The sequence below is a fragment of the Streptomyces sp. NPDC021080 genome (assembly GCF_044333225.1).
GTDB lineage: Bacteria > Actinomycetota > Actinomycetes > Streptomycetales > Streptomycetaceae > Streptomyces.
The window spans coordinates 226,670-281,457 of sequence record NZ_JBIRQM010000014.1; the positions used below are offsets into that span (position 1 = coordinate 226,670).

Annotated in this window: 53 protein-coding genes and 1 pseudogene (1 of these 54 cut by a window edge); 24 read left to right on the forward strand and 30 right to left on the reverse strand. The window is 71.3% G+C overall.

Translation table 11 applies throughout. From position 1 onward, the window contains the following. Nucleotides 1-166: 166 nt before the first annotated feature. Together ACH4S8_RS31735 and ACH4S8_RS31740 are read right to left on the reverse strand one after the other, a co-directional pair. Entirely contained in the window at nucleotides 167-457 is a 291-nt protein-coding gene (locus ACH4S8_RS31735) for a hypothetical protein (protein ID WP_398400136.1), read from the reverse strand. A 15-nt stretch (nucleotides 458-472) separates the two neighbouring features. Then, entirely contained in the window at nucleotides 473-1,090 is a 618-nt protein-coding gene (locus ACH4S8_RS31740) for a hypothetical protein (RefSeq protein WP_398400138.1), read from the reverse strand. 124 nt (nucleotides 1,091-1,214) lie between these two features. On the opposite strand from ACH4S8_RS31740, the gene ACH4S8_RS31745 reads away from it, so the two are divergent. Continuing rightward, nucleotides 1,215-1,796, forward strand: a complete 582-nt coding sequence (locus tag ACH4S8_RS31745; protein WP_398400140.1) for a DUF6817 domain-containing protein — start codon at nucleotides 1,215-1,217, stop codon at nucleotides 1,794-1,796. A 168-nt stretch (nucleotides 1,797-1,964) separates the two neighbouring features. Here the strand turns inward: ACH4S8_RS31745 and ACH4S8_RS31750 are convergent, their stop codons facing one another. Further along, complete coding sequence (locus ACH4S8_RS31750; RefSeq protein WP_398400142.1) at nucleotides 1,965-2,342, reverse strand: DoxX family protein; 378 nt, start codon at nucleotides 2,340-2,342, stop codon at nucleotides 1,965-1,967. Nucleotides 2,343-2,454: 112 nt separating this feature from the next. Between ACH4S8_RS31750 and ACH4S8_RS31755 the strand changes: the two genes are divergently transcribed. Continuing rightward, complete coding sequence (locus ACH4S8_RS31755; protein WP_398400144.1) at nucleotides 2,455-2,967, forward strand: MarR family winged helix-turn-helix transcriptional regulator; 513 nt, start codon at nucleotides 2,455-2,457, stop codon at nucleotides 2,965-2,967. 218 nt (nucleotides 2,968-3,185) lie between these two features. Next, the gene (locus ACH4S8_RS31760; protein ID WP_398400146.1) at nucleotides 3,186-3,908 is read left to right on the forward strand and encodes a VOC family protein; all 723 of its coding nucleotides are present in this window, start codon (nucleotides 3,186-3,188) and stop codon (nucleotides 3,906-3,908) included. Between the two features lie 180 nt (nucleotides 3,909-4,088). Here ACH4S8_RS31760 and ACH4S8_RS31765 read toward each other — a convergent pair whose 3' ends face one another. Continuing rightward, nucleotides 4,089-5,021 carry an EamA family transporter gene (locus tag ACH4S8_RS31765; RefSeq protein WP_398400268.1) on the reverse strand — a complete coding sequence of 311 codons (933 nt, stop codon included), beginning with the start codon at nucleotides 5,019-5,021 and terminating at the stop codon, nucleotides 4,089-4,091. 52 nt (nucleotides 5,022-5,073) lie between these two features. On the opposite strand from ACH4S8_RS31765, the gene ACH4S8_RS31770 reads away from it, so the two are divergent. Continuing rightward, nucleotides 5,074-5,598 carry a MarR family winged helix-turn-helix transcriptional regulator gene (locus ACH4S8_RS31770; protein WP_398400148.1) on the forward strand — a complete coding sequence of 175 codons (525 nt, stop codon included), beginning with the start codon at nucleotides 5,074-5,076 and terminating at the stop codon, nucleotides 5,596-5,598. Between the two features lie 52 nt (nucleotides 5,599-5,650). Next, nucleotides 5,651-6,349: a VOC family protein gene (locus ACH4S8_RS31775; protein ID WP_398400150.1), complete on the forward strand. Its 699-nt coding sequence runs from the start codon at nucleotides 5,651-5,653 to the stop codon at nucleotides 6,347-6,349. A 272-nt stretch (nucleotides 6,350-6,621) separates the two neighbouring features. Here ACH4S8_RS31775 and ACH4S8_RS31780 read toward each other — a convergent pair whose 3' ends face one another. Further along, the gene (locus tag ACH4S8_RS31780) at nucleotides 6,622-7,143 is read right to left on the reverse strand and encodes a hypothetical protein (RefSeq protein ID WP_398400152.1); all 522 of its coding nucleotides are present in this window, start codon (nucleotides 7,141-7,143) and stop codon (nucleotides 6,622-6,624) included. Nucleotides 7,144-7,265: 122 nt separating this feature from the next. Between ACH4S8_RS31780 and ACH4S8_RS31785 the strand changes: the two genes are divergently transcribed. The 3 genes from ACH4S8_RS31785 (at nucleotide 7,266) to ACH4S8_RS31795 (ending at nucleotide 12,275) form a co-directional block, all read left to right on the forward strand. Next, nucleotides 7,266-8,393, forward strand: a complete 1,128-nt coding sequence (locus tag ACH4S8_RS31785; protein WP_398400154.1) for a MerR family transcriptional regulator — start codon at nucleotides 7,266-7,268, stop codon at nucleotides 8,391-8,393. 392 nt (nucleotides 8,394-8,785) lie between these two features. Further along, a complete protein-coding gene (rph, locus tag ACH4S8_RS31790; RefSeq protein WP_398400156.1) occupies nucleotides 8,786-11,422 on the forward strand; it encodes a rifamycin-inactivating phosphotransferase in 2,637 nt (878 codons plus the stop codon). Nucleotides 11,423-11,591: 169 nt separating this feature from the next. Beyond that, nucleotides 11,592-12,275 carry a TetR/AcrR family transcriptional regulator gene (locus ACH4S8_RS31795; protein WP_398400158.1) on the forward strand — a complete coding sequence of 228 codons (684 nt, stop codon included), beginning with the start codon at nucleotides 11,592-11,594 and terminating at the stop codon, nucleotides 12,273-12,275. 126 nt (nucleotides 12,276-12,401) lie between these two features. Here the strand turns inward: ACH4S8_RS31795 and ACH4S8_RS31800 are convergent, their stop codons facing one another. From ACH4S8_RS31800 to ACH4S8_RS31810, 3 genes are all read right to left on the reverse strand, one after another. Next, a complete protein-coding gene (locus ACH4S8_RS31800) occupies nucleotides 12,402-12,923 on the reverse strand; it encodes a hypothetical protein (protein WP_398400160.1) in 522 nt (173 codons plus the stop codon). A 172-nt stretch (nucleotides 12,924-13,095) separates the two neighbouring features. Then, on the reverse strand, nucleotides 13,096-13,884 hold the full coding sequence (locus ACH4S8_RS31805) for an enoyl-CoA hydratase-related protein (protein ID WP_398400162.1): 789 nt from the start codon (nucleotides 13,882-13,884) through the stop codon (nucleotides 13,096-13,098). A gap of 62 nt (nucleotides 13,885-13,946) precedes the next feature. Next, nucleotides 13,947-14,933, reverse strand: a complete 987-nt coding sequence (locus ACH4S8_RS31810; RefSeq protein WP_398400164.1) for an NAD(P)H-dependent flavin oxidoreductase — start codon at nucleotides 14,931-14,933, stop codon at nucleotides 13,947-13,949. Between the two features lie 471 nt (nucleotides 14,934-15,404). Between ACH4S8_RS31810 and ACH4S8_RS31815 the strand changes: the two genes are divergently transcribed. From ACH4S8_RS31815 to ACH4S8_RS31830, 4 genes are all read left to right on the forward strand, one after another. Continuing rightward, nucleotides 15,405-16,217, forward strand: coding sequence for an SDR family oxidoreductase (locus ACH4S8_RS31815; protein WP_398400166.1), 813 nt, complete (start codon nucleotides 15,405-15,407; stop codon nucleotides 16,215-16,217). Between the two features lie 136 nt (nucleotides 16,218-16,353). Then, on the forward strand, nucleotides 16,354-17,496 hold the full coding sequence (locus ACH4S8_RS31820) for an acyl-CoA dehydrogenase family protein (RefSeq protein ID WP_398400168.1): 1,143 nt from the start codon (nucleotides 16,354-16,356) through the stop codon (nucleotides 17,494-17,496). Between the two features lie 21 nt (nucleotides 17,497-17,517). Then, nucleotides 17,518-18,048, forward strand: a complete 531-nt coding sequence (locus ACH4S8_RS31825) for a hypothetical protein (protein WP_398400170.1) — start codon at nucleotides 17,518-17,520, stop codon at nucleotides 18,046-18,048. A 317-nt stretch (nucleotides 18,049-18,365) separates the two neighbouring features. Further along, a complete protein-coding gene (locus ACH4S8_RS31830; RefSeq protein ID WP_398400172.1) occupies nucleotides 18,366-19,244 on the forward strand; it encodes an SDR family oxidoreductase in 879 nt (292 codons plus the stop codon). Between the two features lie 51 nt (nucleotides 19,245-19,295). On the opposite strand, the gene ACH4S8_RS31835 is transcribed toward ACH4S8_RS31830, so the two are convergent. After that, the gene (locus ACH4S8_RS31835; protein WP_398400174.1) at nucleotides 19,296-20,231 is read right to left on the reverse strand and encodes a LysR family transcriptional regulator; all 936 of its coding nucleotides are present in this window, start codon (nucleotides 20,229-20,231) and stop codon (nucleotides 19,296-19,298) included. A gap of 131 nt (nucleotides 20,232-20,362) precedes the next feature. Between ACH4S8_RS31835 and ACH4S8_RS31840 the strand changes: the two genes are divergently transcribed. Further along, nucleotides 20,363-21,616: an MFS transporter gene (locus ACH4S8_RS31840; RefSeq protein WP_398400176.1), complete on the forward strand. Its 1,254-nt coding sequence runs from the start codon at nucleotides 20,363-20,365 to the stop codon at nucleotides 21,614-21,616. A 224-nt stretch (nucleotides 21,617-21,840) separates the two neighbouring features. Here ACH4S8_RS31840 and ACH4S8_RS31845 read toward each other — a convergent pair whose 3' ends face one another. After that, nucleotides 21,841-23,295, reverse strand: coding sequence for a tannase/feruloyl esterase family alpha/beta hydrolase (locus ACH4S8_RS31845; RefSeq protein ID WP_398400178.1), 1,455 nt, complete (start codon nucleotides 23,293-23,295; stop codon nucleotides 21,841-21,843). 395 nt (nucleotides 23,296-23,690) lie between these two features. Here ACH4S8_RS31845 and ACH4S8_RS31850 point away from each other — a divergent pair, with 395 nt between their 5' ends. From ACH4S8_RS31850 to ACH4S8_RS31860, 3 genes are read left to right on the forward strand one after another with little or no spacing between them, the layout of a single operon-like run. Continuing rightward, nucleotides 23,691-24,032: an ArsR/SmtB family transcription factor gene (locus ACH4S8_RS31850; protein WP_398400180.1), complete on the forward strand. Its 342-nt coding sequence runs from the start codon at nucleotides 23,691-23,693 to the stop codon at nucleotides 24,030-24,032. Between the two features lie 3 nt (nucleotides 24,033-24,035). After that, the gene (locus ACH4S8_RS31855; protein WP_398400183.1) at nucleotides 24,036-24,542 is read left to right on the forward strand and encodes an SRPBCC family protein; all 507 of its coding nucleotides are present in this window, start codon (nucleotides 24,036-24,038) and stop codon (nucleotides 24,540-24,542) included. Continuing rightward, on the forward strand, nucleotides 24,542-25,210 hold the full coding sequence (locus ACH4S8_RS31860) for a dihydrofolate reductase family protein (protein ID WP_398400185.1): 669 nt from the start codon (nucleotides 24,542-24,544) through the stop codon (nucleotides 25,208-25,210). The genes ACH4S8_RS31855 and ACH4S8_RS31860 overlap by 1 nt, the downstream gene beginning before the upstream one ends. Nucleotides 25,211-25,281: 71 nt before the next feature. Here the strand turns inward: ACH4S8_RS31860 and ACH4S8_RS31865 are convergent, their stop codons facing one another. Next, nucleotides 25,282-26,106: an ABC transporter permease gene (locus ACH4S8_RS31865; RefSeq protein WP_398400187.1), complete on the reverse strand. Its 825-nt coding sequence runs from the start codon at nucleotides 26,104-26,106 to the stop codon at nucleotides 25,282-25,284. Beyond that, entirely contained in the window at nucleotides 26,103-27,023 is a 921-nt protein-coding gene (locus ACH4S8_RS31870) for an ABC transporter ATP-binding protein (protein WP_398400189.1), read from the reverse strand. Before ACH4S8_RS31870 ends, ACH4S8_RS31865 begins: the two co-directional genes overlap by 4 nt. Before the next feature lie 208 nt (nucleotides 27,024-27,231). Here ACH4S8_RS31870 and ACH4S8_RS31875 point away from each other — a divergent pair, with 208 nt between their 5' ends. Further along, nucleotides 27,232-28,407 carry a sensor histidine kinase gene (locus ACH4S8_RS31875; RefSeq protein WP_398400191.1) on the forward strand — a complete coding sequence of 392 codons (1,176 nt, stop codon included), beginning with the start codon at nucleotides 27,232-27,234 and terminating at the stop codon, nucleotides 28,405-28,407. Next, the gene (locus tag ACH4S8_RS31880) at nucleotides 28,404-29,066 is read left to right on the forward strand and encodes a response regulator (RefSeq protein WP_398400193.1); all 663 of its coding nucleotides are present in this window, start codon (nucleotides 28,404-28,406) and stop codon (nucleotides 29,064-29,066) included. Before ACH4S8_RS31875 ends, ACH4S8_RS31880 begins: the two co-directional genes overlap by 4 nt. Nucleotides 29,067-29,275: 209 nt before the next feature. Here the strand turns inward: ACH4S8_RS31880 and ACH4S8_RS31885 are convergent. Then, a pseudogene (locus ACH4S8_RS31885) lies at nucleotides 29,276-30,159 on the reverse strand (DUF4158 domain-containing protein); the annotation flags it as partial. 339 nt (nucleotides 30,160-30,498) lie between these two features. Here ACH4S8_RS31885 and ACH4S8_RS31890 point away from each other — a divergent pair. Next, a complete protein-coding gene (locus ACH4S8_RS31890) occupies nucleotides 30,499-31,089 on the forward strand; it encodes a hypothetical protein (RefSeq protein ID WP_398400195.1) in 591 nt (196 codons plus the stop codon). An 18-nt stretch (nucleotides 31,090-31,107) separates the two neighbouring features. On the opposite strand, the gene ACH4S8_RS31895 is transcribed toward ACH4S8_RS31890, so the two are convergent. Continuing rightward, nucleotides 31,108-31,614 (reverse strand): suppressor of fused domain protein, encoded by a 507-nt coding sequence (locus tag ACH4S8_RS31895; protein WP_398400197.1) that lies wholly within the window; start codon nucleotides 31,612-31,614, stop codon nucleotides 31,108-31,110. 210 nt (nucleotides 31,615-31,824) lie between these two features. Next, a complete protein-coding gene (locus ACH4S8_RS31900) occupies nucleotides 31,825-32,523 on the reverse strand; it encodes a TetR/AcrR family transcriptional regulator (protein WP_398400199.1) in 699 nt (232 codons plus the stop codon). Between the two features lie 70 nt (nucleotides 32,524-32,593). Between ACH4S8_RS31900 and ACH4S8_RS31905 the strand changes: the two genes are divergently transcribed. Continuing rightward, entirely contained in the window at nucleotides 32,594-34,201 is a 1,608-nt protein-coding gene (locus ACH4S8_RS31905) for an FAD-binding oxidoreductase (RefSeq protein WP_398400201.1), read from the forward strand. Between the two features lie 59 nt (nucleotides 34,202-34,260). Here the strand turns inward: ACH4S8_RS31905 and ACH4S8_RS31910 are convergent, their stop codons facing one another. The 4 genes from ACH4S8_RS31910 to ACH4S8_RS31925 form a co-directional block, all read right to left on the reverse strand. Then, entirely contained in the window at nucleotides 34,261-35,616 is a 1,356-nt protein-coding gene (locus ACH4S8_RS31910) for a beta-1,3-glucanase family protein (protein WP_398400203.1), read from the reverse strand. A gap of 254 nt (nucleotides 35,617-35,870) precedes the next feature. Beyond that, nucleotides 35,871-36,449 carry a DUF4240 domain-containing protein gene (locus ACH4S8_RS31915; protein ID WP_398400205.1) on the reverse strand — a complete coding sequence of 193 codons (579 nt, stop codon included), beginning with the start codon at nucleotides 36,447-36,449 and terminating at the stop codon, nucleotides 35,871-35,873. Nucleotides 36,450-36,562: 113 nt separating this feature from the next. After that, nucleotides 36,563-37,813: an RNA polymerase sigma factor gene (locus ACH4S8_RS31920; RefSeq protein ID WP_398400207.1), complete on the reverse strand. Its 1,251-nt coding sequence runs from the start codon at nucleotides 37,811-37,813 to the stop codon at nucleotides 36,563-36,565. Continuing rightward, nucleotides 37,810-38,211 carry a YciI family protein gene (locus ACH4S8_RS31925; RefSeq protein ID WP_398400209.1) on the reverse strand — a complete coding sequence of 134 codons (402 nt, stop codon included), beginning with the start codon at nucleotides 38,209-38,211 and terminating at the stop codon, nucleotides 37,810-37,812. Before ACH4S8_RS31925 ends, ACH4S8_RS31920 begins: the two co-directional genes overlap by 4 nt. A 712-nt stretch (nucleotides 38,212-38,923) precedes the next feature. Here ACH4S8_RS31925 and ACH4S8_RS31930 point away from each other — a divergent pair. After that, nucleotides 38,924-39,505: a MarR family winged helix-turn-helix transcriptional regulator gene (locus tag ACH4S8_RS31930; RefSeq protein ID WP_398400211.1), complete on the forward strand. Its 582-nt coding sequence runs from the start codon at nucleotides 38,924-38,926 to the stop codon at nucleotides 39,503-39,505. Nucleotides 39,506-39,723: 218 nt separating this feature from the next. On the opposite strand, the gene ACH4S8_RS31935 is transcribed toward ACH4S8_RS31930, so the two are convergent. Both ACH4S8_RS31935 and ACH4S8_RS31940 read right to left on the reverse strand, forming a co-directional pair. Further along, the gene (locus tag ACH4S8_RS31935; protein ID WP_398400213.1) at nucleotides 39,724-40,434 is read right to left on the reverse strand and encodes a gamma-glutamyl-gamma-aminobutyrate hydrolase family protein; all 711 of its coding nucleotides are present in this window, start codon (nucleotides 40,432-40,434) and stop codon (nucleotides 39,724-39,726) included. Beyond that, nucleotides 40,431-41,921, reverse strand: a complete 1,491-nt coding sequence (locus ACH4S8_RS31940; protein ID WP_398400215.1) for an aldehyde dehydrogenase — start codon at nucleotides 41,919-41,921, stop codon at nucleotides 40,431-40,433. The genes ACH4S8_RS31935 and ACH4S8_RS31940 overlap by 4 nt, the downstream gene beginning before the upstream one ends. A gap of 116 nt (nucleotides 41,922-42,037) precedes the next feature. Between ACH4S8_RS31940 and ACH4S8_RS31945 the strand changes: the two genes are divergently transcribed. Beyond that, nucleotides 42,038-42,748 carry a type 1 glutamine amidotransferase gene (locus tag ACH4S8_RS31945; protein WP_398400217.1) on the forward strand — a complete coding sequence of 237 codons (711 nt, stop codon included), beginning with the start codon at nucleotides 42,038-42,040 and terminating at the stop codon, nucleotides 42,746-42,748. Nucleotides 42,749-43,102: 354 nt separating this feature from the next. On the opposite strand, the gene ACH4S8_RS31950 is transcribed toward ACH4S8_RS31945, so the two are convergent. The 8 genes from ACH4S8_RS31950 to ACH4S8_RS31985 form a co-directional block, all read right to left on the reverse strand. Further along, complete coding sequence (locus ACH4S8_RS31950; protein ID WP_398400219.1) at nucleotides 43,103-44,563, reverse strand: APC family permease; 1,461 nt, start codon at nucleotides 44,561-44,563, stop codon at nucleotides 43,103-43,105. Nucleotides 44,564-44,734: 171 nt separating this feature from the next. Next, nucleotides 44,735-45,370 carry a TetR/AcrR family transcriptional regulator gene (locus ACH4S8_RS31955; RefSeq protein ID WP_398400221.1) on the reverse strand — a complete coding sequence of 212 codons (636 nt, stop codon included), beginning with the start codon at nucleotides 45,368-45,370 and terminating at the stop codon, nucleotides 44,735-44,737. 160 nt (nucleotides 45,371-45,530) lie between these two features. Continuing rightward, entirely contained in the window at nucleotides 45,531-46,376 is an 846-nt protein-coding gene (locus ACH4S8_RS31960) for a fumarylacetoacetate hydrolase family protein (protein WP_398400223.1), read from the reverse strand. Nucleotides 46,377-46,386: 10 nt separating this feature from the next. Beyond that, the gene (locus ACH4S8_RS31965; RefSeq protein ID WP_398400225.1) at nucleotides 46,387-47,328 is read right to left on the reverse strand and encodes a 3,4-dihydroxyphenylacetate 2,3-dioxygenase; all 942 of its coding nucleotides are present in this window, start codon (nucleotides 47,326-47,328) and stop codon (nucleotides 46,387-46,389) included. Further along, complete coding sequence (locus ACH4S8_RS31970; protein WP_398400228.1) at nucleotides 47,321-48,784, reverse strand: aldehyde dehydrogenase; 1,464 nt, start codon at nucleotides 48,782-48,784, stop codon at nucleotides 47,321-47,323. Before ACH4S8_RS31970 ends, ACH4S8_RS31965 begins: the two co-directional genes overlap by 8 nt. A 40-nt stretch (nucleotides 48,785-48,824) precedes the next feature. After that, nucleotides 48,825-49,631: an acetoacetate decarboxylase family protein gene (locus ACH4S8_RS31975; protein ID WP_398400230.1), complete on the reverse strand. Its 807-nt coding sequence runs from the start codon at nucleotides 49,629-49,631 to the stop codon at nucleotides 48,825-48,827. A 22-nt stretch (nucleotides 49,632-49,653) separates the two neighbouring features. Beyond that, the gene (locus ACH4S8_RS31980; RefSeq protein ID WP_398400234.1) at nucleotides 49,654-50,862 is read right to left on the reverse strand and encodes an NAD(P)/FAD-dependent oxidoreductase; all 1,209 of its coding nucleotides are present in this window, start codon (nucleotides 50,860-50,862) and stop codon (nucleotides 49,654-49,656) included. A gap of 5 nt (nucleotides 50,863-50,867) precedes the next feature. Then, nucleotides 50,868-51,056, reverse strand: coding sequence for a ferredoxin (locus ACH4S8_RS31985; protein WP_037622194.1), 189 nt, complete (start codon nucleotides 51,054-51,056; stop codon nucleotides 50,868-50,870). Nucleotides 51,057-51,573: 517 nt separating this feature from the next. On the opposite strand from ACH4S8_RS31985, the gene ACH4S8_RS31990 reads away from it, so the two are divergent. After that, entirely contained in the window at nucleotides 51,574-52,929 is a 1,356-nt protein-coding gene (locus ACH4S8_RS31990; RefSeq protein WP_398400236.1) for a glutamine synthetase family protein, read from the forward strand. Nucleotides 52,930-52,959: 30 nt separating this feature from the next. After that, the gene (locus ACH4S8_RS31995) at nucleotides 52,960-54,276 is read left to right on the forward strand and encodes a cytochrome P450 (protein WP_398400238.1); all 1,317 of its coding nucleotides are present in this window, start codon (nucleotides 52,960-52,962) and stop codon (nucleotides 54,274-54,276) included. A 143-nt stretch (nucleotides 54,277-54,419) separates the two neighbouring features. Here the strand turns inward: ACH4S8_RS31995 and ACH4S8_RS32000 are convergent, their stop codons facing one another. Then, nucleotides 54,420-54,788: the end of a DUF3500 domain-containing protein gene (locus ACH4S8_RS32000; protein ID WP_398400241.1), read on the reverse strand. The gene runs 1,005 nt beyond the window's last position; 369 of the gene's 1,374 nt are visible here — the last part of the coding sequence; its start codon lies beyond the right edge, outside the window; the stop codon is at nucleotides 54,420-54,422.

A 54,788-nucleotide genomic window follows, 5' to 3' on the forward strand; every position in this document is an offset into this window, starting at 1 on the left:
CACCGGGCAGGGTCCCGCTCCGCCGGAACGCCACCGCGACGCTCCGCGTCGCCATCACAAGATTCGTTTCACCCCCGGCCTGAAGGCCGGAGCACTGCGAATGAATCCCGGTAGCTCCAGGTAACCCGCTGGACAGCTCCCGACAGTCCGCCCACCCGTCGCGGACTTACCGAAGAGCGTCCGGCGCCGGAGTGAGCAGGTCCTGATACGGCTTGAACTGGAACTGAAGCGGCGGAGCCACGTCCCCGAAGGACTCGGTGAACGCCCGCGGCAAGCGGGCCAGTTCGCGTCGGATCCGGTCCGCCCTTCCGTCGCCGGCGAGGCCGGGCGCGAGTGCGGCGCAGACCCGTACGCCCGGATGCGGGTCGGTCAGCCAAGGGCGCGTGTCCCCGCCGAGGTGACCGATGGCCATCAAGATGGTCGCCACCTCGTACGAGGAGTCGGCCGCTCGGACCATCGACGTCAACTGTGCTCACAACGAGGGAAGTTGGCCCGAGGCTGAGGGATGCCGGGCCAGTGAGCCGACGGCCGCGGTGGCACACGTCCTGCGGCCGGCCCGTTCGGACGCGAGGTAGGGAAGCGCCCGCCGCAGGAGTTCGGGAACCACGTCATAGCAGGCGAGCACCGCCTGATCGAGGACGAGTTCGCCCAGCCCCGTACCGTCCTGCCACATCCCGGCCCGGTCGGCGCGATCGGCATCGGCATCGATCGACAGATAGGCGTCGGTCCACGCTCTCAGCTCAGCTGCGCGGTCCTCGACCCGGGCCCGGGTCTCCGCGGCCCGGTCGCCGAGGTCGGCGGCGACGCCGACCGCATACAGATAGGCGAGCATCGCGTCCCCCAGCGAGGGATCGTCAGGCCCCAACCGCGGGTTGTCCAGCAGTTCGGCGACGAGCAGCGCGGTGGGCGCGGTCGAGGGCCAGGCCTTCCCCTCTTGTCGCAGCGTCGTCGACCACAGGTGCCCGTATCCCTCGACGAAAGCCTTCGCGTCGTCACCGAGGAGCGCAGCCAGATACCGAGGGGTGTCCGTGGCGGGCCCCGCGGCATGGAACAGCCCGCGCCAGTCCACGTCGTCCGTGCGATCAACCATGCAGGTGATGGTGTCACTGTTACGGCAGTGGGCGAGTTGGCCGTCTGGTTCATGCCGGCTCCGCAGTCGGCAGGGCGTCGCGCCGTATTGCGTCCGGCTTCCCGTCACGGCTACAACTCGCGACATGACCGAGCAACCGAACACCTCCACGCGCACCGACTGGTACGGCATCGAGGACTTCTTGCGCTCCAGGAACGCGGCAGCCCTGGCACACCCCGGCGGGACGTTGCTGGAGCATCTGCTCCGGGTCGGACACAGACTCGCCGACTGGGGTGCGCCGCGCGAGGTCCAGGTCGCGGGCCTGTGCCACGCGGCGTACGGGACCGACGGTTTCGCCGCGTCCCTGCTGGAACCGGAAGAACGCCCCCTCCTGGTCGCACACGTCGGAGAGCGGGCCGAGGCTCTGGTGTACCTGTACGGGAGCTGTGACAGGGCGGCCACCTACCCGCGCCTCGGCAAAGACCGGAGGCCGGTCTTCAAGGACCGGTTCACCGGCATCGACCACGATCCCGCCGTCGACGACCTGCGGGCCTTCCTGGAGATCACGGCGGCGAACGAACTCGATGTGTTCGAGCACAACAGGGAACTGGCCCTCCGTCACGCGGCCGGGCTGCGCCTGATGCTGGAACCGGTCCGTCATCTGCTGTCCGCGGGCGCGTGGGAGGCCGTGCGACGAGGACCCGTCACCCACGGCCCGACCGCGTAGGCCGTCCTGCGGACTTCCTGCGGACTTCCTGACATCCGGTACCGCGGGCGACGGCGCTCCTGCCACCCGACGTGTTTCCGCCGGCTTCCGGGCGGGGCCGGCGGAAACGCGTGCCGAGGGGCAGCCGCGTCGTCCGTGCCCGGGAGCCGGGTCACACCCTGACGTGGGTCAGAAGGAGTACGGGCCGAAGCGGCCCCAGGCCACGGCGGCGGCCAGGACCAGCAGGATCAGGTTCATCGCGGCCATCGGTGTCTCCCGACGGCGGGCGTGGACGACCGTGGCTCCGGCCATGACCAGCACCAGACCCAGCGCTGCCGTCGGCGTGAGGACCACCGCGATCCCGAGGGCCGCGGGCACCACGAGCCCGATCGCGCCGAGAACCTCCACCGCCCCGATCAGCTTCACCGAGCCCTCGCTCATGTCCTCCGCCCAGCCCAGGCCGGCCTCGGCCAGCTTCGCTTTCGGCTGCGCCAGCTTCATCAGCCCGGCGGCGAGGAAGGTGGCCGCCAGCACCCCGGCGAGTATCCACATCAGGACGTTCATCATGCTCCAGGTTCGCGTTTGACTTAAATCGTTAACTTGAGATTACGGCTCATGACTTAACGATGCAAGTCATGAGGGAGGGTGATCACTTCATACGTGAAGCTAGAATGGGGAGATGGAGACGCCACAGGAGCCGAACTGGCTGGACGACGAGGAAGACCGGGCGTGGATCGCCCTGGGCAGCGTGCTGATGCGGCTCCCCGCGGCGCTGGACGCGCAGTTGCAGCGCGACGCCGGGATCAGCCACTTCGAGTACCAGGTCATGGCCGGACTGTCGATGGTCCCGGAGCGCACCCTGCGCATGAGCGAGCTGGCGGCGTTCGCCGAAGGCTCGCTGCCCCGCCTGTCCCAGGTGGTCGGCCGCCTGGAGAAGCGTGACTGGGTGACTCGAAGCCCCGACCCCTCCGACGGCCGCTACACCGTCGCCACCCTCACCGACGACGGCTTCGAGAAGGTGGCCGCCACCGCCCCCGGACACGTCGCGGCCGTCCGCGCTTACGTCTTCGACGCCCTCACCCGTTCCCAGGTACGCCAGCTCACCGCCATCGGAACGCGCATCGTCGGCGCCGTCGACCCCACACACCCCCTGGTCAACGGCCAGGTCGACCGGCTTCGCCCGCAGAAATAGAGAGCGGCAGGGGCGGACGGGCACGAGCGGCGGCCCGTCCGCTCACCGGCCGGGGACGGGCCGCGACCGGGCACACCGGACAGAGCCGTGCCGGGCCCGCGCCCCGGCTCCAGCGCGGCAAAACCGGATGCGGACACCGCACGGCCGCCCCTAGGCTGCACGCGCGCGGAGAGACGAGACGCCGAATCGGCGGTCAGCGGATCGGAGATGCCCGGGGTATGAGCGTGCGACTGTTCGCCATCTGCTTCAACGCGACCCGGCCTTCGGACCTGGCCCGGTTCTGGTCCGGGGTCCTGGGCTGGGAGTCGACCGGTGCTCCGGACGGCGACGTCACGATCCTGCCGCCCGACGCCACCGGGTTCCGCGTCCGGTTCCTGCCGGGCCGGGAACCGAGGACCGGCCGGAACCGGGCACACTTCGATCTCACGAGCGCGTCCCCGGAGGATCAGCGGCAGACGGTGGCCCGGGTCCTGGAACTCGGCGGCACGCACCTCGACGTGGGCCAGCTGCCCGAAGAGGAACACGTGGTGCTCGCCGATCCCGACGGCAACGAGTTCTGCGTCATCGAGGCGGGCAACAAGTTCCTGGCCGACACCGGAGTCGTCGGAGCGCTGGCCTGCGACGGCACGCGAGAGGTCGGCCTTTTCTGGAGCGAGGCGCTGGGGTGGCCGCTGGTCTGGGACCAGGACCAGGAGACCGCGATCCAGTCGCCGGGCGGCGGTACGAAGATCACCTGGGGCGGCCCCCCGGTGGCACCGAAGACGGGCCCGAACAGGCTGTTCCTCGAGCTGGCGCTCACCGCCGACGCCGACGGGGACGCGGAGGTCGACCGCCTGGTCTCGCTCGGCGCGAAGCGTACGGCCACCGGCGAGGGCCACGGCGACCGGACCCTGCTGCTCGACCCCGACGGCAACGAATTCACCGTACGGCGGCGCGGATAGCACCGGCGACACGGGAGCATCGGAGGCACGGGGAGCATCGGCGGTACGAGGAGCACCCCTGCCCCGAGCGTTCGCCCCGCGCCCGTGGTGGCGCGTCGCCGCCGGGCCGCCCACCGGCGGGCCGCACGCGCCGTCCGGTCCGAGGACCGCTCGTCGCGAGTGCTCCCGCCGGTCCGAAAATCACTCGCCGCGGACACTCCGGCCGGTTCGAGGACCACTCGCCGCGGACGCCGGTGGGACAGGCGCGGCAGGGTGCCCGACCCGCGTCGCGCCGGAGCGCGCCCGCCCGGGCCGGCCCAGGACGACTCCGGCCAGGACCAGGGCCAGTCCGCCCAGCTGCTGCACGGTCAGCGCCTCTTCGGCGACCACGGTGCCGAGCAGGACGCCGGTGACGGGATTGAGCAGTCCGATCAGTCCGACGGTCCCCGTGGGCAGGTGCCGCAGCCCGGTGAACCAGGCGACGAAGGCCAGCGCGGTGGCGATCAGGGTGACGTAGGCGAACGCGAGGAGTGTCTGTCCGGAGAGCGCGGGCGGGCGGCCTTCCACCGCCGCGGCGACCGGAAGCAGGAACAGGCCCCCGGCGGTGAGCTGCCAGGCGGTCGAGGCGAGCACGTCGACACCGGTGTTCCACCGTTTGGCCAGGATGTATCCGAGGGACGACACCAGCATGGCGGCGGCCGAGGCCAGGACTCCCGGGACGCTCACCGCCTCCGCCCCCGAGAGCAGCATGAGGCAGACCCCTCCGAGTCCGGTCGCGGCGCCGGCCAGGTGGGCCGTCCGGGGGCGCTCGGACACCAGGGGCCAGGCGATGAGCATCATCGTCAGCGGGGCGACCGCCATGACGGTCGAGGCCACGCTCGTCGGAAGCAGCTGGGAAGCGGCGTAGACGAGGACGAAGAACACGCTCATGTTGAGCAGCCCGAGCACCGCGGACCGCCACCACCACGCGCCGCGCGGCAGCTGTCTGCGCACGGCGAGCAGCACGAGGCCGGCCGGCAGCGCCCGCAGGGCGGCTCCGTAGAGAGGCCGGTCGGCCGGCAGGAACTCGTGCGTCACGAAGTAGTTGGCCCCCCAGGCCACCGGCGCGACCGCGGTCAGTGCCACCCACCGCATATTAGCTTCCATGGAAGCCAATATAACTTCCCGGGAAGCTACAATGCGAGGCATGGAACACGGAGAACCTCTCGACCGCGTGGCCCGCATCCAGGCGGAGTGGCGTCGCGAGCGGCCCGACATCGACACCACCCCGCAGGGAGTGATCGGCCGACTGCACCGCCTCGCCGACCGGCTCGGCGAGGAACTCCGTCTCGTCTACGACCGCCACGGCCTGGGCGAGGGCGAGTTCGACGTCCTGTGCGCCCTGCGCCGCGCCGGTGAACCCTACGAGCGGGCACCCGGTGAACTCGCCGAGCACACCATGGTCACCACCGGCGCGATGACGAAGCGGATCGACCGCCTGGAGCGGGCCGGACTCGTCACCCGCCGCCGTTCCGCCGACGACCAGCGCGGCCGGATCGTCGCCCTCACCCGGCCCGGACGCGAACTCGTCGACCGGGCGTTCACCGACCACATGCGCAACGAACGCCGACTGCTGGACCTGCTGACACCGGCCGAGGCCGAGTCACTGGAAGCCCTGCTCACCGCTTGGCTCTCCCGCATGGACGGACCGCGTACGCCCGGCGACGCGTGACCGGTCCCGGGAGGTCGGGAGAATTGTCCGAAACACCCGATACGTTGGCAGCATGATCAAGGCAGAGAACAGGCACGAACGCATCCGTCCACTGCGTTTCCACGAGACCGCCGGTCTGGAGGACTGGCGCGTGGTCGGCGAGGGTGCGTGCGCCTACTTCCGTACCGGGTCGTTCGCACTCGGCGCCCAACTCGTGCGGGTCATCAGCGAGTTGCCGAGTATGGGGAACGACCACCCGGATGTCGACCTGCGCCGGGAGGGTGTGACCGTACGGCTGATCACGCTCACCGACGACTACTACGGACTGTCCGAGCGGCACATCGATCTCGCCGGGCAGATCTCGGCGATCGCGCGCTCGCTGGACATCACGGCCGACCCGTCCGCCGTCCAGACGGTCCAGGTCACCGTGGACGCGCTCTCCGGTGCCGACGTGATGCCGTTCTGGCGTGCCCTGCTCGGTTACCGGGACCGCGCGCGGAGCGACGAGGATCTGGTCGACCCGGGCGGCCGCGGGGCACCGTTCTCCTTCCAGCGGATGGACGCCCCACGGCCTCGGCGCAACCGCGTGCACATCGACGTGTGGGTGCCCTACGACCGGGCCGGGGCGCGGATCGCCGCGGCCCTGGCGGCGGGCGGCCGTCTGGTGAGCGACGCCGACGCCCCGTCGAACTGGGTACTGGCCGACCCCGAGGGCAACGAGGCGTGCGTCGGCGTGGCCGGTCCCCCCGAGCCGCGCGCCGAGCGTCCGTAGCCCCGTGCGGGCGGACGGGCCGAACCGGCGACGAGACGCTCGATGCCTCGCCGCCGGGGGACTCGCCAAGCTGCGCAAGGACCTCGTCGCGGGCGTGGAGAAGGGCCTCGTCGCGGGCGAGAAGGACGTGTTCGGCGCCGTCGACGTGATCCGGTCCAGGCGCGTCCGACGGCCCGGGCGACGGGCACGCGCGGCGCCTGGACCGACACCGTCGGGCCGGGCGCTGCCGACAGCGCGCGGCCGGTCTTCGCCGACAGCGCGGGAGCCGGGCTCTACGGGCGCGCGCCGGGGCAGTGGGCATCCTCCCGGGACCGCCACGAGAGCGGCGGTGCCGTGGTGCCGCGTTCGAGCAGCCAGGCCGTCGCCTCCACCAGTCCTCTCGCGGCGTCGAGGGGCGTCGTGAAGATCCGTGCCCGCTCGGCGAGCGTATGGCCCCCGCAGTCGGGTACCCGATCGCACAGGACCACGACCTCCGCCTCGACCTCCCAGGGAGGGCCCCAGCGAAGGTCCCAGGGGCATCGGCGGGGAAAGTACAGCTCGGCGCTGAAGCCGATCCCCTCCGACTCGGCGACACCGAAAAGGCCGGCCAGCACGACCCCCTCCACCCGGTGGAACGCGAGGCCACCGCCCGCCCGGCCCGCACCCGCACCCGCACCCGCACCCGCACCGAGGTACCGGGCCAGCGCCCGAACCTGCGCGTCCGCCTCGGACAGCGCATCACGGACCGTGCCGGGGTCCCGCACCTCCGGAAAGACCCAGCGCAGGTCGCCCTGGCCCAACGGGATCGCGTCCATGCGCCCGAGTCTGGCCCACCGGCCCGCAGGACCGGAAGGTGAGCGGCCTCACCGGCGCCACGCCGCACGGATCCGTCCCCTCGAGGCACCGAGCCCTTGACCCTCACGTGGCGTCATGCCGCATGGTCGGTGGCGTGGAGAAACACCTGACCGTGGGACGCGTGGCGGAGCTGGCCGGCGTGAGCGTCCGCACGCTGCACCACTACGACGGGATCGGCCTCGTACGGCCGTCCGCGCGGACCGCGGCCGGATACCGGGCCTACTCGGCGGGCGACGTGGAGCGGCTGCGGGAGGTGCTCGCCTACCGGCGGCTGGGCTTCGGATTACGGGAGATCGCGCATCTGGTCGACGACCCGGCCACCGACGCGGTCGCGCATCTGCACCGGTTGCGCGGCCTGCTGCTGGAACAGCGCGACCGCGCGGCGGCGACGGTATCGGCGATCGACAGGGAACTGGAGGCCGGGGCGATGGGGATCAGGACGACACCGGAGGAACAACTGACCATGTTCGGGGCGCAGTTGTACGACGTCATCGGGTCCGCCTATCCGGCGACGCGGCGGACCGAACCACGGATCGCCGCGCGGGTCTGGGATGCTCTCGGGGACGCGCGAACGGTACTGAACGTCGGTGCCGGCACGGGCTCCTACGAGCCCCCGGACCACGAGGTGACCGCGGTCGAGCCGTCGGCGGTCATGCGGGCCCAGCGTCCCGCGGGCGCGGCACCGTGCGTGGCCGCCGAGGCGGAGAGCCTGCCCTTCGAGGACCGGTCCTTCGACGCGGCGATGGCCTTCAGCACCGTGCACCACTGGCAGGACCCGATCGCGGGGCTGCGCGAGATGCGGCGTGTGGCCCGGCGCGTGGTGGTGTTCACGCACGACGGCAGCGACGCCGCATGGCGTGATCGGTTCTGGCTCACCCGCGACTACCTGCCCGAGGCCGCGGGCCTCGTCGCAAACTGGCCTTCGCTGGCCGAGCTGACCCGTGCGATCGGGGGGCGGGCGGAGCCGGTGCTCATTCCGTGGGACTGCGCCGACGGGTTCTTCGAGGCCCACTGGCGCCGGCCCGAGGCGTACCTGGACGAATCCGTGCGCCGCGCGGTGTCCGTATGGACCAGGGTCGGGCCCGAAGCCGAGCAGCGGGCGGTGACCAGGCTCCGCGAGGATCTGGCCTCGGGCCGGTGGGCCGAGCGCAACCGCGACCTCGTCGCCCTCGACACGGCAGAACTCGGGCTCCGCCTGCTCGTGGCCTGAGTCCGACGACGCGTACCCGCTCGCCGTGCACGGCTCGCTCCGTGCGAGACCTGCGAGAGATCGCGGGAGAAACCCGCGAGAGACCTGCCCGTCCGTTCGGACCGGACATGGCGAAGGCAAGGAGAGCCGTCTCCTTGCCTCTCTCAACGTATAGCGCACCGGGGGGCTTGCCGCAAGACCCCGGTCACGGCGCAGAATCGTCGGCCTGTGCCGCGACCCGCACGGGTCGGGCGTGCGCGCCGCCCGACTGGCGGAGCGGCCGGACGACTCGTCAGCGGGAAGGCAATCAGGGTGAGAACGTGCTCGACAAGAGCTTCGGCAAGGTGGGAGGAGCCGGTGATGCGATCGGCCGTCGCAGTGCGGCGCATGACCGCGGCCCCGGAGGTGGCACGGTGACCGAGCAGTACGGGCAGTACGGGCAGTACGTGTCGGACATTCACGAGGCCGACGAGACGCAGGTGGCGGTCGTCGGCGGCAAGGGCGCGCAGCTGGGCGGGCTGTCGCGGATCGAAGGCGTCGGCGTGCCGGACGGTTTCTGCGTGACGACGGACGCCTTTCGGCGGATCGTGGCGCAGGCGCCGTCGATCGACGACCGGCTCGATGAACTGTCCCGCGTGGACCCGGACGACCGGGAGGCGATCCGCACGCTCAGCGCGCAGGTGCGCCGAGCCATCGAGGAGATCGCCGTCCCCGGTGAAATCGCGGCGGCGATCACCGGCGCGCTCGCCCGGCTCGGTGAACGGTCCGCGTACGCCGTCCGGTCCAGCGCGACGGCGGAGGACCTGCCGACGGCCTCGTTCGCCGGCCAGCAGGACACGTACCTGAACGTCGTCGGGCCGGCGGAGGTTCTCCGGCACGTCAGCCGGTGCTGGGCCTCGCTGTTCACGGAGCGGGCCGTGACCTACCGCCGGCGGAACGGCATCGACGACCGCACGGTCCACATGGCCGTGGTCGTGCAGCGGATGGTCTTCCCGGACGCGTCCGGCATCCTGTTCACGGCCGACCCCGTCACGGGCAACCGGAAGGTCGCCACCGTGGACGCCGGCTTCGGTCTCGGCGAGGCCCTCGTCTCGGGCCTGGTCAACCCGGACGTCTTCAAGGTGCGCGACGGTGAAGTCGTCGCCAGGACGATCGCGGCCAAGCAGCGTGCCGTGCACGCCCTGCCGGCCGGCGGAACGCGAGAGGTGGCGGTCGAGGCGCAGATGCAGCGGCGACCTGCGCTGACGGATGCGCAGGTCGTACGGCTCGTACGGCTCGGGCGTCGGATCGAAGCGCACTTCGGGCGCCCGCAGGACATCGAGTGGTGCCTGGTCGACGACGGTTTCCGGATCGTGCAGAGCCGGCCGATCACGACGCTGTTCCCCGTCCCCGAGAGCACCGACCAGGAGAATCACGTCTACGTCTCCGTCGGCCATCAGCAGATGATGACCGACCCCATGAAGCCGCTGGGCCTGTCCATGTGGCGGCTGACGGCCATGGTGGCGATGCACGAGGCCGGCGGGCGGCTGTTCGTCGACGTCGCCCCGCGCCTGGCCTCGCCCGCGACCCGTGCCGCCCTCCTGGACGTCATGGGGAGAGGCGATCCGCTGGTGCGGGATGCGCTGGAGACCGTCCTCGGCCGCGACGACGTCGTCCCCTCTCCCCCGGACGCGGGCCCCGGGGCTCCTCCCACCGGCGGTGCGTCCGCCCCGGCCGAGGCCGATCCGACCGAGGCCGATCCGGCCATCGTCTCCGAACTGATCGAGCGCAGCCGGGCGTCCGTCGCCGCCCTGGAACGCGACATCCGGACGAAGTCCGGACCGGCCCTGTTCGACTTCCTGCTGGAGGCCTTCGAAGAGCACAAGCGGGTCCTCGGCGATCCGCTGAACATACGGGCGATCATGGCGGGGATGGAGGCCACCTGGTGGCTCAACGACAAGCTGTGGGAGTGGCTGGGCGAGAAGAACGCGGCCGACACGCTGACGCTGTCCGCCCCGGACAACATCACGTCGGAGATGGGACTGGAGCTGCTCGACGTCGCGGACGTGATCCGCCCGCACGCGGAAGTGGTGGCGTTCCTGCGGGGTGTTCGCGTCGAGGACGAGAACTTTCTGGACGAGCTGGTGAAGCTCGCGGGCGGGGCGGAGGCGCGCGACGCCATCGAGGGCTACCTCGACCGGTACGGCGTGCGCTGCGTCGGCGAGATCGACATCACGAGGCCACGGTGGAGCGAGTGCCCCGCCACGCTCGTGCCCGTGATCCTCGACAACGTCAGGAACTTCGAGCCGGGCGCCGCCCGGCGGCGCTTCGAGCAGGGACGGCAAAAGGCCGCGCAGAAGGAACAGGAGGTGCTGGAGCGCCTGCGGACCCTGCCGGACGGGGACCGGAGGGCCGACACGACCAAGCGGATGATCGACCAGGTCAGGGCGTTCGCCGGGTACCGGGAGTACCCGAAGTACGGCATCGTCCGCCGCACCTTCGTCTACAAGCGGGCCCTCCTGGCAGAGGCCGGGCGGCTCGTCCGGGCCGGCGTGCTCGCCGAGGCGGAGGACGTCTTCTACCTCACGTTCCAGGAGTTCCACGACGTCGTACGCACGAACCGGGTGGACGACCGGCTCGTGCGGCGGCGCAAGGAGGAGTTCCGGTCGTACCACGCGCTCACACCGCCCCGGGTGCTCACCTCGGACGGTGAGGCCGTCACCGGGGCGTACCGGCGCGACGACGTGCCGGCCGGCGCCCTCATCGGTCTGCCGGTGTCCGCCGGGACCGTCGAAGGAAGGGCACGCGTCGTCCTCGACATGGCGGAGGCCGATCTCGAAGCGGGCGACATCCTGGTCACGCCCTTCACCGACCCCAGCTGGTCGCCGCTGTTCGTCGCGGTCGCGGGTCTGGTGACGGAGGTGGGCGGCCTGATGACCCATGGCGCGGTCATCGCCCGTGAGTACGGCCTGCCGGCCGTCGTGGGCGTGGAGCGGGCCACCCGGTTGATCCGTGACGGCCAGCGCATCCGCGTGCACGGCACCGACGGGTACATCGAGATCCTGTCCTGAACCCAGCTCTGGGCGAGCCCTGCCAACTGGGCCGGAAAGTAAGCGGGTTGGTCGACCGGAATCGGTTGGCGGCCGGGTGTCCGGGGGCAGCGGTCCGCCGTCGGACACCCGGGCCCGGGAACAGCGGCTTCGCCCTGGTCGGGCCCGGGCGGGGTGCGATGATGGGGGCATGGGACGACAGAGGACCAAGCCGGCTCCGACGCCGCCGACCACCACGCGTGGCCGGCGTACTCGTGACGGCCTGATCCTCGCCGGCCGGGAGGTCCTCGAACAGCAGGGGTGGCCGGCGTTCAGCCCCGAAGCGGTGGCGCAGGCGGCAGGCGTCTCGTACGGGACGTTCTATACGTACTTCGAGTCCAGGGAAGACCTCCTGCGCCATGTGGTCCGGTCGGTCGCGGGCGAGATGTTCGCGTCCAGCCTGGTACCGCCGGACACCGCGGACGACCCCTACACGAAGCTGGTGGAGGCGAACCGTCTGTACCTGCGCGCCTGGGACAGGGCGTCGAAGGTGCTGCGGCTCGTGGACCAGGGGGCGGCCGCGGACGAGACCTTGCGGCAGATGGTCCTCGAGATCCGGGAGTTCTACGTCAGCCGTGCCACCAGGGGCATCCGGCGCCTGCAGGAAGCGGGGCTGGCGAATCCGAACCTGGACACCCGGCTGACGGCCCTGGCGCTGGGGTCGATGGTCGAGCAGGTCGCCCACGCGAGATCGTCCATGGACGAGCCGTACGACGAGGACACGGTGGTCGACCACCTCTCGCGTCTGTGGGCGGCGGCCATCGGGCTGCGCGGCGCGCCGGACGAGGGCTGGGCCGACCGTGTCGACGGCTCCGCGGGGACGGCCTCCGGCTGACGTACGCGGGCCGCCGCGTCCGGCTGACGGGGACTCGCCGGCACCGCCGCCCCTGATGCCGTCCGGTCGCGGACCACGAGAACGTTCCAGGCGTGCCGTCTCATGGCGCCGGTGCCATGAACACCGTCACTGCGCGGTGGGGTTGGTGTAGTCGTCGAGCAGAGGACTGTGGCGTTCGGTGAGGGGGCCGACGCCGAGGTCTTCCCGCATGAGCTTGCGCATCCTGGCGGCCGCCTTGCCTCGTTCCTCCCAGCGGGCGCGATCCTCCGGACTGCTGACAGCGGTGCCGTCGATGTAGCCGTCGCAGATGCCTCGCAGACAGTGGAACACCCCGTTGGAGGCCTTGACGACGGGTTCGGGCGCGGTGAGCCACATCCGTTCCGACGCGATCCCCATGCCCGAATCCCGAAAGGCCTCGCGCAACACGAGCGCCCGCTCGTCGTCGGAAGCGTGTTCTCGCTGGGCCAGGGCCCGCAGGGTCTCACCGAGGACCTTCACGGTGGTGGTGTACTGCGTGTAGACGTCGAGCCGGAGCCTGAGACCTTCCTTGGCATCCTCGCGCTTCCACCGGTTCCGGTCGGCGATGAGGGTGGAGCCGATGCCGATCACGGCCCCGGCCAGGGTGGAGAGCAGTGGCAACCAGTCCATGCGGGCCAGCTTGGGCCATCCGGCACCGGCGGCACCAGATGGGCCGAGGGAACGAACCCGTACCGACGGCTTCTCGGCCTGACACCGCCCGCGACGGGCCGCCGGACGCGCCGAACGTGCAGGGCGTTCCGAGGGCGACGGGCGTTTCGGAGGCGACGGGCGCGCGGACGGCTCAGCGCCCCGTGAACACGGGCTTCCGCTTGGTCAGGAAGGCGTTCAGACCGGTCCGGTAGTCGTCCGAGGCACCGGTGAGGGCGATCTGTTCCGCCTCGCGTTCCAGCGCGGCGTCGAGCGCCGGTCCAAAGGAGAGGGTCACGGCGGTCTTCATGGCGGCGAACGCCCGCGTGGGTCCGGCGGCGAGTTCGGCCGCGCTCCGCCGGACCGTGCCCTCGAAGTCCTCGTCGGCGACGACCTGATGCAGCAGTCCCAGGTCGCGTGCTTCCGCCGCGTCGAGCAGTCGGGGGCGCAGCAGCAGATCGAGCGCCACGGCGCGTCCGGCGATGCGGGGCAGGGTCCAGGAGATCCCGGTGTCGCAGGACAGGCCGATGCCGGCGAAGGCGGTGGTGAACGTCGCGGACGAGGCGGCGATCCGGACGTCGCACGCCAGCGCCAGCGCCATACCGGCACCCGCGGCCACCCCGTTGACCGCGGCGACCACGGGCTTGGGCATCGTCAGGAGCGTCCGTACGAGGGGGTTGTACTGCTCGCGTACGGCGTCGGCCATGGCCTGTCCGCCGCCCGCGGACCGTGCTTCCTCCAGGTCCTGGCCGACGCAGAACGCCCGGCCGCTTCCGGTGAGCACCACGGCGCGGACGTCCGGGTCGTCGGCCACGGTCCGCAACGCGTCCAGCAGTTGGGCCTTGGCGTTCAGGTCGAGGCTGTTCATCCGGGCCGGCCGGGCGAGCCGGATCGTCCGGACGTCTCCTTGCGTGGACGTGGTGACGGCAGGGGTGTGCGGCATGGTGGTTCCGTTCCTGGCTCGGTGGCGGATCGTCCGACGGGACTCGGTGTTCAGGTGGTCGTCTACAAGGCCCTGTGGACCGCGGTCCTGGTGGCGAGCCCGGTCAGCGCCTCGTCGTACTGCTCCTTCAGCGCCGAGACGAGTTCGGCGACGTTGAGACTCCGCTTGACGGCGCCGATGCCCTGGCCGGATCCCCATATGTCCTTCCACGCGCGGGCGTTCGTGTTGCCGCCGGAGCCGAAGTTCATCGCGGAGGGGTCGGACTCGGGCAGGTCGTCGGGGTCGAGTCCGGCCGCGGTGATGCTGCCGCGCAGGTAGTTGCCGTGGACTCCGGTGAACAGGTTGCTGTAGACGATGTCCTTGGCGGTGCCGTCCACGATCATCCGCTTGTAGGCGGGTGAGTTGTCGGCCTCGATGGTGGAGAGGAACGCCGATCCGATGTAGGCGAGGTCGGCGCCCGCGGCCAGGGCGGCCAGGATCGACCGGCCGTGGGCGATGGCGCCGGACATCAGCAGCGGGCCGTCGAACCAGTCACGGATCTCCTGGACGAGCGCGAAGGGCGACTGCGTGCCCGCGTGGCCGCCGGCTCCGGCGGCCACGGCGATGACGCCGTCGGCACCCTTCTCGATGGCCTTGCAGGCGAATTCGTTGCTGGTCACGTCGTGCAGCACGATCCCGCCGTACGCGTGCACGGCGTCGTTGATCTCGGGACGCGCCCCGAGTGAGGTGATCACGATCGGCACCCGGTGCTTCACGATCACGTCCATGTCGAGCTCGAGGCGGTCGTTCGAGCGGTGCACGATCTGGTTGACCGCGAACGGGGCGACGACCGCGTCCGGGTGCGCGTCCGCGTACGCGGCGTTCTCCTCCGTGATGCGGTCCAGCCAGTCGGACAGCAGGGACGCGGGCCGGGCGTTGAGCGCCGGGAAGGAGCCGATCACACCGGCCTGGCACTGGGCGATGACCAGTTCGGGTCCGGAGGCGATGAACAGGGGCGAGCCCACGACGGGCAGCGTGAGGGGCCGCGACAGGGCGGGTGGCAGCGACATGGCGGGTCCTTTGACGGCTTGGACGGCTGAGGCGGCTGAAACGACTGAGACGGCTTGGATGCTTCAGACGGCTTTCGGCGGGCTCCTCGGCGGTATGACGACCGGCGGAGGGGACCTCGGCGAGGGGCAGCGCAGCGATTGTGCAACTCGTTGCACAATCGGGCAAGGGCATCCGTCCGCCGGCCGCGCGCCGCCGGTGACGTCGACACTCGCACTCCCGGCTCCCCGCGAGCGGCCCGACCAGCGGCTTTCCCGGGGAGCGCCAAGGCGATCCAGCAACCTGACTTTTTTGTCAGAGAGATGCGCGTCACAATCAGCAACCCAATTGGTGATCTCGACACAGGCTCAACAGATCCCGCCATCAGACTTGACTATTTTGTCAGCTTCATTGACGCTGCCGTCATCACGACTCCAGCCCACCGTGAGCGGTGCGGCTGTCGACATCCGTCAAAGGCCCAGGGAGAGACGCGCATGGACGTCCAGTTCGATTTCGACGGCAAGCGGGTGGTGGTGTTCGGCGGCACGTCCGGCATCAATCTCGCCATCGCCGAGGCTTTCGCCGCGAGGGGCGCCGCGGTGGCGGTGGCCAGCCGGAAGCGGTCCAACGTCGACGCGGCCGTGAGACGGCTCGGCGCCCACGAGAACCCCGTGCGCGGCTTCGTGGCCGACGTGCGGGACATGGGGTCGGTCACGGAGGTCTTCGAGGCGGTGCGCTCGGAGTGGGGGCCGGTCGACGTCCTGGTCTCCGGGGCGGCCGGCAACTTCCTGGCGGAGGCGGGCGAGTTGTCGTCGAACGGCTTCAAGGTGGTCGTGGACATCGACCTGAACGGCACCTTCCACGTGCTGCGCGCAGGGTTCGAGCACCTGGCTCCCGGTGCCTCGGTCATCAACATCACTGCGCCGCAGGCGGCGATTCCCGTGCGCTATCAGGCGCATGTGTGCGCGGCGAAGGCCGGCGTGGACCAGCTGACCCGGGTGCTCGCCCTGGAGTGGGGCGTCAAGGGCATCCGCGTGAACGCCATCGCGCCGGGCCCGATCGCCGGCACGGAGGGGCTGGCCCGGCTCTCGCCGGGAGACGACCCGGACGGCGACAGGTCGGTGAAGAGTGTTCCGCTGGGCCGGTTCGGCACCACTCAGGAGATCGCCGACCTGGCGATGTTCCTGTCGTCCTCCGCCGCCGCCTACATCTCCGGCGCCGTGATCCCCTGCGACGGCGGAGGCTCGTTCGAAAGCGTCCGCGCGATCGAGGAAGCCGGCCGCTTCCTCGCCTCGGCCTCGCGGTGACGGCACCGCGTCCGTCCGCTCTCGGAGCCGCGAAAAAGGCCGGCGGAATGTCCGTCCGGCCCGGCGGCGCCACCGCGGAGCTCGCCCACGCCCCGGCCGTACCCGATGCGTCCCCCAAGTCTCAGGAGCCGTCCGCATGAAGCGTCAGATCTGCACCGAGGACCACGAGGCCTTCCGGGCCGTCGTGCGGACGTTCCTGGACAAGGAGGTGCTGCCGCATTACGAGCAGTGGGAGAGGGACGGCATCGTCTCCCGCGAGGTCTGGCGGGCCGCCGGGCGGCAGGGCCTGCTCGGTCTCGCCGTGCCCGAGGAGTACGGAGGCGGCGGGAACACCGACTACCGCTACAGCGCCGTGCTCGCCGAGGAGTTCGGCCGCGCGTACGCCGCCGGCTTCGCCCTCGGCCTGCACAACGACATGATCGGCCCCTACCTGACCTCGCTGGCGACCGAGGAGCAGAAGCGGCGCTGGCTCCCGGGCTTCTGCAGCGGCGAGATCGTCACCGCGATCGCGATGACCGAGCCCGGCGCGGGCTCCGACCTCCAGGGCATCCGCACCACCGCCGCGGACCACGGCGACCACTGGGTCCTGAACGGATCCAAGACCTTCATCTCCAACGGCATCAACGCCGACCTGGTGATCGTGGTCGCCAGGACCACCCCCGAGGGCGGGGCGCACGGACTGTCGCTGCTCGTCGTCGAACGGGGCACGGAAGGCTTCGAGCGCGGCCGCAACCTCGACAAGATCGGCCAGAAGTCGCAGGACACCGCCGAGTTGTTCTTCAACGACGTCCGCGTGCCCAAGGAGAACCTGCTCGGCGAGCCGAACGGCGCCTTCCTGCACCTGATGACCAATCTCGCGCAGGAGCGCATCACGATCGCGGTCGCCGCCGTCGCCGGGGCGGAACGCCTGCTGGAGATCACCACGCGGTACGTGAAGGGGCGCGAGGCGTTCGGCCGGCCGCTCGCGAAACTCCAGCACATCCGGTTCGAGATGGCCGAGATGGCCACCGAGTGCGCCGTCACCCGCACCTTCCTCGACCGCTGCGTCGAGGAACACACGAACGGCACCCTGGACACCGTCCACGCCTCGATGGCGAAGTGGTGGGCGACCGAGCTGCAGAAGCGGGTCGCGGACCGGTGTCTGCAACTCCACGGCGGCTACGGCTACATGACGGAGTATCCGATCGCCAGGGCGTTCACCGACGGCCGGGTCCAGACCATCTACGGCGGAACGACCGAGATCATGAAGGAGATCATCGGACGCTCCCTGCTCGCCTGATGTGCTGTGTACGGTGCGCACATGTCCGCCTTTCTTCAGCAACTCCCCGCGCTCGTGGGCGTCGTGATCGGCGCCCTGGGTTCGTATCTGGCCCTCGTCCGCAGCGACCGTGAACGCTTCGAACGGGACCGGGCGGTCCGCTGGGAAGAACGGCGTCTGGCCGTGTACTCCGAGTACGCGCGGTCGCTGAAGAAGTCGGTGACCGTCACCTACCGTGTCGCCGCCCACATGGGCAACGACCCGCACCCGCACCCCTTGTCCCTGGCCGAGGCGGAACCGCTCCTGGCCCGGGCCACCGACGACCGCGATCCTGCCGGCGAGGCCCTGATCATGCTGGGCAGCCGCGAAGTGGTGGACCGGGCCCGGGAATGGGTGACCGTGGTGATGGAGATGGAACGCTTCCAGCGTGTGGGCACCCGCGATCCACAGGCATGGCAGGCACTCCTGGAACGCCAGCGCAGGGGCCGGGAGGGCTACTACGCGGCCGTACGCGAGGACCTCCAGCTGCCCCCCGGCCACCCGGGCCGATGGCTGACGACACCGGAGACGTGACACCGGAACACAGCCGTCGGCCGGCCGGTCCATCCTGTCGACGAGGTCGGCGGCGATGCGCCGGCCCCCTGGCGAGTGATGCCCGGGCGGCGGGCGGCCCGGGCCACCGGCAGGGGCTCGTCGCACGGCGGCACGCACCTTCACGTACTACGGCGCCGACGGCGACTCCTCCGTAGAGTCGTACGCGGCGGTCCGGCTGTGACGTCTCGCAGGCTTCGCCCGGCCCGCACCCGCCACCGGGCGGACCGGCCGCCCGCCTGCCCGCCACGGCCGCCGAGGCGGAATCGGCGCCCGCTGCCCGCTCGAGGAGGAGAACGTTGGCTTCCACCGGTGCCACGTACGCGATCACCGGGGCCTCCGGCCGTCTGGGCGGGCGTGTCGCCCGCAGGCTGGCCGCCTCCGGTATCGCGCAGACCCTCCTGGCCCGCACCCCCTCCCGCGCTCCGCGGCTGCCCGGCGCGATCGCGGTACCCGGCGCCTACGACGACCACGAAGCCCTCGTACGCGCCCTGCGGGCCACCGACCGCGTCCTGATGGTCTCGGCCGCGGAGTCCCCCGACCGGCTCCGGGACCACCGCACCTTCGTCGACGCCGCCGCTCGGGCCGGTGTCGCGCATCTGGTCTACATCTCCTTCTACGGGGCCGCGCCCGACGCGACCTTCACCCTGGCCCGGGACCACTGGCACACCGAACAGCACATCCGCGCCGCCGGAATCCCCTTCACCTTCCTGCGCGACAACCTCTATGCCGACTTCATGCCCGCCCTCGTCGGCGCCGACGGCGCCATCCGCGGCCCGGCCGGCGACGGCAGGGCGGCCCTGGTCGCCCAGGACGACATCGCCGACGCCGCGGTGGCGGTGCTGCGTGATCCGCGTCCGCACGCCGGCCACGCCTACGAGCTGACGGGACCGGAGGCACTCACCCTCACCGACGTGGCCCGGATCCTCACCGAGGTCGGTGGCCGACCGGTCTCCTACGTCCCGGAGACGACCGAGGAGGCGTACGCCTCCCGCGCGGCCTACGGGGCGCCCGGCTGGCAGCTCGACGCATGGGTGTCCACCTACACGGCGATCGGCGACGGATCCCTGGCCACCGTCACCACCGCCATCGAGGACCTCACCGGGCGTCGGGCGGCATCGCTGGATCAGGTCCTGCGTGCCGCGGCCGACGGACCCGCTTCGCCCGGACGGCCGTAGAGCTCGCCCGAACGACCGTGGAACTCGGCCGGACGAGCGCAGAAGCCGGATTCAGCGCGGGATCACCCAGTCCGGGGTCCAGGTCCCGGCGGCGTCATGGCCCGCCGTCGTGGCGGCGAGGTGGGTGCGGAGCGTGGCCAGCGCCGGGTGGGGATTGTCGCGGTGCCACAGGAGCGAGTGCGGGTAGACGGGTGTCGGGCCGGTCACCGGGATCAGGCGCAGACCGTGGCCGGCGGGCCAGACGAGCCGGGTCTGCTCACCCATGAACGTGGCGAGCGCCGGCGTGTCGGCGACGGTGTCGAGGAGCGCGTCGGAGCCGAAGTTGGGGCCGGTCGCCTCGATGGTGAGCCCGAACTCGGCGACGAGGTCGTCGTAGTAGGCGGCCCACTCGGTCCCGGGGACGATGCCCGGCATCCAGATGCGGTGACCGGCGAGCTCGGCGACCGTCACCGACTTCGCGCCCGCCAGCGCGTGGGCGGGGCCGGTGAGCAGCTGGAGCGGCTCGTCGAGCACCCGTACGCACTCGATGTCCTCGGGAAGGGGCCGGCCCGGCACGGCGACCGCGCGGAAGGACGCGTCGATCGCGCCGGACCGGATGGCGGCGACGGCCGTATCGATGTCGAACAGCATCACCACGTCGAGGTCGACCTCGGGGTACGTGCGGTGGAAGCCGCGCATCAGGCCCGAGGCCGCGCCGCGCGAGGCGATGATGTCGACGCGCAGCGGACGGCGGCCGGTGCGCACGGACGCGACCGCGCGTTCGGACACGCGCAGCAGCTCGCGCGCGTGGGGCAGGAACGCCTGGCCGTCGATGGTGAGCTCGGCGCCTCGCGGGGTGCGGGTGAACAGCCGCACCCCGAGGGCGCGCTCCAGGGCGGCGACGCGTTTGGAGACGGCCTGCTGGGTGACCGCGAGTTCCGTGGCGGCCTGCTGGAACTGCCCCGCGTCGGCGACGGCGACGAAGGTCCGTACGGTGTCGAGGTCCATGCCACCACCCTAGGTACACAACCGATGGTTGTGGGGTGTGCTCCGCCGGTTGTTTGATCCCCGGTCGCGGTGCTCGCTTTGATGTCTCGGGACGCGGATCGGTTGTACGGGTGAGGGGCGAGGGTTCGGGCATGGGGAGCGGGCAACGGCTGGGGCGGCGGTTCGGGTGGCTCTGGGGCGCCTACGGGGCCAGCGCGCTCGGCACGTGGCTCGCCTTCGGCTCGTTCGAGCTGATCGCCATCCGGGTACTGCACGCGGGGCCGGCCGAGGTCGCCGTGCTCGCCTCGGTGGGGGCCGCGGTGGGCGCGGCCGTGGCGGTGCCGCTGGGCCCGTGGGTGGAGTTCCGCCGCAAGCGCCCGGTGCTGATCGCGATGGACCTGGTGCGGTTCGCGGCGCTGCTGACGGTCCCCGCCGCGTTCGCGCTCGGCGTGCTCACCTTCTTTCAGCTGCTGCTCGTCTCGGTCGTCGTCGCGGCGGCCGACATCACCTTCCGCGCCGCCTCCGGCGCGTACCTGAAGACGCTGGTGGCGGCCGAGGACCTGCTCGTCGCGGGCGCCCGGTTCGAGTCGACGGCCTGGACGACCACGATCATCGGGCCGCCGCTGGGCGGCGCGGCGATCGGGCTTCTGGGCCCGGTGGCGACGGTGGTGGCCGACGGGGTCAGCTATCTGCTCTCCGCGCTGGGCATCCGTGCGACGGGCGGGCACGAGCCGCGGCCCGAACGCCGGGAGGCCGCGCGCATGCGGGCCTCGGACCTGCTCGACGGCTGGCGCTACATCCTCGCCGACCCCACGCTGCGTCCGCTGTTCTTCAACACCGCCCTGTTCAACGGCCTGGTGATGGCCGCCCAGCCGCTGCTGGCCGTCCTGATGCTGGGCAGGCTCGGGTTCACCCCGTGGCAGTACGGCCTCGCCTTCGCCGTGCCCTCGATCGGCGGGCTGCTCGGTTCACGGCTGGCCCGGCCGCTGGTCGCCCGGTTCGGGCAGCATCGGGTCCTGGCCGCGTCCGGGGCGCTGCGCGCGATCTGGCCGCTCGGCCTGGCCTTCCTGGGGCCGGGCGCGGGCGGGCTGCTGCTGGTGATGGGCGTCGAGCTCGGGCTCATCTTCTGCTGCGGGGTCTTCAACCCCGTCTGCTCCACCTCCCGCCTCGAACGCACCGCGAACGACCGGGTCGCCCGCACGCTGACCGCCTGGGCGGTGACGACCAAGGCCTCGACCGCGCTCCTGACGGCGCTCTGGGGTGTACTGGGCACCCTGCTCGGCCCGCGCACGGCCATCGCCCTGGCCGGCGTCCTCCTGCTGGCGACCCCGCTGCTCCTCCCCCGGCGAGCGGCGGCGCCCGTCACCGCCGAGGCGGAGGCGGCAGCGGCGCCGGGGCGCGTCTGAGGAGAGGCGGCGCGGCCCGAGGTGCTGGTGCCGAGGCACGCCACGGTGCGGCACGACACCAGCACGCGCGCCGCACCGGGTGCCACGCCCCGGGCACCACGCGCGCGGCGCACTGCCCACTACGCGTGACGCCCCGGTCGCCGCGCGGCCTGCGCACCGTCCCAGGGCGCGCCACGCCGGGTCGCCGAGGAGGCGGCAAGGAGGACGGCCGAGTGCCTCGGCGGCTACCCCAGAGGGCACTCGGTCAGCGGTGACGTACGGTCCGCGTCCGCCGGGCGCGGCACGGTGTGGCCGGCCGGCGGGCGTCCTTCGCCGGCCAGCCAGCGTTCCAGCGCGGTGAAGGCCGCGTGATGGCAGGGGGTCATCGGACGGAGCCGGTCCGGGAACGCGTCGACGAGGGAGTCGGTGTGGGTCCCGCCCTCGATGCGGTAGTACCGCAGCAGCGGACCTCGCCCGGCCTCGCGCACCATCCGGGCGTAGACGTCGCCGTCGCGGCCGATCGGCAGCAGCACGTCGAGCGTTCCCTGGAGGGTGATGAGCGGTTTGCCGATGCGCCCGGTCAGCGCGATGCGGTCGACGGCGCGGTGCACGGCCCGCGGTCTCGCGCCGTAGTCGTAGTCGGCGTCGCAGCCGGGGGTGCCGGAGGCGCAGAACGGGGTTCCCGCCTCGGTCGCCCCGTCGTAGCCGGGGTCCAGTTCCTCACGGTAGAGGCGCTGGGTCAGATCCCAGTAGGTCGTGTAGTGGTACGGCCACAGGAACTCCGATCCGGCCGGATAGCCGGCCGCGTGCATCGCCTCCTGTGCCTCCTCGGCGCCGGGTCCGCCCGCCGCGTAGAGCGGGTACGCGCGCAGCGCGGGCGGCAGGAAGGTGAGCAGGCCCGGTCCCTTCGAGGTCCAGAGCGTGCCCTCCCAGTCGACTCCCCCGTCGTAGAGCTCGGGGTGGTTCTCCAGCTGCCAGCGGACCAGGTAGCCGCCGTTGGAGATGCCGGTGGCGATGGTGCGGGAGGGGGGCTTCCCGTAGCGCTCCTCGACGACGGTGCGGGCTGCCCGGGTGAGCTGGGTGAGCCGTGTGTTCCACTCGGCGATGGCGTCGCCGGGCCGGGCGCCGTCCCGGTAGAAGGCGAGGCCGGTGTTGCCCTTGTCGGTGGCGGCGTAGGCGTAACCGCGCGCGAGGACCCAGTCGGAGATGGCGCGGTCGTTGGCGTACTGCTCGCGGTTGCCCGGTGTTCCGGCGACGACGAGTCCGCCGTTCCAGTGGTCGGGCAGCCGGATGACGAACTGCGCGTCGTGGTTCCAGCCGTGGTTCGTGTTGGTGGTGGAGGTGTCGGGGAAGTAGCCGTCGATCTGGGTCCCGGGCACTCCGCTGGGCGTCGGCAGGTCCTTGGGCGTCAGGCCCGCGTAGTCGGCGGGGTCGGTGTGGCCCGAGGCGACGGTTCCGGCGGTGGTCAACTCGTCCAGGCAGGCCGCCTGTTGGCGGGCGGCGCCGGGTACCCGGGGCCGATCGCCCGCGGAGCAGGCCCTGTTGTGCGGGCCGTGGCCGCCGACGGCGACGGCGGGTGACGGTGCGGCCGCCGCGAGGGCGCCCGAACCGGCGGTCGTGAGCACCAGCGCGCAGAGCGCGGCGCGCCATGCGGGCCGCCGGCCGCCGGGTGGAGTGAGGTGCGTACTGGAGTGGAGCATCCGGGACCTCGGATCCGCGTGGGGATGGGGTGGACGCGCCGGAGGCTAGTGACACGGGGGCCGGTGGGGACATGTGCCGGACCGCCATGATGGCGGTGGCGGGAGCGGCGTCGCCACCATGGCGGTCCGTGTCCTCGTGTGCGGGCGGAACCTGAGGCCCGGTCAGGGACGGCCGCCGTCGGCGAGCCGCTGCCGGCCTCGTGTCCGAGCGCACCTCCGACCACCAGGACGTCCCGGCCCCGGAACTGCCGACCGTCCTCGGCATGCCGCGAGGTCGCCGGCTTCCTGCGTGCGGCCGGACCGGAACCCGCCGAGCGGACCGCGCTCGACCAGGGCGTGAGCGTCCGGTTCCCGGCCGGCTTGACGTATTCCGATATGGGAATACGATGGCTGTCATGGCACGAGCAGCGACGACGTCGGACGCGTTCAACGCGATAGCCGAGCCGCAGCGCCGGGACATCCTGATGCTGCTGCGGGCGGGTGAGCGGCCGGTGACCGACGTGGCCCAGGAGTTGGGGATGAGCCAGCCCGGGGCGTCCAAGCACCTGCGGGTGCTCCGGGAAGTAGGGCTGGTGCAGGTCCGCGAGGCCGGCAAGCAGCGCCTCTACGGCCTCGACGCCCGCGGGCTGCGGCCGATCCACGAGTGGGTCGGCGGATTCGAGCGGTTCTGGAACGAGAGTTTCGACCGGCTGGACTCCTACGTGCAGGACCTCAAGCAGACACGGCAGGAGGACTGACCGATGGCAGGGGCAAGGCAACAGACGCAGGCGGAGCCGGCGACGGCCGACCGGGAGATCGTGCTCTCCCGGGTCATCGACGCCCCACGGGAGCTGGTGTTCGAGGCGTTCACCGAGGTCCGGCACCTGTCACGGTGGTGGGGTCCGGAGGGGTTCACCACCACCACGCGGTCCTTCGAGTTCCGCGAGGGCGGGGAGTGGGTCTTCGTGCTCCACGGGCCGGACGGGACCGACTACTCCGAGTGGATCCGCTGGGTGCGGATCGCCCCGCCGGAGCGGATCGCGCTGCTGCACGGTGAGTTCCGCGACGACCCGAACGCCTTCGAGTCGGCCGTGACCTTCACGCCGGACGGTGCGGCGACCCGGATCGAGATGCGCACGCTGTTCCCCACGAAGGAACTGCGCGACGAGGCGGTCGAGAAGTACCGCGCGGTCGAGGGCGGCCGGCAGACCCTGGACAGCCTGGCGGCCTACGTCGCCGACCTCGCGCGGAAGGAGGTGGAGGGCTGATGGCCGGGAAGGTGTTCTTCAGCGTGTCGATGTCGCTGGACGGCTTCATCGCACCCGAGCCCGTCCCCGTCGAGAAAGAACTCTTCTCGCCGGACAGGCAGGACGACCCCGACGTTCGGCGCTGGATGGCGCAGTGGATGGAGCTCCAGCAGTGGATCTTCCCGCAGCGGTTCTTCCGGGAGAACCTCAAGCTGGGCGAGGGCGGCGAGGAGGGCGTCGACAACGACATCGCGCGGGAGACGTTCGAGCGCACCGGCGCGAGCGTCATGGGCAAGCGCATGTTCGACCTCGGCGAGCAGTCCTGGCCCGAGGAGGCGCCCTTCCACACCCCGGTCTTCGTCGTGACCCACACCAGGCGCGACCCGTGGGAGCGGCCCGGCGGCACCACGTTCCACTTCGTCGACGACAGCATCGAGCACGCCCTCGACCGGGCCCGCGAGGCCGCCGGTGACCGTGACGTCCGCATCGCCGGCGGCGGCGCGACGATCCTGGAGCACCTGAACGCCGGTCTGGTCGACGAGTTCTCGATCACACTGTCACCCGTGCTCTTCGGCGCCGGCACCCGCCTGTTCGACGGCGTGGACACGTCCAGGGTCGCGCTGGAGCAGATCCGTTCGCAGGCGTCGTCGCGGGTGACCCACCTGACCTACGCCGTACACCCACGCTAGCCGGACCGGCCCAGCGTCAAGGCAAGTCCCGGCGGCGGCGCGAAGTCCCGGCGGCGGCACCCTGAAAGAGCTCACACATCGCGGCGCCCGACGACGAGCACGGCGACTGCGATCGTGATCAGCGGCCACAGCGTGTACACGATCCAGGAGCCGGGGACCGTGGCGCTGTAGCCCAGGGATCCAGGATCGGGCTCCCAGTTCTGGACCAGGCGCTTCCAGGCTTCCGACACCAGCGCGTGTTTGACGTCCGCCGACCAGCGGGCGCTCTCCGAGAACATGGTCGGCAGCATCAGCAGGGTGAAGACGCTGGTGACCATGGTCCCGGCGGCATGCCGGAGCAGAACGCCGAGGCCCAGACCGACCAGGGCACAGACGGGAGCCAGCAACGCGGACGCCACCAGCGCACGGAACACCCCGGGATGGGTGATCGGAACACCGGCATGGCGCCCGTACAGGATGGCCTGGGAGACCAGGAAGGAACCGGTGGAGGCAGCCGTGCCGACCGCGGTCCACAGCGCGGCGGTGACGGCCGCCTTGGCCAGCACGATCGAGCCGCGGGCCGGGACGGCCACGGTGGTGGTGCGGATCAGCCCGCTGCTGTATTCGCTCACGACGGCGAGGGCGCCCATGCTGCAGGCGACGAGGATCAGTGTCCAGTAGCCGGCCGCCGGGTAGGCGTCGTAGGGCCGGAAGTCAGCGGGGCCGGAGCCCGCGGCCTTGTCCGCCTGCGTGGCCACGGCGGCGGACCCGACGACGAACAGGACGGTGAGTCCGATCGTCCACGGGGTGGAGCGCAGGGACCGCGTCTTGATCCACTCGGAGGCGAGCAGGTCGCTGAAGCGGGCGGGCGGCCCGGCGACGGGGGCGGTCCGGGGGGCGGAGGCGAGTGTGGTCATCGGGGCCGTCCTGCCAGGTATTCGACGCTGTCGGCGGTCAGTTCCATGAAGGCCGCCTCCAGCGAGGCGGTACGGGTGGTCAACTCGTCCAGCCGGATACCGTTCTCGAAGGCGAGCGCTCCGATCCGATCCGCCGGGAGCCCGGTCACGGCGAGCTTCTCGGCACCCGCCGAGCCCTCCGGCTCGACCGAGGCGCCCGCCGCCGTCAGCACCCCTGCCAGCTCGGCGGCCTGCGGTGTCCCCACTACGACACTGCTACGGGTGCTACGGGCCGCGAAGTCCCGTAGCGGCTCGGCGGCGATGAGGTGGCCCCGGCCGATGACGACCAGTTGGTCGGCGGTGTTCTCCATCTCCGACATCAGGTGGCTGGAGAGGAAGACCGTGCGCCCCTCGGCGGCCAGGCGCCGGAAGAGCACGCGTACCCAGAGCACGCCCTCCGGGTCCATGCCGTTGATCGGCTCGTCGAACATGAGCACGGGAGGGTCGCCGAGCAGGGCGGTGGCGATGCCGAGGCGCTGCTTCATGCCGAGGGAGAATCCTCCGATGCGGCGGTTCGCCACCTCGGCCAGCCCCACTTCCTGAAGCACCTCGTCCACCCGGCGCCGCGGGATGCCGTTGCTGCGGGCCAGAGCGGACAGGTGGGCCTCGGCGCTGCGTCCGCCGTGGATCTGTCCGGCGTCGAGGAGAGCGCCTACGTGCCGCAGTCCGCGCGGGTGACGGTGGAAGGGGACGCCGCTGACGGTGGCGGCGCCGGTGGTGGGCGCGTCCAAGCCGAGGATCATCCGCAGGGTGGTGGTCTTGCCGGCTCCGTTGGGGCCCAGGAATCCGGTGACCTGGCCCGGCCGGACGGTGAAGGACAGATGGTCGACGGCCGTCTTGCTGCCGTAGCGCTTGGTGAGTTCGCTGACTTCGATCACGGCACCCACACTGCCGAGAGGACCCCCGCCCGGACATGGGGCCGTGGGCTGCAATCGTGCGGCCGCATCGACCCGTGGGCGTACGTCCCCGGACTGATGCCGCACCGGCGGTGGCCGGTTAGTCTCGCGACGTGAACCCCATGACGACCACTTCGTTGCCTGCGCGCGTCGCGCATCACGGTGTTGTTCCCGGGAGGGAATGCCGCCGATGACCAGAACCAAGGCCGTGGCCTGGGCGGGGGGTGCCTCTTACCTCCTCGTGGTGGGTCTGCTGGTGGGGGGCGCACCGCGGGCGTCGGGCACGGTCCACGGTGTCGGGGCACTGCTGGCGGTGAGCCTGCTCGCCGGCGTGGTGCGACAGATGCCGCTGCTGACTCTGGCCATGGCACTCTTCGGATCCACTGCTGTGGTGGTGGGCCCTCCGAGTTCCGGCCATGAGAGCCTGGCGGCGTCGTACCAGGGCCAGTTCCTGTCGTATCTGGCGGTGGACCTCGTGCTGGGTTTCATCGTCGCCACCTGCGTAAAGCGCGCTTCGATCGTCGCCGTGGCCGTGTCTGTCACCGTGCAGTTCCTGGTGATCGGCGTCTTCGCACACGGGGACGGCCTGGCCGTCAACGAGGTGATCGCCCTCCTGGCGTCGGCCGCATCCTGCATGGCCGGTCTGCTGAGCCGCGAGCGCCGCGAGCACGCGGTGGCGCTGCGTGCGCAGGAGGTGGCCGAGGCCGTGACCGCCGAACGGCTGCGGATCGCGCGGGAGTTGCACGACATGGTCGCGCACAGCATCGGCATCATCGCCATTCAGGCCGGTGTGGGCAGCCGGGTCATCCAGACCCAGCCGGCGGAGGCGCGCGAGGCCCTTCGCGCCATCGAGGCCACCAGCAGAGACACCCTGTCGGGCCTTCGGCGCACGCTGGTGTCACTCCGTCAGGCCGACCGGGGCGCGACCACCCCGGAGCAGTCACCGCTCGCACCCTCGCCGGGACTGGCGGACGTCGAACGGCTGGCGGCAGCGACCGCGGGCGCGGGAGTACGCGTCGACCTGCGCCGCAGCGAGGAACAGCGTCCTGTGCCGGCCGACATCGACCTGTCCGCCTACCGGATCGTGCAGGAGGCGCTGACCAACGTGGTCCGGCACGCAGGCACCGGGCATTGCCGGGTGGCCATCGACTACGGGGACGAGGAACTGTCCGTGGAGGTCGTCGACGACGGGCGCGGCGCCACCGGGAACGGCCCGGCCCACGGCTTCGGCATCATCGGGATGCGGGAGCGGGTCGGCCTGCTGGGCGGCCGGCTCAGCGCCGGGCCGCGTCCCGGGGGCGGCTTCCGGGTGGCGGCCAGGCTGCCGCTGCCCGCACCCATCGGAGTTCCGGTGGAGGCCCGATGACCGTCCGGGTGGTGCTCGTCGACGACCAGCCGTTGGTCCGGTCCGGCCTGCGCGTACTCATGGCCGATCACAGCGACCTGGAGGTCGTCGGTGAAGCCGCCACCGGCGCCGAGGCCGTCCAACTGGTCAGGGACACCGGCCCCGACGTCGTGGTCATGGACATCCGGATGCCCGGCATGGACGGGATCGAGGCCACCCGCCTGATCACGGCCGGTCCGGCAACCACACGCGTTCTCGTCCTGACCACCTTCGACGAGGACGACCACGTCTACGGCGCGCTCCGGGCCGGCGCCAGCGGTTTCGTGGTCAAGGACATGGCGCTGGACGACATCCTCGCGGCGATCCGTGTGGTCGCCGCCGGCGACGCACTGATCGCGCCGGGTGTGACGCGCCGTCTGATCGCGGACTTCATCGGGCGCCCTGCGGCTGCCCCGGAGCGCTCCCCACGGCCGGTCGAGGGCATCACCGAGCGGGAACGGGAAGTGCTGACCCTGATCGGACGCGGCCGGTCGAACACCGAGATCGCCGAGGACCTCTTCATCACGGTCGCCACCGCCAAGTCGCACGTGTCACGGCTGCTCACCAAACTGGGCGCCCGGGACCGGGTCCAGCTCGTCATCACCGCCTATGAGATGGGGCTCGTCACCCTGCCTCGCTGACGGCGTCCCCGGCCCCATGGTGAAGCCGGAAATACCCTGTCGCTCACGTCTCGTACGAGCCGCCGAAGGAGCAGCCGTTACCACGCCACCCACTGCGGCTGTAAACAGGACTGGCCGGTCCCGGGCCGGCTCAGCCCTCTCCGTCGTCATCATCGAGGTTGACGGCGTCCGGGTCGCGCAGGGGCTGCAGCCCGTCAACGGGCTGGGAGGCGGTGAAGTGCCTCATGTGCGGGGTTGACGACCGGGGTCATGCCGATGTTGCACGCCTCCGAGACCAGGAGGGCCACCAGGGAGGTGGTCAGGTCCTTCATACGGGTCGTCGTACCGTCGGCCAGGTGCACGAAGGCGTCCAGGAACCCGGTCCAGCCGTGCACCTCGAACAGCGGCTCCGGCAGGTCGATCTTCGGGAGCATCTTCTCCACCCGCAGCCGGGCCAGGGACTTCGGCTCTCCCAGCGCGCCGAGCGTGGACACGTTCAGCTTCGCCCTCCCGCCCGGCGGGACCTCGATGGTGACCTTCGTGTCCGGCCCGGCGCTCTCCAGCGACCACGCGAACGCCGTGCCCGTCGTCCGCGTCGGCGGCCGGCACAGCCGCTCCAGCTCCGAGTACCGGCCGCCCTCCGGCACCGCCAACGTGGCCACCAGGTCCGCCGGCAGCGCCGGGTCCGCCCGGCGAGCCGCCCTGGCCACGGTGGCATGCAGGCGCTTCTCCGCGACCGCGCGGACCTCGGACACCTGCCGGGCCAGCACGCTCACTCCCGGCAGCAGCACCCGGTTCCGTCGAGCCGGCCCACCGCCTGGTTGAACAGAGCGACCGGCCCCTCCGCGTGCGTCCACGCCCGACCGTGCAGGAACGCGCGGGACTTCCGCCCCCACTCCGCATCGTCGTACGGGTGGTAGCCATAGTCGTCCTGGATCTCCCACCCGTGCTCGTACGGCGTCTTCGGCCGCTCGGGGTACCGCTTCACGCACGACGGGTCCTCGATGCCGAGCTGCGCGGCGGGATGCTCGACCACCGACCAAGGCACCGCGAGGGGATCCTCCTGGAACAGCCCCACGTGGCGGACCGTGCACATCTGGAGGGCGAAGCCCAGCTACAGCAGTGTCCTCCCACGCGTCGACCGTCAGCTCCTGCTCTACCAGCGCTGGCTGACCGAACGGCTCGCCACCGTCGAGGACCCCGAACACCACCGGCTTCTCCGGCACTTCGCTACCTGGCACCAGATTCGCCGACTACGGGCCACGGCGAAGAAGGGGCCGCTGGGACGCTCTCAGACGCACCAGGCCAAGCAGGAGACCACCCAGGCTGGCGCCTTCCTTACCTGGCTCGCCGGCCGAGGCCGCACCATCGAGCACTGTCGGCAGGCCGACCTCGACGCCTGGCACACCGAGAAGCTCGCCACCCGGCGCCCAGCCCAGACCTTCCTCCGCTGGTGCATGAAGACGGGCCGCATGCCCCGCCTCACCCTTCCGCCCAGGTCATCACCCAGGACCAGGCGCCACTGCACCAGCACCGCCGACTCGCCATGCTCCGACGGGTCCTCAACAACGACTCCCTACCTCTGCGGAGCCGCATCGTTGCCGCACTCGTTCTCGTCTATGCCCAGCCCGTCAGCCGCATCGTTCGCCTCACCATCGACGACATCACCGACGACGGAGTCACTGTCACTGTCCGGCTGGGTGATCCGCCCTCCCCTCTCCCCGAGCCCGTTGCGGACCTGATGCGGGCATACATCCTGTCCCGCCGGCATCTGCCCTACGCCAGCAGCAGAAGCTCCCCCTGGCTCTTCCCCGGCCGCCAGCCCGGACAGCCGATGAACCCGGTCAGCCTCCAAGTCCATCTGCGTGAGATCGGCGTCCCGCCGCAGCGTGGCAGGGCCTCCGCGATCCGCCAGCTCGTCCTGCAGGCCCCGGCCCCCGTCATCGCGAAGGCACTCGGCTATCACGACAAGACCGCCACCCGGCTGGTCACCGAGGCTGGCGGAACCTGGAGCCGATACGCCCCTGGCGACCACAATCGGTGACCGTTGGAGGACGGAAACTCAGGCAACCGACGCCCTGAAAGGATCGGTGGGGATGATCTCTGCCTGGTCGAAGAGCTGCTCCAACGCCTCGTGCCCGTGACGCCTGCGGAACTCGATCTCGGCTGTCGTTACGGGCAGGGTACACAGGATGCGGGCGTGGCCCCCGGGAACGGGACAGTGTTCAAGGTCTGGTCCGTGGAGATAGGGCAGGCTGATCAGCAGGTGATCGCAGGTTGACCCCGGCACCCACGGTTCACCGATCGGCATGCTGTGCTCCAGGTCGAGCTGATGTCCTCCGCAGTGGTAGCAGGCGATCATCGCCATGAGCTCGATGAACCGCTGGTCGCGGACGTGGGCGGTCATGACGAACTCAAGGCCGTGACCGTCCTTCTCCATCGCGGCCCAGCACCCGGCGGTCACATAGGCCCAGCTGTCGCTGCGGGGACCGGGCCCTACAACGAGAACTCGCAGATCGGGCGCCGCCTCTCGCCGTTCCGGCCCGAGGCCGTAGTCGACGACCTCCACGAAGTGCCCTTCGAAGAACGCCCGGACGTGTGACTCAACGGCCTCCGCGGCCAACACCCTCGCATCACTCACCGCGCGATCATCCCACCGCGATCGACCGCCCCTGACGGCTCACTCAGCGTCGTGGGACTGCCGACGTCAGCTACGAATACGCGACACCTCAACATGCGAGCCCACCAGTCCCGAGGCCGGTATCGGACGGCCCTCCCGTCACGTCGGACGGCCTCCGGTCGTGTCGGGCTCCTCCCCCGTCACGTCGGACGGCCCTCGGGTCGCGTCGGATGCCGCCCACAGATCCGGGCAGAGCACCGCGACGATGCGTTCGAAGCGCGCGGCCATCTCGTCGGCGGTCTGCTCGGGGTGATGCCGCCACCAGGCGACGGCGGCGCTCACGGTCCCGTACCAAAGATGGGTGACGAGGTCGGCGTCGAGGGGTTGCACGGCCGGGGAGGTGTGCAGGAACTCGGAGACGCCCTCCGCTCCCATCCGGTTGAGCGCCCTCCGGTACACCGCCGCGGCGTCGTGCAGCGGACCCTCCGCCGGAAGCGTCCCGTCGTAGACGAGTTCCCAGTCGTGCAGGCGCGATTCGAGCGCGCGGAAGACAGCCTCCAGGGTGCGTACGGCGCGCGAGAGGTCGGACGGTCCCTGCTGGGCGGACGCGACGGCTTCGACGAGGCGGCTGCCGGCCCGGTCGAGGCAGGTCAGATAGAGGCTGTCCTTGGAGCCGAAGTACTCGTAGATCATCGGTTTGGTGATGCCGGCCCGCGCCGCCACGTGCGCGGTCGACCCGCGCGCGTAGCCCTTCTCGCCGAACTCCTCGGCGGCCGCAGCCAGGATCAGCCGCTCCCGGTCCTTGCGGGGCATCCCTTTGGTGCCCACGCCCTGCGTCGCCCTCGGCTGCTTGCTCATGTGTCCACCCTATGCCAAAGTGACCGCTCGGTAAGTTACCCGACGTTCAATTCGAGCATCTGGGAGAACGATGAGCGGCAAGACACGTTCATGGTGGGGCTGGGGAAACGTCGAGGACGCGGTGACCGGTCCTGAGCGGACCGAACTCACCCGGCGCACCGCCGAGTTGCTTCCGGACGCGGACCTGACCGTGCACCCGGCGCCTCCGGTGGAGTCGTTCGAGGTGGCCCCGAGCCGGGTCACGGCTCCGCCCGCGCTGGCCCCGTTGGCGTCGTACGACATCCGCGACCGGCTGGCGCACAGTCACGGACAGGCGTTCCGCGACGTCGTCCGGGCGCTGCTCGGAAAGCTGCCCCATGTGCCGGACCTCGTCGTGCGGCCCGTCTCGGAGGACGAGGTGGTACGGACGCTGGAGTGGTGCGACGGCGCCGGGATAGCGGTCGTCCCGTTCGGCGGCGGCACCTCGGTGGTGGGAGGCGTCGAAGCCCGTACGGGTGCGGAGTACGCCGGAGTGGTCAGCCTCGATCTCGGCTCCATGGACCGGGTCCTGGAGGTCGACGGGACCAGTCGGGCCGCGCTCGTCCAGGCCGGCGTCCTCGGCCCGCACCTGGAGAAGCAGCTCAGGCCCCATGGCCACACCCTCCGGTTCTTCCCCCAGTCCTTCGAGTTCTCCACACTCGGCGGCTGGCTGGCGACCCGGGCCGGCGGTCACTTCGCGACCCGCCTCACCCACATCGACGATCTCACCGAGTCCCTGCGGGTGGTCACCCCCGCCGGTGTCGTGGAGAGCCGCCGTCTCCCGGGTTCCGGCGCCGGCCCCTCGCCCGACCGGATGTTCCTCGGTTCCGAGGGAGCGCTCGGTGTCATCACCCAGGCCTGGGTACGGCTTCAGGACCGGCCACGCTGGCGGGCCGGGGCGTCGGTCGCCTTCGAGGACTACGAGGCGGGGGTCCGGGCCGTACGAGCCCTGGCGCAGTCCGGACTCGACCCGGCCAACTGCCGTCTGCTGGACCCGATGGAGGCGTTCATCAACGCGGGCAGTGCGACCGCGGTCCTCGTGCTCGGCTTCGAGTCCGCCGACCACCCCGTCACCGCCCGGATGGAACGCGCCCTGGAGCTGTGCCTCGATCACGGGGGCACACTGCCGGAGCCACCGCGCCACACCGACACCGCGGACACGGCCGCACGGACCTCGGCCGCCGACACCTGGCGCTCCTCCTTCCTGCGGATGCCCTATCAGCGGGACGCCCTCGCGGCCCAGGGCATGATCGTGGAGACGTTCGAGACGGCCTGCACCTGGGACCGGTTCGCCGGGCTCCGCGCCGCCGTCGACGCGGCGGCCCGGGACGCCATGCGCCAGGTCGGCGCCACGGGTGTCGTGACCTGCCGGTTCACCCACGTCTACCCCGACGGCCCCGCCCCGTACTTCGGGGTCTACGCCGCGGGCACGTGGGGCAGGACCGTCGAGCAGTGGGACGAGATCAAACAGGCGGTCTCCGAGGCCCTGATCGCGCACGGCGCGACCATCACGCACCATCACGCGGTGGGCCGGGACCACCGGCCGTGGTACGACCGGCAGCGCCCGGACCTGTTCGCGGCGGCCCTGCGCGCGGGCAAGGCCGTGCTGGACCCGTCCGGGATCCTCAATCCCGGAGCCGTGATCGACCCCCTTCGCTGAATCGACCCCTTGTCCGTGGCCGCGGGCCGAGTCGGCTCGGCCCGCGGCCACGGACACGGCTACCAGCCGACCGCGACCAGCAGCCACTGCGGGCTGCCGTGGGAGATGAAGGAGGACTGGCCCGCCACGTCGTCGTAGGGGAAGCCGTAGGCGAGGTTGTTGATGGCGTTGTCGTGCCAGAACTTGGCGTAGTAGTTGGCGGGCGCCGCCTTGTAGTACTGGGCGGGATCGCCCTGTTGGGAGGCCGGAAGGGTCGCCACATGGCGGTTGAGGGCGGCGCACATGTTCGGGTTGCTCGCGAGCGCCGCCGCGCAGCCGAAGATGTCGGAGGTGGCCGCGCTCACGCCCACCGACTGGGCGTAGGAGGTGAAGTAGTTGGCGTTGGCGCCGCCGGCCCGGAAGCTCGGGTCGCTGCCGGGCGCGATGATCCGGTACGGGGACTGGGTCTGGGCCAGCACCTTGAACTGGTCGGGAACGGCGGCCGTGAACCGCTGGAAGGTCGTCGCGCGGTCCTCGGCGAAGGTCTGCCGGTTCTCACCGACCTCGACGTCGTAACCGTCCTTGGAGTGCAGGCGCATGGCCAGCTTGAGGCCGAAGGCGTCGACCCTGGTGGTGTTGCCGTTGAAGACGTTGTTGCCGACGGTGAACTCGATGAAGTCGTAGTAGGAGCCGGCCGGCGAGCCGAGGTAGAAGTACATGCGGCCCGCGGAGTTGGCCGGCATGTCGAGGTAGGGCTGCTCGGCGATGGAGTGGACCTGGCCGTTGAAGCTCCAGTACACCTGGCTGTCGGGGTACTTGCCGTTGGTGCGGTTGAGGACCTTCACCTCGACGGCGTTGTTCGCGGCGGGTATGTCGCTGGTGGAGCCCCAGAAGGTGTCCGGCGGGGTCGTGCTTCCGGGCCCGTACACCTGGAACTCCCACAGGGAGTAGCCGTACGGGGTGGCTCGCGTCGTGCCGAGGACGCGCACGTATCTGCCGCTGCCGGTGACGTTGATGTTCTGGGTGCCGCCGGTGCCGCTCGTCGTGGAGTACACGGTGGCCCAGGTGTTGGCGTCCGTGGAGGTCTGGATCTGGAAGGCGGTGGCGTAGGCGGCCTCCCAGTTCAGGGTGACGCGGGTGAGCTGCTGGACCGACCCGAGGTCGACGCGCAGCCACTGCGGGTCGGAGAAGGCCGAGGACCACCGGGTACCGGTGTTGCCGTCGACGGCGGCCCCCGCGGGGAAGGAGCCGTTCTCGACCGACGAGGCCGCGGCGGGCCGTCCCTGGGACAGCAGTTGGTCGGCGGCGTGCGCGGGTGACGGGCTCAGGAAGGCGACACAGGCGGCGAGCAGGACGACGACGAGACCGAGAGCCGTACGGGCCCGTGCGGTTCTGCGCGAAGGCCGGTGGGGAAGGGCGCTGGCTAAGGACTGCATGCGGGATCTCCTCATGCCGGGTCGGCGTGTGTGGGGGCGGAGCAACAGCAGACGGAGAGCGCTCTCTCCGGGTTGTATCCCCGCACCATCCAGACGTCAACAACTGAAGCCGAAATCAATACAGTTCGACTACAGAGCCCAACAGAGCCTCGTCTCAAGCCACTTGACCCACGCCCGGCGGCGGAAAGCGTTCGGACCCCGACGACGCGACCGGCCCACTCCGGGTCACGCATTCAAGAGTTGGTGAGGAACACTCACCCCGGGCGCGCGATCTCGCCGAGACACAGGGCGGCGAGCCGTGGGAGTCGGCTGTGCATCTCGGCGGGGTCGTCGAAGTCGAAGTCCTCGCCCATGTCGTCGCTGTCGCGTGCGGAGTGGCCGTGCGAGGCCTCGTACTCGGTCCACGCCTCGTAGAAGTCCTCCTCGTCGCCGGTGATACGCCCGAACGCACAGCCGGCCGCGTAGTTGGCCTCCTCGTCGAAGAGCGCTTCGTCGCGGTCCGCCCCGGCGGCGGCGATCACCGCCGGGTGCTCGGCGAGTCCGTCCGGATCGGCTGCCACCTTTTCGTACCAGTCGCGGCCCAGTGCGATGAGGCCGGCCCGGAAGTCCATGAAGCTGTCGTCCGAGCAGCCTCCCCCGATGAGGTAGGCGGCCGCCCACACGTCCCAGCGGTACACGGCGCCGCTCACTTCGTCGAAGCGCTCCTGGTAGCGGAGGATGTGTTCCTTGGTGCGGGTGGCCAGCTCATCGGCCAGCGCTTCCGCGAACGGCTTGTCCGCCGTGGTGGCGGACCGAGCGGTTTCGACGATGGTCCAGAACTCCGTGGTGTCCATGGCCGGGCACTTTGCCACCCCGGTCTGACAACGGCGCCGGAACCGGCCCCGCGACCTGGATCGGGCGTACGGCTCGCCGGGCGGCTGGGCGAAGGACGCGAGGCGCCCGTCGCTCAGCCGGTCGGCGGCCGCGAACTCTCGTACAACCGGGCCGCCTTGGTCGTGAGGTAGCGCTGCTCGGGGGTACTGGTGGTGAGGGCCGCCGCCAGGCGGTAGTGACGCAGGGCCGACGCCGCCTCCCCCGCCATCTCCAGCAGGTGGGCCCGTACCGCGTGCATCCGGTGATGGCCGGCGAGCGGCCCGCGGTCCTCCGCGGCGAGTTCATCGAGCAGCGCCAGCGCGGCGGCCGGACCGTCGGCCATCGCGAGGGCGACCGCGCGGTTGAGCGTGACCAACGGGTTGTCCGTCACGTGTTCGAGCAACTCGTAGAGGCCGTGGATCTGCGGCCAGTCGGTGTCCTCGGCGCGGGCGGCGGCGTCGTGGACGGCCGCGACGGCGGCCTGCAAGCGGTAGGTGCCGGGCCCTCCTCCCTTCGCGAACGTGCCGATGAGCAGCGTGGAGCCCTCCTGGATCAGGCGGCGGTCCCAGAGTGTGCGGTCCTGCTCCGCCAGGGGGATCAGCTCGCCGTGCGGGCCGGTGCGCGCCGGGCGGCGGGCCTCCGTCAGCAGCATCAGAGCCAGCAGCCCGGCCACCTCGCCCTCGTCCGGCAGGAGCCGGTGCACCTGCCGGGCCAACCGGACGGCCTCGGCGGACAGGTCGGCACGGTGCAGGACCGAGCCCCCGGACGCGGTGTAGCCCTCGTTGAACAGCAGGTACAGCACGTGCAGTACGGAGCCGAGCCGCGCGGACCGGTCCGGCGCACCCGGTACGGGCACCTCGAACACCACCGATCGCGCCTTCAAGCGTTGCTTGGCCCTGCTGATGCGCTGCGCCATCGTCGCCTCGGGCACCAGGTAGGCGGCGGCGATCTCGGCGGTCGTCAGGCCACCGACCGCCCGCAGGGTCAGGGCGATCGCCGAGGCGGGTGTGAGCGTGGGATGGCAGCACATGAACAGCAGCGCCAGAGTGTCGTCGCCGGCCGGGCCGGCAGCCGGGGCCGGCTCCCTCGCCACGCGTTCCTCGCGGCGCCGTCGGGCCGCCTCGCTGCGCACCTGATCGGTGTGGCGGCGCGTGGCGGTCAGCAGCAGCCAGCCGCGCGGATTCTCCGGTATCCCGTGTACGGGCCAGTGCCGGGCGGCGGTGATCAGGGCTTCCTGGACGGCGTCCTCGCACGCGTCGAAGTCCTCCCGCCGTCGCGCGAGCAGGCCGAGGACCTGCGGCGCCAGGGAGCGCAGCAGGTCCTCGACACCCGGGCCGTCGGTCACAGGTCGAACGCGACGGTGTCCATCACCCGGCGCACCTCGACCGGTTGCCGCGTCGGCACCCCGCCGGGGCCGGGCACCGCCGAGATCCTGGCGGCGATCTCGAGGGCGCGGGCCTCGGACTCCACGTCGACGACGTTGAACCCGGCCAGCACCTCCTTGGACTCCGGGAACGGCCCGTCGGTGACCACCGGCGCCGAAGCTCCGTCCGAGCGCACGATCCTGGCGAGACGCGGGTCGGCCAGCCCGGTGAACTGCACCATCTCACCGCTCGCGACCAACTCCTTGGTCAGCGCCTCGTAGTAGTCGAAGTGCGCCGCGATGTCGTCCGGAGCCCACTCGTCCATGGGCTGCTCGAACTCGCCACCGTCATGGTTGACCATCAACAGGAACTTGGGCACATGAACTCCTTGATCGTCGGCGCGCCCAGTGTGGCGCACTCCCCCTGTGAACGGAGCCGCCGAGGCGTTCTCGACATCGCTCGGAAGAAAATGTGCGGCAGTTGTTCCCCCGACCATGCGTCGCGCCGAGGAAACTGCCTCGCCGGTCGTCGTGACGCCGGATACGGTCACCGCGTGTGCCACTACGCCGAGAGGCCCTACAAGCTGCACTACGTGTGCGCGCCCTGCCGTGTCGCGTTCAAGCAGCACCCTGGGCCCGGCAAGCATTCATGTCCCCGCTGCTCCGAGCCGATGGCCTGCGCCGGGCACGACTTCGCGGCACCACGGCGTCGAGACACCAAGGCGTGGACCGTCGTGGCGGCGGTGCTCGATGCCGGGCTGAGGTACGAGGGACGCGGCCTCTGCGGCTGCGGCAAGGACCCCAGGTATCGCCCCCGTACACGAGCCGAGCTGCGGGCACGCCGCATCGTGGCGGCTCGAACCGGGGCTCCCCTTGCCGGGGTACTGGAACGGGTGGATCCACAGACACCCGCATGATCCGAGCGGGCGCCGCACGCACGACGCGGGACCGGCCGCCGGCCGCGCGGACTCCCGGGCACTCTCCGCTGGTACCGGCACTTGCATGGGTGTTCGGAGGAATGCACGATCTGTCGGCCCGGGGCCGGGACCTGTCCCGTACAATTTGGGTCCGAACGATCAAGGGAGCGTGCCTGTGCCCGGTCATCGGTCCATCACCGAGGCGGAGAAGCTGGCGGCTGCGAAGCTGGGCGGCATTCCGGTACACCACGAGCAGATGGCGGTGGTCGCGAACATCTACCGTGCCGCTTCCGCGGTCCGGCAGCACCTGGAGAACTCGGTGCTGCGCGACGCGGATCTGACCTGGACGTCCTTCGTCGTGCTCTGGGTGGTCTGGGTCTGGGGCGAGACGGAGACCCGGCACGTCGCGGAGGAGGCCGGGATCTCCAAGGGCACGCTCACCGGCGTCTCGCGGACCCTGGAGGGACGCGGACTGATGACACGGGCCGGTCACCCCTCCGACGGCCGGCTGAAGCTGCTCAGTCTCACCGACGAGGGCGAGACACTGATGCAGCGCCTTTTCCCGCGCTTCAACCAGGAGGAGGCCTTCGTCGCCTCACGGCTGAGCGACGAGGAGTGCCGCACCGTCGCGGAAGGGCTGCGACAGGTCGTACGCCAGGTCGAGGAGGAGGGCGAGGAACGCCGCCTCACCCTCCTCGACGGCGCCGAACCGGCCCGCCGCCGCAGCGGCCGACGGGCGAAGGACGCGACGGACTGACGGACTGACGGCGAAGGGCTGAAGCCGAGACCGGGGCCTGAAGCACGGGCCGAGACTGAGGGCTAAAGCTGAGGCTGAGGCTGAGGGCCGAAGACCCAAGGCCTCGGCCGCGATCCCGGCCGGTGGGGCCGTGGACCGCAACCCCGCAACCCCGCAGCCCCGCAACCCCGCAACCCCGCAACCCCGCAACCCCGCAACCCCGCAACCCCGCAACAGGATCAGTGTCGGCCGCGAGCTGCGTCGACCAGTGCGTCGAACAGCGCCTGCTGCACCGGATCCTCGTGCGCGGTGTCCTCCGGGTGCCACTGCACCGCGGTGAACCACCCTCCCGCGGAAGGGAGTTCGAGGCCCTCGACGGTTCCGTCCGCAGCACGTGCGGTGACCGTCAGGCCCGAACCGAGGCGCTCGACCCGCTGGTGGTGGTAGCAGGACGCCTCCACCTTCTGTGCGCCGGTGGCCTGTTCCAGCAGGGTTCCGCGCTCGACGGCCACCGGGTGCACGACGTGCCGGTGTTCGCGCTCGGGACCGCCCATGTCCTGTTCCAACGTGCCGCCGAGAGCGACGTTGACGGCCTGGAGGCCGCGGCAGACGGCCAGCAGGGGAATGCCCAAGTCCAGGGTCCGGCGGGCTACTTCGAGGTCGAAGGCGTCCTGGAGGTCGTCGACGTCGTAGACGCTGTCGTGGGTGTCGGCGGCTCCGTAGCGGTGGGGAGCGAGGTCGCCGCCGCCGGGGAGCAGGACGCCGTCGAAGCGGGCGAGGCGTTCGGTGACGTCCGTGACGGCGGGATCGGCCGGGTGGATGGTCGCCGGTTCACCACCGGCCCGCCACACCGCCTCGATCAGGGCGCGGGCGTTGACCTCGGCGGCGTACCGCAGCGCGGAGGTCGTCGCAGAGAAACGGGCGGGGACGGCGATCAGCGGGCGCGTCACAGTTGGATCCAAGTCGTCTTGAGTTCGGTGTACTTCTCCATGGCGTGGGCGGACTTGTCGCGGCCGTTGCCCGACTGCTTCATGCCTCCGAAGGGGACGGTCAGGTCGCCCTCCTCGTAGCAGTTGACCCAGACCGTGCCGGCCTTCAGGGCGCGGGAGACCCGGTGCGCGGTGGAGAGGTCGGAGGTCCACAGGCCCGCGGCGAGCCCGTACTCGGTGTCGTTGGCCAGTCGCACGGCCTCGTCCAGGTCGTCGAACGTGAGGACCGACAGGACCGGGCCGAAGATCTCCTCCCGGGCGAGCCGCATGCCGGGGTCGACCTGGTCGAAGACGGTCGGTTCCAGGTAGCTGCCGCCGGTGTCGGTACGGGTGCGGGAGCCGCCGGTACGCAGCCGGGCGCCTTCGGCGAGCCCGTCGGCGATGTGCCCCTGTACGCGGCCGAGGTGCGCCTCGCCGACCAGGGCGCCCATCTCGGTGGACGGGTCGAGGGGGTCACCGATGCGCAGGTCCCGTGCGCGCCGTACGACGGACTCGGTGACCTGTTCCGCGATGGAGGTGTGCACGAGCAGCCGGGAGGGGGCGGTGCACATCTCGCCCTGGTTGAAGAAGATGCCCCAGGCCGCGGTGGCGGCGGCCTTCTCCAGGTCGGGGGCGTCGGGAAGGATGATGTTCGGCGACTTGCCGCCCAGTTCGAGCCAGACGCGCTTGAGATTGGAGTCGGCGGCGTAGCGCAGGAAGTGGCGGCCGACGGCGGTGGAGCCGGTGAAGGCGAGGACGTCGACGTCCGGGTGGAGACCGATCGCCCGGCCCGCCACGGGGCCGGTGCCGCCCACGACGTTGAGGACGCCCGGCGGCAGTCCGGCCTCGGTGGCGATCCGGCCCAGGAGGAGCGCGGACAGGGGCGAGTTCTCGGAGGGCTTCAGGACGACCGTGCAGCCGGCGGCCAGGGCCGGGGCGACCTTCCAGCCGGCGAGGGTGAGGGGGAAGTTCCACGGGACGACGGCGCCGACGACTCCGGCGGGTTCGCGGGTGACCAGGGCGAGCGCGTCCGCGGCGGTGTGCGGGGACTCGTCGGTGAGCTTGTCGGCCAGCTGCCCGTACCAGCGGAAGGTGTTGACGAGGGCGCGCAGCTCGATCTCGTAGGCCTCGGTGATGGGCTTTCCCATCTCCAGGCTGACGGTGAGCGCGAGGTCGGCCCGGCGCTCCTGGAGCAGGTCGGCGATGCGCAGCAGCATCGTGCCGCGTTCGGCGGGGGCGAGGCGGGGCCACGGGCCGGTGTCGAAGGCACGGCGGGCGGCGGCGACGGCCGCGTCCACCTCGGCGGTGCCCGCGTCGGCGATCCGGGTGAGCACCCGGCCGTCACGGGGCGAGACGGCGTCGAAGGCCGCTCCCGAGCCGTCCTCGTCGGTGCCGTCGATGTGATGGGCACCGGAAAGGTCCAGGGACTTGGCTCGGAGCAGCCACTCCTCGTGAGTGATGTCCATCATGCGGGGACCTCCAGAAACTTATTTGAACCCAAACGATAGAGTGGGCGCGCGGCCGGAGCAAGGGCTCCCGGCATCGATTCGGCAGGTCCGCGGACCTCGCGGGAAGGGAGCGCCACGTGCGCGCACCCGTCGTCCAGCACGACCATGTGACGGAGCCGGGGCTGGTCGGAGCCCGGCTGGAGGAGCGGGGATACGACCTCACCGTCATGACGGTCGTGCCCGAGCACCGCCATCACGCGCCGGACGTCGAGTTCGAGTTCCCGGGCGCCTCCGGCTGGGACCTGATCGTCTCGCTGGGTGCCCCGTGGTCGGTGTACGACCGGACGGCCGTCGGTTCCTGGATCGACGGCGAGCTGGCCCTCCTGCGCGAGGCGGACCGCCTCGGCGTCCCGGTGCTCGGGGTCTGTTTCGGCGCCCAGGCGCTGACCACCGCGCTCGGCGGCCGGGTGGAGGCGTCGCCGCGCCCGGAGATCGGCTGGGTGGAGGTGGCCACGGACGAACCGGCCCTGGTGGGTCCGGGCCCCTGGTTCCAGTGGCACTACGACCGCTGTGTCCTGCCGCCGGGCGCCAAGGAGGTGGCCCGCAACGAGGTGTGTGTCCAGGCCTTCGAGACCGCGCACGGCCTGGGCGTGCAGTTCCACCCGGAGATCACCACCGCGATGGTGAGCGGCTGGATCGAGACCGGCGGAGCGGAGCAGTGCGTACGCCACGGTGTGGACCCCGGCGAGCTGCTGGAGCGGAGCCGGGCCATGGAACCCATGGCCCGGACGAACGCCCGCCGGCTCGTCGACGGCTTCCTCGACCGGACGGCGAACCGGGCCGGCTGACCGGACCGACGGCGGGCCGGGTCGGCGGACCGGTCGGACAGCGGGCCGGTCCGCTGTCCGACCGGACGGCGGACCGGCCCCGACGACCGGAGAGCGAATCGGGCCGGCCGACCGGCCGGATGACTGGACTACGGACCGGCCCGACCGGAGAGCGACCGGCCCGACTGGCCGTCGGAACAACGGACCGAAACGGCCGACCGCCCGGACGGCGAACCGGACCGACGAGACGGTGGACCGGCCCGGCCGACCGCCAGAACGACGGACCTGGACGGCCGACCGCCCGGACGGCGAACCGGACCGGCGGGACGGCCGACCGGGCCGACGGACCTGGGCGGTCGACCGGCCCGGTATGCGTCAGCCGCCCGCGGCACCCGCCTTGTCGCGGGTGAGCCGTGCCGCCACGACACCCAGGGCGAGGACGGCCGGGACGATCAGCTCGAGCACGAGGGCGGTGCTGCTCTCCCCGCCGATGAGCGTGGTGAAGTTCTGGACGATCAGCCAGATCGCCCCGGCCACACCGAGGGCGCCCAGGGACGGGGCGATCAGGGTGTTCCACGGCCGGGTGTCCAGGCGCTCACGGCGGAAGAAGGCCACCACGGAGACGGAGGTCAGCAGGTACAGCGCCATGATGCCGAGGACGGCCACGCCGCTGCCCCACGAGAACAGGGTGAGCACCGGGTCCTTGCCGGCCAGCGCGAACGGGACGACCAGCAGGACCGCGACGGCCGTCTGGACGCGGCCGGCCACGCTGGGCGAGTGACGGCTGTTGATCGACGACAGCGCCTTGGGCAGCAGTCCGTCGCGGCTGAGCGAGAACAGGTAGCGGTTGGCGGAGTTGTGGAAGGCGAGGATGCCGGCGAAGAGGGAGGTGGCGAGCAGGACGGGCAGGACATCGTTGACCCAGGCGCCGAAGAGGTCGGCGATGGGCGCGAAGACGAAGCTCGTCGAATCGCCGCTCTCCAGGGCCTTGCCCGCCGCCCCGGACACCTTCGAGGGTCCGTAGGAGGAGACCAGCATCCAGGACGCGAAGCCGAAGAAGCCGGTGACGAAGGCGACGGCCGTGTAGGTGGCCCGCGGGACGGTCTTGCGGGGTTCACGCGCCTCCTCGCCGTAGATCGCGGTGGCCTCGAAGCCGATCATCGACGCCACGGCGAACATGAGGGCCACGCCCGGTGCGCCGTCGAACGCCGCGCTCGGCGAGAAGGACTGCGTGAAGGCCAGCCCCTCGGGCCCGCCGCCCTTGAAGAAGGTGACCAGCGCGAAGACGGTCAGGATGCTGAACTCCGCCAGGACGAAGACCGCCAGCACCTTCGCGCCCATCTCGATGCCCGCGCTTCCGAGCACCTGGACGATCACCATCGTGACCAGGGCGCAGGCCCACCAGGGCACGTCCAGCCCGGTGTAGTGCGCGAGCAGGGCGTTGACGGTCGCCCCGTACAGGCCGTACATGGCGGCCTGTATCGCGCAGTAGGCGAAGAGCGCGACCCCGGCGCTGCCGGTGCCGACCGTCCGGCCGAGGCCCTTGCCGATGTACGTGTAGAACGCGCCGGCGTCCACGACATGGCGGCCCATCGCCACGAAGCCGACGGAGAAGAGCAGCGTGATCAGGCCCGCCACCACATAAGCGGCGGGCGCCCCCGCACCGTTGCCGACGCCAACGGCGATCGGAACGGCGCCCGCGATGCCGGTCAGCGGGGCCTGGGCGGAGAGGACGAAGAAGAGGATGCCCAGAACGCCGAGGGAATTGGGCTTGAGCCTGCCTGCTGTGGGGGCGTCGGGCGCGGTCTGGTTCACGACCGCTGTCTGACTGTCCACTCGGATCACCTGCCAGTGAGGAAAGAGGGATTCGTTTCAGGCCAAACGAGTTGCCTCATACTGGGCTGGAACTATCCGTTTGACAAGGGGCTGGGCCCGGTTTCCCCACACCGAATGCGCAAAGCCCCGGACGACAGCCGTCCGGGGCCCTGAAACGCGCGGGTCAGAGGGTCAATCACGGCTCTCGGCGCCGGAGTCCCGCTGGTCCTGCTGGTCCCGCAGCAGCCGGAGCAGTGAGCGCAGCTCCTCGACGGCACTGTCGGTGATCTCCGGGCCGCCGAAGACGAGCTGGTGGAGCACCAGACCGTCGAGGGCGGCGAAGACGAGCCGGGTGAGCGGCTGCCCGGCGCCGTCGGGCAGCATGCGCGACAGCTCCCGTCCGGTCGCGTCGAAGTACTCGTCGTACAACGCGCGCAGATGCGGCAGCAGTTCGGGGCGGCGCCTGGCCTCCAGCAGCAGCTCGTACTGGAACGACTGTATGTCCGGATCCGCCGTGACCATCTCGGAGACGCCCACCGAGAAGTCCTCGACCTTGCCGGTGCCGGGCTCGAGCGCGCTGGTGTTCAGGGAGGTGCGGATCGCGTGCGCGACCGCCTCCTCGATGAGTGCGTCCCGCGAACCGAAGTGGTGCACGACCAGCCCGTGCGTGGTGCCCGCCTCCTCCGCCACGGCCCGGTAGGTGAGCTTGCGCAGCCCGCCCCGGGCCACGACGCGCACGGCCGCGTTGAGCAGGGCTTCGCGGCCCTCCCCGTAGTTCATGCGCCGACGCGGTTTGCGGCCCTCGGGCGTCTCGGCGGATTCGGTCATGGACCCGACCCTACCCGCCTGCTTCCGGGCCCCGGCACGAAGCCGACGCGGGTCGCGGAGGTGCGCGTGTCCGTGGTGGCGTCCACGCGCCACCGGCTGGAACACCGTACCGGGCGTCCTTCTCCGTGACGCCCGGTACGGCGCGCTGGTGCGGCCCGCATCAGCGCCGGGGCGGGCGGACGCCGCGGAACTCCCAGTCCCCGCCGAGCGCGGTGGACAGGACCTCTTCGGACTCGGTGGGCTGGGCGCCGACGTCGGTGCGGATCGCGGTCGGGCCGGTCACGATGTGGTTGGTGAGCCGCCCGAGGCCCTCGACCTCGACCTCGACGACGTCGCCGGGCTGTACCGGGCGGGAGTTGGCCGGGGTGCCGGACAGCAGGACGTCGCCGGGGTAGAGGGTGATGGTGCGGGCGATGTCCGCGACGAGGTAGTGCATGTCCCACTGCATCTCGTCGGTCGAACCGTCCTGGACCACCTCGCCGTTGACGTACGTGCGCAGGCTCTTGCCGCGGAAGTCCCAGTCGGTGACCAGGCCGGGGCCGAGCGGGCAGAGGGTGTCGGAGCCCTTGACGCGGAGCATGGAGCCGGCGTCGGTGTCCCGGAAGTCGTGCAGGCCGTAGTCGTTGGCGACGGTGTAGCCCGCGATGTACTCCCCCGCCTCGGCCGGGGAGATGTTCCGCGCGGTCTTCCCGATGACGATGGCGACCTCGCCCTCGTAGTTGAGCCACTTGCAGCCCTCGGGGCGGACGATGGCGCCCTTGTGGGAGTTGAGGGCCGAGGTCGGCTTGTGGAAGTAGGTGGGGGTGGCGGGGAGTTCGATCCCGAACTCGTCGACGCGGCTCTGGTGGTTGAGGTGGACGGCGATCACCTTGGAGGGGACGACCGGGGGCAGGTGCTGGGCCTCCTCGGTCTTGACGCGGCGGCCGTCGGCGGCGACGAGCTCGTCCCCGTCGACGGTGACCTGGACGGCGGCGCCGTCGAGGAGGATGCGGCGGTACTCGGGCATGGCTGCCTTCCTAGGAACGTCGGTGCGGGTTGTGGGGCGCTGCGGCGGCCGGGACGGGGGTTCCCGCGCCGGTCCAGCCTTCGGAGGGGCGGTCGAACCAGAGGTGGACCTGGCCGGTGCCGATCGAGTTCTCGTACTCGCCGTACTGGCGGGCGCGGGCGACGCAGTTCCGCTCGCCGAGGGCGCCGGCCATCATCAGGTAGTGGAAGAACTTGGCCTCGGGCCTGAACTTCGAGAACGCGTCCATGGTGTCGAGGACCTTGTCGTGGTGGCCCTCCTTGAACCATTCGATGCGTTCGAGGTCGGCCTCGCGGGCCTCGGGGGTACGGATGTGCGCGGGGTCGCTGGACTCGTGGTCGCGCAGTTCGCGCAGCGGCCAGAAGGTGTGCGACAGGGCGCCCGAGGCGATCAGCAGCACCCGGCGGCCGGGGGTGGCGGCGATGCCGTCGGCGAGCGCGCGCCCGAGGCGCAGATGGTCCTCCATGTCACCGGTCTGGCAGACCCCGATGGTCACCCACCGCTTGTCGGGCAGGCCCTCGCCGAGGAACTTCCACAGGTTGATGGTGGCGTAGTAGATCGGCAGGTGGTCGTCGTCGATCGCGGTGATCCAGGTGCCGTGCTTGTCCGCGAACTTCGCTATGTTGTGGGCGAGTTCGGGGTCGCCGGGGAAGTCGTACGGCATTCTGCACATGCCGCGCGGGAGTTCCTCGGAGGTGAAGAGGCCGGCCCGGCGGTGCTGGGCGGTGGCGACGAACTCGACGGTGGTCGCCCAGTGCGAGTCGAGGACGACGACGGTGTCGTAGTCGTCGCGCTCGAAGACGTCCTCGCGGAGCTGCTCCAGGCCGGTGACGAGGGTGATCTCCTTGCCCTCGTTCAGCTCGAACCGGATCTCCTCGGGGAGCACGATGGTGGGGACGTGGGCGAGCAGCCCCGCCCCGACGATCTCACCCATGGTCCTTCCATCCCTTCGGCGCGGTCACGGTGTTCTTCAGGTCGCAGTAGAAGTCGAAGCTCCAGGTGCCGCCCTCACGGCCGACGCCGGAGTGCCGGGAGCCGCCGAAGGGAGCCTGGAGGTCGCGGACGAAGAAGCAGTTGACCCAGACCGTGCCCGCGACGAGCCGCTCGGTGACGCGGGCGGCGCGGTCGCGGTCGCCGGTGGCGAGGGTGGCGGCGAGCCCGAAGCGGGTGTCGTTGGCGAGGTGGACGGCCTCGTCCTCGGTGGTGAAGGTCTGGAGGGTCAGGACGGGGCCGAAGACCTCTTCCTGGACGATCTCGGAGTCCTGGGCGACGTCGGTGAGGAGGGTCGGCGCGTAGTACTGGCCCTCGCCCCGGTGGCCGCCGATGACCGCGCGGGCGCCCGCGTCGAGGGCGCGCCGCACGAAGCCGTCGATCTTCTCCAGCTGGCGTTCGTGGATGTTCGGGCCGATGTCGGTGGCCTCGTCGCGCGGGTCGCCCTGCACGATCGTCGCGGCCTTCTCGGCGAAGCGGCGGGTGAACTCCTCCGCGACGGTCTCCTCGACCAGGATGCGGGTGGCGGCGAGACAGACCTGGCCCGCGTTGTCGTACTGCTCGACGGCGAGGTCGACGGCGAGGTCGAGGTCGGCGTCGGCGAACACCAACAGCGGTGATTTGCCGCCGAGTTCGAGGCTGAGCGGGGTGAGGTTCGCGGCCGCCGACTGCGTGATCCGCTGCGCCGTCGGCACGGAGCCGGTGAAGCTGATGCGGCGCACGTCGGGGTGCGAGGTGAGGGCGTCGCCGATCTCCGAGCCGTACCCCTGGACGATGTTGAGGACGCCGGCGGGCAGTCCGGCCTCGGCGGCGATGTCCGCGAGCAGGGAGGCGGTCAGCGGGGTCCACTCGGCGGGCTTGAGGACGACCGTGTTGCCGGCCGCGAGGGCCGGGGCGACCTTCCAGGTCGACAGCATCAGCGGGGCGTTCCACGGGGTGATCAGCACCGAGGGGCCGGCCGGGTCCCAGCTCACGTGGTTGGTGTGGCCGCGGGTCTCGAAGTCCTCGTGGTCCAGGGTCAGGAGCCAGTCGGCGAAGAAACGGAAGTTGTGGGCGACGCGCGGCATCACGCCCCGGCGGTGGGAGCGCAGCAGGGCGCCGTTGTCGGTGGTCTCGACGATCGCCAGGTCCTCGATCCGCTTCTCCACGCCGTCGGCGACGGCGTGGAGGATGCGGGCGCGTTCGGCACGCGGGGTGGCGGCCCAGGCGGGGAAGGCGGCCTTCGCGGCGGCCACGGCCGCGGCGGCCTCCCGCTCGGTGCCGCGGGAGATCTCACCGATGACGCTTCCGTCGATCGGGGATACGTCGGTGAACGTCTCGGCGGAGGCGACGCGTTCGCCGCCGATCCAGTGCCGGGTGTCGACGGCGACCCCGGCCACCGTGAGGGTGTGCTCGGTCATGTCCGGACTCCAAGTCCTGTGGTGGATACGGTGGTCGGGGTCACTCGGCGCCGGAGGTGCCGGACTCCAGCAGGCGTCCGCCGTCCCAGACGACGCCGACCTGCCGGTAGTAGGCGGCGATCGGCTCGCGGATCTCCAGGCGGGCCAGTTCCTCGGTGGGTGCCTCGAACAGCTTCAGGTCGGCGTCGCCGACCCAGGCCGGTCCGGCCTCGAAGGAGGCGGCGCCGGTCTCGATGAGCTCGTCGAGCGCGAGGCCCTTGCCCTTCTCGACGGAGGGCAGCCAGCGGTGGTGGGCCATGGGGTGGCCGTTGACGAAGCCGTTGGTCTCGGACGGCTCCCGCAGGGTGACCACGGTCTCGGCGAGACGCCGGTCGGCGGCGGCGAGGGTGGCGCCGAAGCGGGCGCCGGCCTCGATGCGCGGGGCCGGGCCGTAGGGGTGCGGGCGGGTCTGGTGGATCGAGCCGAGCTTCTTCGGGTAGCCCTGGTGCAGTCCGCGGGCGATCGCGAAGTCCTTGTCGACCCAGATGTAGACGCAGCGGCTGTAGGTCTGTCCCCGGTACTGGCAGCGGACGACCGCGAAGGCCTCCTTGTACTGGGCGCGCACCGGGTCGAGGAGTTCCTCGGCGGAGTCGGAGCAGGACTGCCAGTCGGCCCAGATCAGCGCGACCGCGCCCGGGTCCTCGTCGGCCAGCTCCAGCGGTTCGGGGAGGAGTTCACGCACGCGCGCGGGGTCCGTGCGGTACTCGACGGTGAGCAGGTCACCGGAGTAGCGCCACGGCGGCGACGGGATGAGCGACGAGGTGCCACCGGCCGTCTTGGGGTGGAAGTAGCCACGGACAGGGGACATAGCGGGGATTCCTTACGCTTCGTTACGCGGTGAGGGCGGGCTGCTTCAGCAGCTGGGCGCGGTAGCGCGCGGCGCGCAGGGCGGCGGACTGGCCGCCGAGGGCCACGACGCCGACCAGCAGGTCGCCGGTGTGGTAGCCGACCACGACGTCGCCGTCCGGGTCGCCTTCGAGGATCCGCACGTCGTCCTTGCCGAGCAGGGGCGAGCCGAAGGACTGGAGCCGGAACTCGTGCTGGTCGCTCCAGAAGGTGGGCAGCGGGGCGAACGGGGCCGACTCGGCTTCGGTGCCGCCGAGATGGGCGGCGAGGACCTTGGCCGCGTGCTTGGCGGTGTCGGTGGGGATGGACCAGTGCTCGACCCGTCGGGGTACGCCGTCGTAACGGGCGTTGGGGAAGCGGGCGACGTCGCCGACCGCGACGACCTCGGGGCGTCCGCCGACCCGCAGGTGCTCGTCGGTGAGGACGCCGTCGGACAGGTCGAGTCCGTTGCCGTCCAGCCACTCGGTGTTGGCGACCGAGCCGACCGACTCCACGACCACGTCGGCCGCGAGGACCGTTCCGTCGCCGAGGACGACTCCGGTGACGCGTTGCTCGCCCTGGAACCCGGCGACTCCCGTGCCGAGCGCGAAGCGCACTCCGCGCTCCTCGTGCCGCTTGAGCAGCGCGCCGGCCAGCAGGTCGCCCAGCGGTCCGGCCATGGGCAGCGGCAGCGGGTCGACGACCGTGACCTCCGCCGCGCCGAGTCCCACGGCGGTGGCGGCGACCTCGCAGCCGATGAATCCGGCGCCGACGACGACCACCCGTGCTCCGGGCCGGATCAGCGCGTCGCGCAGGATCTGGGCGTCGGCGAGGGTGCGGACCGTGTGGCGCCCGACGAGCGGACCGGGGCAGCGCAGGCGCCGGGGGCGCATTCCGGTGGCGACGACCAGTCCGTCGTACGACAGCCGTTCGCCGTCGGCGAGTTCGACGACCCGCTCGTCGAGGCGGGCGGTGGCGATCCGCGTCCCGAGCCGCCACTCCACGTCGGCCGCGGCGGCCTTCGGAGTGAAGGCGAGGGACTCGAACGACGCCTTGCCCGCGAGGACCTCCTTGGAGAGCGGAGGCCGGTTGTAGGGCATGTGCGGCTCGTCGCCGACGACCGTGACGGCGCCGGTCCAGCCCGCCGCGCGCAGCTGTTCGGCGGCGCGCAGGCCGCCCATCGAGGCGCCCGCGACGACTACGCGTCGGGTCATGGCCCTCAGCCCTCGATCCGGATGGCCTGGAGCGGGCACACGTCGGCGGCTTCCTCGACCTCGTCGCGGAGCGCCTCGTCCACATCGGAGACGTAGGCGAGGTGGCCGGCGTCGTCCATCGAGAAGACGTCGGGGGCGGCGAAGACGCACTGGCCGTGGTCCTGGCACTTGATCATGTCGACGACGACCTTCATGGCCGGTCCTCCTGGGGATGCGGGCGCCTGAGCAGGGTGTGAAGGGAGAAGAGAGGGGCCCGACCGGTGTCGGACCGGGCCCCTCGGCCAAAGGGATGCGAAGCCGCGTCCCTGACTCGTTTGGCTTCAAACAACATAGGAAGCCATTGGACCCTGGTCAATACCTGTCCAGGTGGATAAATTCTTACCGCCACCCCCTTGCGGGGCCAGACCCCGGCTCATACCGTTCGGATTCAAACGACCGACTCGGGGTCCGCCCCGGGGATGTCGTCTGGAGCAGTTCGGACCGGGCCGTCGGGCCCGGTGCGGCGCACCGGAGGCGGAGCTCCATCCGCGTACGGCACGTACTCGGACGGCGCGACGACGCCACGAGGAGCCGCGCCGGGCACCCCCGCGCCGAACTGTTCCCAACGGCACCCCCTTCTCCCCCGCACCCCGGCTCCCGTTCTCTGCACACCACGCGTCCCCGGCGCCTCAGACCACGGGGACATCCCACCTTTCCGCCAAGGAGACAACGGTGAGCGCATCCGACACCTCAGACATCCGCCGGCACATGGAGCGGCTCGCCGCCGAGGGCGTCGACGTGGTCAGGGTCGTCTATCCCGACCTGATCGGCACCGACCGCGCCCGTGACGTCCTGCTCGACCACCTGCCCTCGGCCTGCGAGCACGGGCTGGCCTTCTGCCGGGCCGTCTACCACACGACTCCCCAGGGCGACGTCGTCCCCGTCGCGGGCGGCCTGGACGCCGGCCTGCCCGACGTGTCCGTACGCCCCGACCTGTCGACCGCGGCCGCACTGCCCTGGGAGCCCGGCGTCGCGACCTGCCTCGGCGAGGTCACCGACCCCGCGACCGCGGCCCCCGCCCCCGAGTCACCCCGCGACCTGCTGCGGACCGTCCTGGCCCGGTGCGCCGAACAGGGGCTGCGCCCCGTCGTCGGCCCCGAGCTGGAGTACTTCCTGCTGGAGCCCGCCCCCGGCACCCCCACCGGCTGGCGCCGCTCCCCGGAGACCACCGGCGCCGTCTACACCGCCGGACTGCGCGCCGACCCGGGCAACCACCTGCTGCGCACCCTGCGCCAACTGCGCGACCTGGGCCTCGGCGTCGTCACCGGCAACCACGAGTTCGACGGCGGCCAGTACGAGATCAACCTGACCCACTCCTCGGCCCTGGACGCCGCCGACCGCGCCTTCCGCTTCAAGGCCGCCGTCAAGGAGCTCGCCCGCCAGGAGGGCAACCTCGCCACCTTCATGGCCAAGCCCTTCGGCGACGCCGGCGGCTCCGGTTTCCACCTCCACCTGTCCTGCGAGGACACCGAGGGCCACAACGTCTTCGACGACCCGACGGGCGCGCACGGCCTCTCGGCCACGGCCCGCCACGCCATCGCGGGCATCCTCGCCCACGCCCCCGCCCTCGCCGCGCTCGCCAACCCCACCGTCAACTCGTACAAGCGCTTCGGACCCGACACCCTCGCGCCCTGGCTGATCGACTGGGGGCTCGACAACCGCAGCGCCATGGTCCGCATCCCGCCCGAGCGCGGCTCGGGCGCCCGCCTGGAACTGCGGCTCGGCGACGCCAGCGCCAACCCGTACCTGCTGATCGCCGGAACCATCGCCGCCGCCCTGCTCGGCGTCCAGGCCGGCGAGGAGCCCGAGGCTCCGCTGGAGGGCTACGGCTACGACACCGCGCGCTCCGCGCTGCTGCCCACGAGCCTGGCCGCCGCGCTGGACGCCCTGGAGGCGGACACCGCCCTGACCGACATCCTCGGCAAGGACTTCGTCTCCTCCTTCCTCACCTACAAGCGGGACGAGGTCGAGCGCTTCGGGCGGCACGTCACCGACTGGGAGTTCACCGAGTACGCCTACCACCTCTGACCCTTCGAAGCCCGGCCCAGGAGAACCACCATGACCAGCCCCACCGTTCCCGCCACGCCCACCACCGCGGCCGAACTGCGCGCCGCCCTCGCCGAGCCCCTGCCGCTCGAAGAGGTCGACCTCGCGAACCTCGACAACTTCGCGGACGGCATCAAGCCGTGGCGCATGTTCCACACCCTGCGCCACGAGGACCCGGTGCACTGGCAGCCCGAGGAAGCCCCCAACTCCGGCTTCTGGGCGGTCACCCGGCACGCGGACATCGCCACCGTGGACCGCGACGCGGAGACCTTCACCTCCTCGAAGTTCGTCAACCTCGAAGAGCTGGACGACGACCAGATCAAGAAGCGGGCGTCCATCCTGGAGCTCGACGGCGTCCGCCACCGCGCGATGCGCAGCGTCATCCAGCGCCAGTTCGGCGCGAGCGTCATCAACAGCTACAGCGACTTCCTGCGCGGCCTGACGGCACAGACCCTGGACGCGGCCCTGGCCAAGGGCACCTTCGACTTCGTCTCCGACGTCTCCGCCGACTTCCCCATCAACGTCCTCGCCCGCCTGCTCGACGTGCCGCCGGAGGACAACCAGCAGCTCATCGACTGGGGCAACCGCATCATCGGCAACACCGACCCCGACTACGCGGACGTGCTGCTGCACAGCGCGGAGAGCGACAAGTACCGCGACCTGCCGTTCCGTTCGCCCGCCTCGCTCGAAGTCTTCGAGTACGGGCGGGAACTGGCCCGCCAGCGCCGCGGCGGCAACGGTACGGACCTGGTCTCCAAGCTGGTCAACACCGTTCCGCGCGACGGGATCCCGCTCTCCGCGCAGGACTTCGACAACTACTTCCTGCTCCTGGTCGTCGCCGGCAACGAGACCACCCGCCACACCATCTCGCACTCGATGCTGGCGCTCCTGCAGCACCCCGAGCAGCTCGCCCGCCTCAAGGACGACCCGTCCCTGATCCCGGGCGCGGTCGAGGAGTTCCTGCGCTGGGCCTCCCCCGTCTACCACTTCCGCCGCACCGCCACCCGCGACGTCGAGCTCGGCGGCAAGCAGGTCAAGGAGGGCGACAAGGTGGTGATGTGGTTCGCCTCCGGCAACCGTGACGAGGAGGTCTTCGGCAACCCGTACGACTTCGACGTCACGCGCACCAACAACGACCACATCACGTTCGGCAAGGGCAGCCCGCACCTGTGCCTGGGCAACCTGCTCGCCCGCACCGAGATCCGCATCATGTTCGAGGAGCTGATCCCGAGGATCGCCGACATCAGGCTGGCCGGCGACGCGCCCCGCGTCCTGTCCAACTTCGTCAACGGCATCAAGAAGCTGCCGGTGGAGGTCACGCTCGCCTGACGGCCGCGACCCCGGGCCACCGCCCGCGGCACACGCGACACATGACACGGCTGTCCCCCGTCCTGCCGGACGGGGGACAGCCGTGTCGAGCGGCCCGCCCCGGAGAACGCTCAGGCCTTCGCGGGCCCGGAGCGAAGTCGTCGTCAGTGGTCCGTCTCCCGGTGCAGCTTGAGGAGGTCCACTCCGTAGTCGTTGCCGTTGGGCGTGCGGATGATGGTGTGGATGTGCTGCTGGGTCGGGGTGCCCTGGGGGCCGCCCGGTCCGCCGGGTCCCGCACTCGCGGAGGCTGAGGCCGACGCCGAGGCGGACTCGGCAGCAGAGGCGGACGGGGAGGCCGAGGTGTCGCTCTCGTGGTACCCGAGCGGGGACTCGGCGTCGTACTCGATCAGCACGACAGGACTGTGGACGCGGTAGTAGAACGCCGAGTCGTCGTCGTGTTCGCCGATCCAGTGGAAGTACGTGTCGTCGAGGTGCTTCTCGATCTCACGCAGCCGCACCCGCGCGTGCCCTTC

Excerpts from the sequence above, each read along its gene's own strand:
- ACH4S8_RS31735 (WP_398400136.1), bottom strand. The coding sequence starts at position 457 with ATGGTCCGAGCGGCCGACTCCTCGTACGAGGTGGCGACCATCTTGATG.
- ACH4S8_RS31740 (WP_398400138.1), bottom strand. The coding sequence starts at position 1,090 with ATGGTTGATCGCACGGACGACGTGGACTGGCGCGGGCTGTTCCATGCC.
- ACH4S8_RS31745 (WP_398400140.1), top strand. The coding sequence starts at position 1,215 with ATGACCGAGCAACCGAACACCTCCACGCGCACCGACTGGTACGGCATC.
- ACH4S8_RS31750 (WP_398400142.1), bottom strand. The coding sequence starts at position 2,342 with ATGATGAACGTCCTGATGTGGATACTCGCCGGGGTGCTGGCGGCCACC.
- ACH4S8_RS31755 (WP_398400144.1), top strand. The coding sequence starts at position 2,455 with ATGGAGACGCCACAGGAGCCGAACTGGCTGGACGACGAGGAAGACCGG.
- ACH4S8_RS31760 (WP_398400146.1), top strand. The coding sequence starts at position 3,186 with ATGAGCGTGCGACTGTTCGCCATCTGCTTCAACGCGACCCGGCCTTCG.
- ACH4S8_RS31765 (WP_398400268.1), bottom strand. The coding sequence starts at position 5,021 with ATGCGGTGGGTGGCACTGACCGCGGTCGCGCCGGTGGCCTGGGGGGCC.
- ACH4S8_RS31770 (WP_398400148.1), top strand. The coding sequence starts at position 5,074 with ATGGAACACGGAGAACCTCTCGACCGCGTGGCCCGCATCCAGGCGGAG.
- ACH4S8_RS31775 (WP_398400150.1), top strand. The coding sequence starts at position 5,651 with ATGATCAAGGCAGAGAACAGGCACGAACGCATCCGTCCACTGCGTTTC.
- ACH4S8_RS31780 (WP_398400152.1), bottom strand. The coding sequence starts at position 7,143 with ATGGACGCGATCCCGTTGGGCCAGGGCGACCTGCGCTGGGTCTTTCCG.
- ACH4S8_RS31785 (WP_398400154.1), top strand. The coding sequence starts at position 7,266 with ATGGTCGGTGGCGTGGAGAAACACCTGACCGTGGGACGCGTGGCGGAG.
- ACH4S8_RS31795 (WP_398400158.1), top strand. The coding sequence starts at position 11,592 with ATGGGACGACAGAGGACCAAGCCGGCTCCGACGCCGCCGACCACCACG.
- ACH4S8_RS31800 (WP_398400160.1), bottom strand. The coding sequence starts at position 12,923 with ATGGACTGGTTGCCACTGCTCTCCACCCTGGCCGGGGCCGTGATCGGC.
- ACH4S8_RS31805 (WP_398400162.1), bottom strand. The coding sequence starts at position 13,884 with ATGCCGCACACCCCTGCCGTCACCACGTCCACGCAAGGAGACGTCCGG.
- ACH4S8_RS31810 (WP_398400164.1), bottom strand. The coding sequence starts at position 14,933 with ATGTCGCTGCCACCCGCCCTGTCGCGGCCCCTCACGCTGCCCGTCGTG.
- ACH4S8_RS31815 (WP_398400166.1), top strand. The coding sequence starts at position 15,405 with ATGGACGTCCAGTTCGATTTCGACGGCAAGCGGGTGGTGGTGTTCGGC.
- ACH4S8_RS31820 (WP_398400168.1), top strand. The coding sequence starts at position 16,354 with ATGAAGCGTCAGATCTGCACCGAGGACCACGAGGCCTTCCGGGCCGTC.
- ACH4S8_RS31825 (WP_398400170.1), top strand. The coding sequence starts at position 17,518 with ATGTCCGCCTTTCTTCAGCAACTCCCCGCGCTCGTGGGCGTCGTGATC.
- ACH4S8_RS31835 (WP_398400174.1), bottom strand. The coding sequence starts at position 20,231 with ATGGACCTCGACACCGTACGGACCTTCGTCGCCGTCGCCGACGCGGGG.
- ACH4S8_RS31840 (WP_398400176.1), top strand. The coding sequence starts at position 20,363 with ATGGGGAGCGGGCAACGGCTGGGGCGGCGGTTCGGGTGGCTCTGGGGC.
- ACH4S8_RS31845 (WP_398400178.1), bottom strand. The coding sequence starts at position 23,295 with ATGCTCCACTCCAGTACGCACCTCACTCCACCCGGCGGCCGGCGGCCC.
- ACH4S8_RS31850 (WP_398400180.1), top strand. The coding sequence starts at position 23,691 with ATGGCACGAGCAGCGACGACGTCGGACGCGTTCAACGCGATAGCCGAG.
- ACH4S8_RS31855 (WP_398400183.1), top strand. The coding sequence starts at position 24,036 with ATGGCAGGGGCAAGGCAACAGACGCAGGCGGAGCCGGCGACGGCCGAC.
- ACH4S8_RS31860 (WP_398400185.1), top strand. The coding sequence starts at position 24,542 with ATGGCCGGGAAGGTGTTCTTCAGCGTGTCGATGTCGCTGGACGGCTTC.
- ACH4S8_RS31865 (WP_398400187.1), bottom strand. The coding sequence starts at position 26,106 with ATGACCACACTCGCCTCCGCCCCCCGGACCGCCCCCGTCGCCGGGCCG.
- ACH4S8_RS31875 (WP_398400191.1), top strand. The coding sequence starts at position 27,232 with ATGACCAGAACCAAGGCCGTGGCCTGGGCGGGGGGTGCCTCTTACCTC.
- ACH4S8_RS31880 (WP_398400193.1), top strand. The coding sequence starts at position 28,404 with ATGACCGTCCGGGTGGTGCTCGTCGACGACCAGCCGTTGGTCCGGTCC.
- ACH4S8_RS31900 (WP_398400199.1), bottom strand. The coding sequence starts at position 32,523 with ATGAGCAAGCAGCCGAGGGCGACGCAGGGCGTGGGCACCAAAGGGATG.
- ACH4S8_RS31905 (WP_398400201.1), top strand. The coding sequence starts at position 32,594 with ATGAGCGGCAAGACACGTTCATGGTGGGGCTGGGGAAACGTCGAGGAC.
- ACH4S8_RS31910 (WP_398400203.1), bottom strand. The coding sequence starts at position 35,616 with ATGCAGTCCTTAGCCAGCGCCCTTCCCCACCGGCCTTCGCGCAGAACC.
- ACH4S8_RS31915 (WP_398400205.1), bottom strand. The coding sequence starts at position 36,449 with ATGGACACCACGGAGTTCTGGACCATCGTCGAAACCGCTCGGTCCGCC.
- ACH4S8_RS31940 (WP_398400215.1), bottom strand. The coding sequence starts at position 41,921 with ATGATGGACATCACTCACGAGGAGTGGCTGCTCCGAGCCAAGTCCCTG.
- ACH4S8_RS31955 (WP_398400221.1), bottom strand. The coding sequence starts at position 45,370 with ATGACCGAATCCGCCGAGACGCCCGAGGGCCGCAAACCGCGTCGGCGC.
- ACH4S8_RS31960 (WP_398400223.1), bottom strand. The coding sequence starts at position 46,376 with ATGCCCGAGTACCGCCGCATCCTCCTCGACGGCGCCGCCGTCCAGGTC.
- ACH4S8_RS31965 (WP_398400225.1), bottom strand. The coding sequence starts at position 47,328 with ATGGGTGAGATCGTCGGGGCGGGGCTGCTCGCCCACGTCCCCACCATC.
- ACH4S8_RS31970 (WP_398400228.1), bottom strand. The coding sequence starts at position 48,784 with ATGACCGAGCACACCCTCACGGTGGCCGGGGTCGCCGTCGACACCCGG.
- ACH4S8_RS31975 (WP_398400230.1), bottom strand. The coding sequence starts at position 49,631 with ATGTCCCCTGTCCGTGGCTACTTCCACCCCAAGACGGCCGGTGGCACC.
- ACH4S8_RS31980 (WP_398400234.1), bottom strand. The coding sequence starts at position 50,862 with ATGACCCGACGCGTAGTCGTCGCGGGCGCCTCGATGGGCGGCCTGCGC.
- ACH4S8_RS31985 (WP_037622194.1), bottom strand. The coding sequence starts at position 51,056 with ATGAAGGTCGTCGTCGACATGATCAAGTGCCAGGACCACGGCCAGTGC.
- ACH4S8_RS31995 (WP_398400238.1), top strand. The coding sequence starts at position 52,960 with ATGACCAGCCCCACCGTTCCCGCCACGCCCACCACCGCGGCCGAACTG.